Below are 56992 nucleotides of genomic sequence, written 5' to 3' on the forward strand. Positions count from 1 at the left end.
GAGAATGGGGGATTCGAGCGCCTGGTGAGCGCTGTGCGCGCACCCCGCGGCGCATCTCGAAACTGTTGGCGGAGAATGGGGGATTCGAACCCCCGAGGGCTTGCACCCAACACGCTTTCCAAGCGTGCGCCATAGGCCACTAGGCGAATTCTCCTGGGTTGCCACCACCCTGCGGGCGACGGCTCACAATATCTTAGCGGACGCCGGGGGCCCCGCTGTGCACGGCCTCCCAGGCGGACCCGCTACACTGGTTGGCGGCTCCCCACGTGGCGCCATCCAGGCCAACTCCCCCAGGGCGGAAACGCAGCAAGGGTAACCGGGCTCTGGCGGGTGCGTGGGGGGTCTTTTTCGTGTTCAGGCACCCGTCACACGCGCCGCGTAGAGTGTGGGCAGCACAGCAGCTGACCTATGTTCTACGCTTTGTAGAATGACACTCCGACGAGTCGAGGTGCGCGTATGACCGAGCAGGAAACTGTCGAGCACGGGATCGCCGAGCTCGCCTCCGAAGCGTTCGTCGTCGGGTTCCCGCTCGTGTTCGATCTGGAGCAGGTCGGTCGGTTCACCCGCGAGGGGCTCGGTGCGGTGCCGCCCACGCCGTTCAACGCGTTCGGGCACGCCCGCACGCTGGCCGGCCCGGAGACCACCTTCGTCTCGGTCAACAACGACACCCTGTACTCGATCGCGCAGCTCGACCTGAGCATCGGGCCGGTCCGGCTCTCCGTGCCCGCGGTCGGCGACCGGTACTACGTGCTCCAGTTCGTCGACGCCTGGACGAACAACTTCGCCTACGTCGGCACCCGGGCCACCGGCTCGGCGGCGGGTGAGTTCCTGCTCGTCCCGCCCGGCTGGGAGGACGAAGCCGGGGGCGAACAGCGAGCCGAATACACGGTCGTCCGGTTCCCGACCCGCGTCGGCACGATCGTCGGACGCTGGGCGGTGGCGGGGGAGGACGACCTCCTCGCCGTGCACGCCCTCCAGGACGCGACCACGCTCACCCCGACGCTGGAGACGTCTCGCGCCGCCGGCGGGCATCCCGGAGGTGGCGGCCGGCCCGACCGAGGCGCTGACCTTCTTCGAGCGGATGCGGGTGTGGTCGCAGGAGTTCCCACCGGCCGACCACGACCGGGACGCGCTGGCGACGTACGAACCGATCGGGCTCACGGGGGCGACGCCGATCGGCGAGCTGCCGGAGGACGTCCGTTCCGCGCTCGAGGAGGGGTACGCGGTGGGCAAGCAGGCGCTCGAGTCGTCACTGCACACGACCGTGCCTACGACCGACGGCTGGCAGGTCAACCTCCACGTCTTCGACTACAACACCGACTTCTTCGAGGTCGGCGCGCTCGACAACCGCGGCTGGCAGCTCACCGACCCGACCACCCGCTACGCCCGCCGGGCCGGCGCCGCGCTCGGCGGGCTGTGGGGCAACCACGGGTACGAGGCCGCGTACTTCCCGACCTACGTGGACGCTGCCGGCCAGCAGCTCAGCGGCGCGCACGTCTACCGGCTGCGGCTGAGCCCGACCCCGCCCGTGCGCGCGTTCTGGTCGCTGACCATGTACGACCTCCCGCACTTCTTCCTGGTGACGAACCCGATCGGGCGGTACTCGATCGGCGACCGCACCCCCGGCATCGTGTACGACGACGACGGCGGACTGACCATCACGATCAGCGCGACCCGGCCGGCCGACGCGAAGGCCGCCGCCAACTGGCTGCCGGCTCCGGAGGGGGAGTTCCGGCCGCTGCTGAGGCTGTACGCCCCCGGCGCCGCGGTGCTCGACGGCAGCTATCGCCTCGCACCGATCGAGCGCACAGACAGCGACGACGACAGTGCAGACAGCATCACAGACGAGGAGACCCGCTGAAAGTGGCCCGTTCGCTCTACATCACCTCCGCGGAAGGACACACCGGCAAGTCGACGGTGGCGCTCGGCGTCCTGGAGTCGCTGCGGCACTCCGTCGAACGCGTCGGCGTGTTCCGGCCGATCGCGCGCTCCGCCGTCGAACGGGACTACGTGCTCGAGCTGCTGCTCGACCGGGTGACCGCCGACCTCAGCTACGAGGAGGCCATCGGCGTCACCTACGACGATGTGCACGCCGACGCGGACGCTGCGCTCGGCGAGATCGTCCGGCGCTTCCGGGAGGTGGAGGCGCGCAGCGACGCGGTCGTCATCCTCGGCTCCGACTACACCGACGTGGGCAGCCCGACCGAGCTCGGCTACAACGCGCGCATCGCCGCCAACCTCGGCGCGCCTGTCCTCCTGGTGTTGGGCGGCCGGATCGGCCAGGGCTTCGGTGAGCGGCTGGGTCAGGCCGAGCCGCGCTCGCCGGAGGAGCTCCGCCAGCTCGCCGAGCTCGCGCTCGCCGAGCTGCGCCAGGAGCACGCGGGCGTCGTGGCGGTCATCGCCAACCGCGCGGACGCCGACCGGCTCGACGCGATCGTGGCGGCCGTCAGCGGCGCGGTGGAGGCCGCGGGCCCCGCCGTCGCCTCCGGTCCCGAGCTCCCGCCGGTGTGGGCGATCCCGGAGGACCTCTTCCTGGTCGCCCCCAGCATCCGCTCGATCATGGAGGTCACCGGCGGCGAGCTGATCGCGGGCGACGAGGCGCTGCTGGCGCGCGAGGCGCTCGGCGTCGTCGTCGGGGGCATGTCGATGAACAACGTGCTGCCGCGGCTCGTGGAGGGCTCGGTGGTGGTGGTGCCGGGCGACCGCACCGAGGTGCTGCTCGCCGTGGTGATGGCGAACGCGTCCGGCACGTTCCCGTCCATCGCCGGCATCGTCCTGAACGGCGGCTTCGACCTCCCGGAGCCGATCGAGCGGCTGCTCGCGGGCCTGCGCTCGCCGCTGCCGATCGTCCGCACCGGGCTGGACACCTACGACACCGTCGTGCGCATCACGCACGCGCGCGGCCGCCTCGCCGCCGACTCGCAGCGCAAGTACGACACGGCGCTCGGGCTGTTCGAGCGGCACGTCGACGCGGAGCGGCTGCTCGCCCTGCTCGACGTCTCCCGGCACGCGGTGGTCACGCCGCTCATGTTCGAGTACGACCTCATCGAGCGCGCCCGCGCCGCCGACAAGCACATCGTGCTGCCGGAGGGGAGGACGACCGGATCCTGCGCGCCGCCGCCACCCTGCTGGCGCGCGGCGTCGCCCGCCTGACCATCCTCGGCGAGCCGTTCGAGGTGCGCTCGCGCGCGATCGAGCTCGGCGTGGACATCGGTAAGGCGGAGGTGCTGAGCCCGTTCGACGACGTGCTGCGGCTGCGGTTCGCGAACGAGTACGCGAAGCTGCGCGCGCACAAGGGCATCACCGTCGACCAGGCCGCGGACACCGTCACCGACCCCTCCTACTTCGGCACGATGATGGTGCACCTCGGCCTCGCCGACGGGATGGTGTCCGGCGCCGCGCACACGACGGCGCACACGATCCGGCCGGCGTTCGAGATCATCAAGACCACGCCCGGCGTCTCCGTGGTGTCGAGCGTGTTCCTGATGGCGCTGGCCGACCGGGTCCTCGTCTACGGCGACTGCGCCGTGGTGCCGGACCCGACGGCCGGGCAGCTCGCCGACATCGCCGTCTCGTCGGCGCGCACGGCCGAGCAGTTCGGCATCGAGCCGCGCGTGGCGATGCTGTCGTACTCCACCGGCGACTCCGGAGCGGGTGCCGACGTGGACAAGGTCCGCACCGCGACCGAGCTGGTCAGGGAGCGCGCGCCGCAGCTCGCCGTCGCCGGCCCCATCCAGTACGACGCGGCGGCGGACGCGGCGGTCGCGGCGGCGAAGATGCCCGGCTCGCAGGTGGCAGGCCGCGCGACGGTCTTCATCTTCCCCGACCTCAACACCGGCAACAACACCTACAAGGCGGTGCAGCGCAGCGCCGGAGCGGTCGCGATCGGGCCGGTCCTCCAGGGCCTCCGCAAGCCGATCAACGACCTGTCCCGCGGCGCGACCGTGGAGGACATCGTGGACACCGTGGCGATCACCGCGATCCAGGCGGCGCTGACATGAGCGCCGTCCTGGTGGTCAACAGCGGCTCGTCGTCGCTGAAGTACCAGCTCATCGACGCCGGGAGCGAGGCGGCCGTGGCCTCCGGGCTCATCGAGCGCATCGGGGAGTCCTCCGGCCACATCCGTCACAAGGGGCCGGGCGGCACGTGGGAGACCACGCTCGCGATCCCGGACCACACCGCCGCCTTCCGGGTGATGCTCGACGCGTTCGCCGCCGAAGGCCCGAGCCTGGACGAGAACCCGCTCGCCGCGGTCGGGCACCGGGTCGTCCACGGCGGCAAGCGGTTCTTCGAGCCGACGATCGTCACCGACCTGGTGGAGATCAACATCGAGGACCTCTCCGACCTCGCCCCGCTGCACAACCCGGCCAACCTGCAGGGCATCCGCGCGGCGAAGAAGGCGTTCCCGGATGTGGAGCACGTCGCGGTCTTCGACACGGCCTTCCACCAGACGCTCGCACCGGAGGCCTACACCTACGCGATCGACGCCGCGCTCGCCGAGAAGCACCGGGTCCGCCGGTACGGCTTCCACGGCACCTCGCACAAGTACGTGTCGGCAGCGGCGGCGGAGTTCCTCGGCCGGCCGCTCGGCGAACTGAAGCAGATCGTCCTCCACCTCGGCAACGGCGCGTCGGTCTGCGCCGTCGACGCCGGCCGCTCGGTGGACACCTCGATGGGGATGACGCCGCTGGAGGGGCTCGTCATGGGCACCCGCTCCGGCGACCTCGACCCCGCCGTGCTGCTGCACCTGGCCCGGCGCGCCGGCCTCGGCATCGACGACCTCGACGAGCTGCTCAACCGGCGCAGCGGCCTGCTCGGGCTCTCCGGCCACGGCGACATGCGGGATGTCCGCCACGCCGCCGAGTCGGGGGACGCCGCCGCCCGGCTGGCGCTCGACACCGCCGTGCACCGGCTGAAGCACTACATCGGCGCCTACACGGCGGAGCTCGGCGGCCTCGACGTGCTGACCTTCACCGCGGGAGTCGGCGAGAACGATGCCCGGCTGCGCGCCGAGGTGTGCGCGGGTCTGGAGGTGCTCGGCATCCGCCTCGACCCCGAGCGCAACGCGAGCCCCTCCCACGACCCGCGGCTCATCTCCACCGACGACTCCCGCGTGGCCGTGCTGGTCGTGCCGACCGACGAGGAACGGGAGATCGCCCGCCAGTCGCTGCAGGCGGTGGGCGCAGGCTGAGCGGGCGGGTGCACCATGCGGCGGCGCGGCGACGGAGGCGGGCGGGACGGCAGGTCCACCCGGAGGGCCGGGCTGCGGCCGGCGCTCGCCGCCCTGGTCGCGGCGGTGCTCGCGGCCGGCGCGGCGCTGGCGGGATGCGCCTCTGACGGCGACCAGGTCGGCCCGCGGTTCATCACGCCGCCGCTGATCCGCTACAGCTCCGTGCTGTGGCCGGTCCCGCTGGAGCTGATCGACGCCCAGCCGGGGACCCGGGTGCGGATCACGGCCTCCCTCGACTCCTCCCGCGGCGCCTGGACGTCGGCCGCCAGCTACGACGTCGGCGGCGACGGGACGGTCGACCTCGCGCGCGACAAGCCGCTGTTCGCCCCGTTCTCCGCGCCGGACTCCGCCGGCCTGTTCTGGTCGCTGCGCGGCCCCGCGCTCGGCGTCGCCGACCTCGCCCGGCAGTGGATGCACGACACGAACGCGGTGACGCTGACCGCGAGCGAGGGCGACCGGGTCGTCGCACGGCGCACGTTCCGGCTGGAGGGGCTGGGCGGCACCATGGACGGCCGGACCGTCTACACGCACGACCTCGCACCGGCGGCCGCCGGAGTCGCGCTCCCGCCGCACGAGACGCATGAGGACGTGCCGGTCGGCCGGTTCTTCGATGCGTCGTCGATCGAGCGCCCGACCGGGCCGGCGGTGCTGATGTTCGACGATCCGACCCCGGGGGCGTCGGCGGACTTCACGGCGGCCCTGCTCTCGCAGTTCGGCGCCTCGGTGTTCGTCGTGCCGATGACCTCCGCGGACGGCGTGCACCTGTCCACGGTGACGGACGCCGGGACGATCTCCGCGATCCTGGACTGGCTGGACGATCTCGCGTCGGTCGACGCGCGCCACGTCTTCGTCTACGGCACCGGGGCGTCGGAGCAGCTGGCGATCTGGGCGGCGAACCGGTTCCCGACCCGGCTGCACGGGCTGTTCGCCGGCGCGGGGCCTGCCGAACTGCTCTGCCTCGCCGGATCGAGCGCGTCGCCGGTCTTCGAGGGCAGCGTCGGCGTGCCGTGCGAGCGCAGCCCGGGTATCGGGACGACCTCCGCGCCGCCGCTGGGAGCTGTGAACGGGCCGGTCGTGCTGACCTGCGGCCAGGTCGACCACGTGTTCCCCGGCGCGTGCGCCGTGCAGCAGGAGCTGACCGCCACCCGGGCGCCGCGCGCGGGCGACAAGCTGCTCGTGGCGCTCGGCGCCGCGCACGCGGTCACGGTGCCGCCCGGCCTCCCCATCGCGCTGCCGTCGCCCGGCGACGGGTCGGGCGCCGACGGCCAGGCGACCGAGCAGGCGCGGATCGCGTTCTGGAACGCGGTCGGGCAACTGCTGCTGCGGGCGGTGCTGTCGTGAGGGGCCGGCTGCGCGCGCTCGCCGCCGCCGCCGCGATCGTCGCGGTCGCCGCCCTCACCGGCTGCGTCGCACCGGCAGGCGGAGCCCGCATCGAGGTCGCGCGCTTCGGCAACGCCACCGCCGACCCGGTCGTCGTCTCGCTCACCGGCCTGACCCCGGGGGAGGATGTCGTCCTCCGCGCCACCGCGACCACGACCGACGGGACCTGGACCTCCCGCGCCCTCTACGCCGTGCCGCCCAGCGGCCGGGTGGACCTCTCCTCCCAGCAGCCGATCACCGCCCCGTACGTGCGACCGGACGCCGCCGCGCCGTTCTGGAGCATGTCCGGCCCGTCCCTCAGCCAGTCGCAACTCGAGCACGCCTGGGCCGAGGGCCCGGTGCAGGTCGGGCTCACCGCCGAGCAGCGGGGCGTCAGGGTCGCCGTCGCCCGCGTGCCGCGCACCGCCCTGTCCGCCCAGAGCGTCGAGCGCGTCGTGACGGTGGACGCCCTCGCCAGGGCCGCCGTCCCGGCCGGCTCCATGTTCTCCGCCGACCAGGCCCAGGCGCTGCGGGCGGGCACCCTGTTCACCCCGCTGCCGACGCTCGTGCATCCGCGGCCGGGCGTCGTCCTCATCGACGGCGACGACGACGCAGCCTCCGGTGCCTTCGCCGCGCGCCGGATCGCCGCGATCGGCTTCCCCGTGCTCATGCTCCCCGCCTTCGGACCGGAGGGGCAGATCCCCGGCTCTGCCGCACTCTCGGTGGAGGCCTTCGACGCCGCGCGCGCCTGGCTCGCGCGGGATCCGGGCGTCGACCCGGACCACATCGTCGTCTACGGCACCGGCCGCGCGGCCCCGCTCGCGCTCTGGTTCGCGGCGAGCGAGCCGCAGACGGTCTACGGCGCCATCGCCGCGAGCGGACCGACCGCCGAGCTGTGCGCGTCGTCATCCGGCGCGCCGACGCTGCTGAACGAGGGCCGCCCTGTGCCGTGCGCGAGCCCGAATGCGAGGATCGCGGACACGCCCATCCTGCCGCTGAACCGCATCCCGGGGCCGCTGCTGCTCGCCTGCGGGACGGCCGACGAGCAGCTGCCGAGCGCGTGCGACTGGACCCGTGCCGGGGCGGACGAGCGCGGCGCGCGGGCGCTGGGGGAGACGCTGGTCGCCCCGGGCTCGGCGCACGAGCTGAGCGCCCCGCCGATGCTGCCGATCGGGCTCGACGGGCTCCCACCGGCCACGGCGCAGGCGACGGAGGACGCCAGGGTGGCATTCTGGTCGCGGGTGACCGCGCTGCTGGAAGGAGCCATCGGACCGTGAACCCCGCCAGGAGGACCCGCTCCGCCGCGCGCCGTGTGCTCGCGGCGCTGGCCGGCGTCGCGCTCGCGGCGGTCGCGCTGGCGGGCTGCGGCACCCAGCAGGGCGCGGCGGGACCGCGCTTCGCCTTGAGCGCGAACCCGAGCCCGGTGTGGCAGCCGGTCGGCATCCAGGTCCTCGCGCTGCCGCCGGGGCAGGAGGTGACGATCCGCGCGTCGCTGGTGCCGGGTGGCCTGTGGTCGTCGCAGGCGGTCTACGCCGTCCCGGGCGACGGCGTGGTCGACCTCACCCGCGACGTCCCGCTGGAGGCGCCGTTCACCGGGGCCGACGGGATGGGACTGTTCTGGACGATGCGCAGCAGCACGGGGAGGCGGCAACCTCCGACGTGACCTGGGGCGGCTCGTCGTTCTCGATCGACCTCCAGGCCTCCGTCGGCGGCCGCCGGGTCGCCGAGACCCGCGTGCAGCGCACCGGGCTGTCGGTGGCGGCGCCGTCGCGCGCGGTGTTCGACGACGGCATCACCGGGGACTACTTCCAGCCGACGAGCTCGGCGGAGGGCGTGCGCCCCGGGATCATCGTGTTCGACGGCACCGATCCGGGCGAGCCGACCGGCGTGCTCGTGTCGGCGACGCTGGCGGCCTTCGGCTTCCCGACGCTCGACCTTTCCACCTACGGCTCCGCCGGGCAGCTCGACCCGGTGCGCAGCCTCCCCGCCGAGCGGTTCCTCTCCGCCGTGAGCTGGCTGCGCGCGCAGCCCGGGGTGGACGACCAGCGCATCTTCACCTTCGGGGCCTCGCGCGGCGCGCAGCTCGCGCTCTGGGCGGCCTCGGCTTATCCGGGCACCGTCTACGGCGCGATCGCGCCGGGCGGCACCACCGGGCTCATCTGCCCGTCGCCGGTGCCGAGCCCGGCCGTGACGGTCGGCGGGGCCTGGGTGCCGTGCACGACCGGGACCCACGACCCGGCGCCCGCGGCGGTGCTGGACGTCCAGCGCATCCCCGGGCCGGTCGTGCTGGGCTGCGCCGGACGCGACGAGGAGCTCGGGAACGGCTGCGCCTGGCTGGCCGCCGCCGCCCGCAAGCGGCCGCTCCGGGAGGGCGACGCGTACCTGATCGCGCCGGGCGCGACGCACCTCTTCTACCTGCCGCCGTACACGCCGCTGCTGCTGCCGGCCGGCTCCGCGGCCCAGCCCACGGAGCGCGCGAGGGAGGCCTTGTGGGCGGATGTCATGGCCGCGCTGACGGCTCCGTCGTCGGTGCCGGGTCACTGATTCCGCGCGGTCCTCGCGGGACGGCCGGATTGTCGGTTGCGGCAAGTAGCATGTGTGGGTGGTCACCGCTCTGTATCGCCGCTATCGGCCCGACACCTTCGCCGAGATGATCGGCCAATCGCAGGTGACCGAGCCGCTCATGACGGCGCTGCGCACCAACCGGGTCAACCACGCCTACCTGTTCTCCGGGCCGCGCGGCTGCGGCAAGACCACGTCGGCCCGCATCCTGGCGCGCTGCCTCAACTGCGCGGAGGGTCCCACCGACACCCCGTGCGGAAAGTGCGCGAGCTGCGTCGAGCTGAGCCGCGACGGCTCGGGATCGCTCGACGTGGTCGAGATCGACGCCGCCAGCCACAACGGCGTGGACGACGCCCGCGACATCCGCGAGCGCGCCATCTTCGCCCCGGCCCGAGACCGCTACAAGATCTTCATCCTCGACGAGGCGCACATGGTCACGCCGCAGGGCTTCAACGCCCTGCTGAAGATCGTGGAGGAGCCGCCGGAGCACGTGAAGTTCATCTTCGCGACCACGGAGCCCGAGAAGGTCATCGGCACGATCCGCTCGCGCACCCACCACTACCCGTTCCGGCTCGTCCCGCCCGCGCAGATGCTGGAGTACGTCCAGCAGCTCTGCGACAGCGAGGGGATGACGGTCGCGCCGGGCGTGCTGCCCCTGGTGGTGCGCGCCGGAGGCGGCTCGCCGCGCGACACGCTCTCCCTGCTCGACCAGCTGATGGCCGGCTCCGAGGGCAGCAGCATCGAGTACGAGCGCGCGGTCGCGCTGCTCGGCTACACGCACGCCGCGCTGCTGGACGAGGTCATCGACGCCATCGCGGCGCGCGACGCGGCCGGCGCGTTCGCCGCCGTGGACCGCGTCATCCAGACCGGGCAGGACCCGCGGCGCTTCGTGGACGACCTCCTGGAGCGGCTCCGCGACCTGATCGTGGTCGCCGCGACGAGCGTCGACGGCGCGGCCGCGGTGCTGCGCGGGGTGCCGCAGGACGAGCTCGACCGGATGGGCGTGCAGGCGATGAAGTTCGGCGCGGCCGAGCTCAGCCGGGCCGCCGACATCGTGAACGCGGCGCTCACCGAGATGACCGGCGCGACCTCGCCGCGCCTGCACCTGGAGCTGATGATCGCGCGCGTGCTGGTGCCGTCGAGCGACGACAGCGAGCGCGGGGCGCTGGCGCGCGTGGAGCGGCTGGAGCGGCGGGTCGGGGTGAGCGACGCCGGCGGGGCGCGGGAGGCTGCTGCGCCAGCACCGGCTTCGGTGCCCGTGCCTGCTCCTGCGCCGGCTGCTTCGGCGCCGGTGGCCGCCCCGGTCTCGACGCCGACCGCGCCGGAGCCCGTCGAGCAGCCCGCGAAGGCCCCGAAGGCCGCGGAGCCGGCCCCTGCCCCCGCGGCTCCCGAGCCGGTCGACGCGCCCGCCGCTCCGGCTGCGCCCGCGGCCGTCGGCGCGGTGAGCACGCAGCAGGTCAAGGACTCCTGGCCGCAGATCCTCGACGCCGTGCAGCGCGCCAAGCGCAGCGCGTGGATGGTCGTGTTCACCGCCCAGGTCCGGGCGCTCAACGACGACGTGCTGACGCTGTCGTTCCCGAGCGACAACGACGTGCAGAGCTTCCGCCAGCCGCAGTCGCAGGGCGGCCAGGGCGTGAGCGAGTACCTGCGCCAGGCGATCATCGACATCCTGGGCATCCGGGTCAAGTTCATCGCGCGCGCCGACGGCGCTCCGTCCGGTGGCGCGCCGGCCCGGCCGTCCGCGGGCGCGCCCACGGCTCCCGAGGCGCCGACGTGGCCCGGCGCGGACGGGGACTCGTCGTCCGCCGGCCGATCCGCGTCGTCCGCGCCCACGTCCCGGCCCGCCGGCGGCGCGTCGTCCGCCGCTCCGTCGTCGCCGTCGGCCTCGGTCACCGAGTGGGCGACTGTCACCATCCCGTCCGCACCGGCTGCCGCTGTGGCCACGCTGGAGCGTCCGGAGGCTCCAGCGACGCCCGCCGCCGCTCCGGCCCCCGCCGCCGCGCTGCCCGACGACCTCCCCCGGACGACCTGGAGCCGCCGGAGGAGATCGAGCCGCCGTACGAGGCCGCCGTCCCCGAGGAGCCGGCGGGCGACTGGTCCGCCGCGCCTGCGGAGCCTGCCGCCGAGGCCGCGCGCCCGGCCTCCGCCGCCGCACCCGAGCGATCCGCTTCTCAGGGCCAGGCTCCCCAGCGCCCCGCTGCCGACCGCCCCGCCCCCGAGCGCTCCGCTCCCGCCTCCGGCGCCCGCACGCCCACCTTCCAGGCCCCGCAGCGCTACGGCGAGGCCGTCGTCCGCGAGATCCTCGGCGCACGCTTCCTGGAGGAGCAGCCCGCCCCTCCCATGAACGGCATGAGGTAACGCCGTGTACGAGGGCATCGTCCAGGAGCTGATCGACGAGCTCGGCCGCCTCCCCGGCATCGGGCCGAAGTCGGCGCAGCGCATCGCGTTCCACATCCTGCAGACCGAGAGCTTCGACGTCACCCGGCTCGCCGAGGTGCTGCTCGAAGTGCGCGACAAGGTGCGCTTCTGCGAGATCTGCGGCAACGTCTCCGAGCAGGCCACCTGCTCGATCTGCCGCGACCCGCGTCGCTCGCCCGACACGATCTGCGTGGTCGAGGAGGCCAAGGACGTCGTCGCCATCGAGCGCACCCGCGAGTTCCGTGGGCTCTACCACGTGCTCGGCGGCGCGATCAGCCCGATCGACGGCGTCGGGCCCGACGACCTCCGCATCCGGCAGCTCATGCAGCGCCTCGCCGACGGCACGGTGCAGGAGGTCATCATCGCGACCGACCCCAACCTGGAGGGGGAGGCCACGGCCACCTACCTCAGCCGCCTGCTGACCACGCTCGAGATCCGGGTCACCCGCCTCGCCTCCGGCCTCCCGGTCGGCGGCGACCTGGAGTACGCCGACGAGGTCACCCTCGGCCGCGCCTTCGAGGGCCGCCGCCAGGTCTCCTGACCCAGACCCACCCCTCCCGCCCCACACCCCCAACCTCTCGGACGCCGAGGGGCACGTTGTTGTCACTTTTCGCGGCCGAAAGTGACAACAACGTGCCCCTCGGCGCTCCGTCACATGTCCGGGCGGGCATATCCCCGGCCGGTAGAATGGTCACTCCCGTGAGTTCTGGAGTGCCTGTGGCCCTGATCGTTCAGAAATACGGCGGCTCGTCCGTCGCCGACGCCGAGAGCATCAAGCGCGTCGCCAAGCGCATCGTCGAGACGCGCAAGGCGGGCAACGAGGTCGTCGTGGCCGTCTCCGCGATGGGCGACACCACCGACGAGCTGGTCGACCTGGCCCACGAGGTCACGCCGATCCCCGCGCCGCGCGAGCTGGACATGCTGCTCACGGCGGGGGAGCGCATCTCGATGGCGCTCCTCGCGATGTCGATCAAGAGCATGGGCTATGACGCGCGCTCCTTCACGGGCAGCCAGGCCGGCATGATCACCGATGCCCAGCACGGCTCCGCCCGAATCGTGGACGTCACCCCCGGCCGCATCAAGGAGGCGCTGGACGAGGGCGCGATCGCCATCGTCGCCGGCTTCCAGGGCTTCAACCGCGACACCCGCGACATCACGACGCTCGGCCGCGGCGGCTCCGACACCACCGCCGTCGCCCTCGCCGCCGCGCTCGGCGCCGAGGTCTGCGAGATCTACACCGACGTCGACGGCGTCTTCACCTCCGACCCCCGGCAGGTCCCGCTCGCCCGCAAGATCGACCGCATCACCAGCGAGGAGATGCTGGAACTCGCGGCCGCCGGGGCGAAGGTCCTGCACATCCGCGCGGTGGAGTACGCCCGCCGCCACAACGTGACCCTGCACGTGCGCTCCTCGTTCTCGAACCGGGTGGGCACGTACGTCCTCAACGAAGCAGCTGCGGCCGAGGCCGCGAAGAAGGATGGAACCGTGGAAGAGCCGATCATCTCCGGAGTCGCCACCGATCTGAGCGAGGCGAAGATCACTGTCGTCGGCGTGCCCGACGTCCCGGGCAAGGCGGCGCAGATCTTCAAGATCGTCGCGAAGGCCAACGCCAACGTCGACATGATCGTCCAGAACGTGTCCGCCGCGGCGACCAGCCTCACCGACATCTCGTTCACCCTCCCGAAGTCGGAGGGCCAGCGCGTGCTGACCGCCCTGAACGGCGAGCGCGACGAGGTCGGCTTCCAGGCCCTCCAGTACGACGACCAGATCGGCAAGCTCGCCCTGGTCGGCGCCGGGATGCGCACCAACTCCGGCGTCTCCGCGAAGCTGTTCGAGGCGCTCTACGAGGCCGGCATCAACATCGAGATGATCTCCACCAGCGAGATCCGCATCTCGGTCGTCACCCGCGCCGACACCGTGGCCGAGGCCGCCCGCGTCGTCCACACCGCCTTCGGGCTGGACGGCGACGAGAAAGCGATCGTCTACGCCGGCACCGGCCGCTGAGCCGCTCCCGCCGCTCGCGGGAATGGCCGCCGCCGCCATCCCGTTCCCCTCTTCAGACCAGACAGACGAAGGACACACCATGAGCGAGACCACTCCCGGCTTCGACATCGCCGTCATCGGCGCCACCGGCCAGGTCGGCGGCGTGATGCGCCAGCTGCTGGAGGAACGCGACTTCCCGGTCAAGAGCATCCGCTTCTTCGCGTCATCGCGCTCGGCCGGAACGAAGCTGCCGTTCCGCGGCGAGGAGATCACCGTCGAGGACGTGGAGACCGCCGACGTCTCCGGCATCGACATCGCCCTGTTCTCGGCCGGCGCCACCGGATCGAAGGCGCACGCCCCCGGTTCGCCGAGGCCGGCGCCATCGTCATCGACAACTCCAGCGGCTGGCGGATGGACCCGGATGTGCCGCTCGTGGTCTCCGAGGTGAACCCCGAGGCCATCGACGACGCGCGCAAGGGCATCATCGCGAACCCCAACTGCACCACGATGGCGGCCATGCCCGTCCTGAAGGTCCTTCACGAGGAGGCCGGCCTCCAGCGTCTCATCGTGAGCACCTACCAGGCGGTGTCGGGCTCCGGCCTCGCCGGCGCCGAGGAGCTCGCCGGTCAGATCCGCAGCGCCGTCGCCGACGAGAACCTCCTCCAGCTCGTGCACGACGGCTCGGCCGTGACGATGCCCGACCCGGTCAAGTACGTCCGCCCGATCGCCTTCGACGTCATCCCGCTCGCCGGCTCGATCGTGGAGGACGGCTTCAACGAGACCGATGAGGAGAAGAAGCTCCGCAACGAGAGCCGCAAGATCCTCGGACTCCCGGACCTGCTGGTCAGCGGGACCTGCGTGCGCGTGCCGGTGTTCACCGGCCACTCGCTGTCGATCAACGCCGAGTTCGCCTCGCCGATCAGCCCCGAGCGCGCCACCGAGCTGCTGTCCGACGCCCCCGGCGTGACGCTCACCGACGTCCCCACCCCGCTGGAGGCCGCCGGCCAGGACCCGAGCTTCGTCGGCCGCATCCGCGCGGACGAGGGCGCCCCGGAGGGCCGCGGCCTCGCGCTGTTCATCAGCAACGACAACCTCCGCAAGGGCGCCGCGCTCAACGCGGTGCAGATCGCGGAGCTCGTCGCCGCCCGCCTCGCCTCCCGCGTCGCCCACTGACCCTTCCGCCGAGGGGCACGTCGTTGTCACTTTCGCGCCCCGAAAGTGACAACGACGTGCCCCTCGTCGTGGTTTGAAGGCGCTGGGGGAGCGTCGGGGGCGGCGCTGAGGCGGCGCGCGGCGACGTCCTGGTGGGCCAGGCGGCGCAGCGCTGCGACCACCGGGTCGTAGAGCGCCGTGCCGAGCACGGCGTAGCCGAGCGCGCCCTCCCGGCCGCCGTCCTCCGGCATCCGGCTGAGGTCGTACTCCGCCATCGCCCGCAGGTGCTCGGCGTACACGTGCAGGCGCTCGTCCGTCATCGGGATGCCGCCGGCCTCCACCGCCTCCAGCGCGCGTTCGAGCTGGGCGACCGCCGTGTACCGCTCGTCGTACACCTGCCCGATCGACGCGATCGCGGCCTCGGCACGGGGGTACGGCGGCTGCGCCTCCTCCAGGTACGGCGGCAGCGCCGCGACCGCGCTCCCCAGCGCGTCGAAGAGCTCGCCGTCGGGATGGTCGATCAGGTCGAGCACGTCCTTCACCCGGCTGAGCGGCAGCCCCGCCACCTCGGAGAGCGCGCGGATGAGGGCGATGCGGCGCACGTGCTCCTCGCCGTACTCCGCGCGCGTCGCGCTGACGGCCTCCCCGGGCGGGAGCATCCTCTGCCGCAAGTAGAACTTGACCGTCGCCAGCGGCACGCCTGTCCGCTCGACCAGCTCCGACATCCGCATTCGGCCTCCGACCCTTGACCCCGGATACTCATACTATCTAATCTTTGGATACCGATACTATCCAATCGAGGAGCCGTCATGCTGCTGCAACCCGCGAGCGCCATCACCGCCGGCATCGTCCTGCTCACCGTCATCGGCATCGCCTACGGCGGCACCTTCATGCTGCGCGTCGTCACCGGCAAGCAGGGGGCCAACGAGCTCCAGAAGTCCTTCTTCCGCGCCGGCCACGCGCACGCCGGCGTCCTGGTCATCCTGGGCCTCGTCACGCTGCTGCTGCTCGACGCCGCGAAGGTGACCGGCTGGATGCATTTCGGCGCCATCGGCGTCCTGGTCGCCGCCATCCTCATCCCCGCCGGGTTCTTCTTCTCGCCGCTCGGCCGCGACCCGCAGAAGCCGAACGGCGCGATCGCGCTGGTCTGGACCGGGTTCGGCGTGCTGCTGGTCAGCATGGTCGTCTCCGGCGTCGCCCTGATCGTCGCGGGGGCCTCCGCGGCGTGAGCGATGTCTCGATATCGAGACAGAATCCCCGCGCGACAGCGGGTCACGAGCCCACTCACCGTAGGATTGTCTGGTGAGCACTGACCCCATCGACGTCGTCTTGATCGGCGGCGGCATCATGAGCGCGACGCTGGGCTCCATGATCCAGCGCGTCCAGCCCGACTGGACCATCCGCATCTACGAGTCCCTCGGCGAGGTCGCCCAGGAGAGCTCGAACCCGTGGAACAACGCAGGAACGGGCCACGCCGCCCTCTGCGAGCTGAACTACATGCCGGAGGCCGCCGACGGCAGCGTCGACCCGGCCAAGGCCATCAGCATCAACGAGCAGTTCCAGCTCAGCCGCCAGTACTGGGCCTCCCTGGTCGCCGCGGGCCACCTGCCCGCCCCGAGCACGTTCATCAACGCGACGCCGCACATGACGTTCGTGCGCGGCCGCGATAACGTGCGCTACCTCCGCAAGCGCTACGAGGCGCTCAAGGACCAGCCGCTGTTCGAGGGCATGGAGTACTCCGAGGACCCGGCGACGATCGGCGGGTGGACCCCGCTGCTCACCAAGAAGCGCAACGCCAAGCAGCGCATCGCCGCCACCCGCCAGACCGCGGGGACGGACGTCGACTTCGGCGCGCTCACCCGCGCCCTCGTGGACGACTTGGTCGCGAACGGCGCCGAACTCGCGCTCAACCACAAGGTGCTCTCCATCAAGCGCACCGCGGACGAGCTCTGGAAGATCAAGGTCAGGCACGAGGTCGGCCACACGCCGCACGAGGCCACCGCACGCTTCGTGTTCGTCGGCGCGGGCGGCGGCGCCCTCCACCTGCTGCAGAAGTCCGGCATCCCTGAGATCAAGGGCTTCGGCGGCTTCCCGATCTCCGGCCAGTTCCTCCGCACCACCAACCCGAAGATCGTCGCGCAGCACCAGGCGAAGGTTTACGGCAAGGCCGCGGTCGGAGCCCCGCCGATGTCGGTCCCGCACCTCGACACCCGCGTGGTGGACGGCGAGACCTCCCTGCTGTTCGGCCCGTACGCGGGCTTCAGCCCCAAGTTCCTGAAGAGCGGCAGCTGGTGGGACCTGCCCGGCTCGATCCGCGCCGGCAACCTCGGCCCGATGCTCGCGGTCGCGCGCGACAACTTCTCCCTCATCAAGTACCTGGTGGGCGAGGTGCTCGCCAACCGCGAGAAGAAGCTGAAGGCGCTGCAGGAGTTCATGCCGACCGCGAAGTCGGAGGACTGGGAGCTCATCACCGCCGGGCAGCGCGTGCAGGTGATGAAGAAGGACCCGAAGAAGGGCGGCGTGCTGCAGTTCGGCACCGAGGTGATCGCCTCGGCGGACGGCTCGATCGCCGGTCTGCTCGGCGCGTCCCCCGGGGCGTCGACGGCCGTGCCGATCATGGTCGACCTCCTGAAGCGCTGCTTCCCCGACCGCTACGCGGGCTGGCTGCCGACGCTGAAGCAGCTCATCCCGACCGTGGGCACCACGCTCAACGACCGCCCGAAGGAGGCCGAGCGCGTGCTCGCCGAGACCGCGGCGGTGCTCGACCTGGCGGAGAGCCCCGCCGGTCAGGTCGTCCGGGCCTGACGCCCGCTCGCGCGCAGTCGATCCGTACCGAGTGGTACGGATCGACTGGACAGCCGCGTCCGCGACCTGTTATGGTCGTCCACGCTATGAAGTGATCACCTCCTCTCGTCCCGCGCCCGAGGCGCCGTCGATCGAGTGAGCGACCCCATAGGTCCTGCGCCGCCTGGTCATCCAGCACCGGGCGCTCCGGCGCACTCGTCGCGGAAGTCCGCCCGGCGGGAGCCTGCTCCGTGATGGAGCGCCCGGAAGGTGGTCAGCTTTGCCAACACTCACTCTCACTCCACTGCGCGCCGACGGTGTCTCCGTCAGCTACGGCGACCGGCGCGTGCTCTCGGATGTCTCCCTCACCGTGCCTCCCCGCGCCCGCCTCGGCCTGATCGGCGAGAACGGCGCGGGCAAGTCCACGCTGCTGCGGGTCCTCGCCGGCGCCGAGACCCCGGACTCCGGCGTCGTCCAGCGGCCGAGGCGGGTCGGCTTCCTCTGGCAGGAGGTCCGCTTCCGGCCCGACGACACCCTCGCCACGCTGATCGAGGACGCCCTCGGCGAGGTGCGCGCCATCGAGCACGAGCTGGAGGCCGCCGCGGCGGCGCTCGCGGGGACGACCCCGCTGCGCACACGCGGTACGACGCCGCCCTGGCGGCGGCCGAGCTCGCCGAGGTGTGGTCGATCGAGTCGCGTCGAGACGCGCTCCTCGACGGCCTCGGGGTCGGCGCCATCCCGCTGGCCCGGCGACTGGACGAGGTCTCGGGAGGTCAGCGCAGCCGGTTCGCGCTGGCCGCGCTGCTGCTCGGCCGGCCGGAGGCGCTGCTGCTCGACGAGCCGACGAACCACCTGGACGACGCGGCCGCGGCGTTCCTGGAGTCGCAGCTCCTCGGCTGGCACGGTCCGGTGCTCTTCGCGAGCCACGACCGCGCGTTCCTCGACTCGGCGGCCACCGGCCTCCTCGACCTGGACCCGACGCGCTCCGGCACGACGGTGTTCGGCGGCGGCTACGGCGCCTATCTCGCCGAGAAGGCGGCCGAACGGCACCGCTGGGAGAAGCAGTACGCCGACGAGCAGGCCGAGCTCGCGGCGCTGAAGCACGCGGTCGACGTGACCGCGCGCTCCATCGCCTGGTCGGGCAAGGTCCGCGACAACGACAAGTTCGTCAAGTCGTACAAGGGCAACACCCTGGACCGCCAGATCAGCCGCCGCGTGCGCAACGCGGACGGCCGGCTGGAGGAGCTGACCAGCACGCAGGTCCGCAAGCCGCCGAAACCGCTCGCCTTCTCCGGGATCCCCGCGGGGTTCCAGGCCGTGGGCGACGAGGCCGGGTCGCTGTTGCAGGCGGACGACCTCCACGTGCCCGGCAGGCTGAGGCTCGACCGGTTCGCGGTCGAGGCGCAGTCGCGCGTGCTCGTGACCGGCGCCAACGGCGCGGGGAAGTCGACGCTGCTCTCGGTGCTCGCCGGGCGGATCGTCCCGCTCATCGGGACGGTGCACCGCAGGCGCGGCCTGCGGGTGGAGCTCCTGGAGCAGGACGTGCGCTTCGCGGACCCGACGCAGTCTCCGCGCCGGATCTACGAGCTGGCGCTGGGGGAGCGGCGCGCGGAGGCCGTCCCGCTCTCGGGGCTCGGCCTGATCGCGCCGCGCGACCTCGACCGGGAGGTCGGCGCGCTGTCCGTCGGGCAGCAGCGCCGGCTGGCGCTCGCACTGATCATGGCGCGGCCTCCGCACGTGTTCCTGCTCGACGAGCCGACCAACCACCTCTCGCTCACCCTGGCGACCGAGCTGGAGGCCGCCCTCGGCGGCTACCCCGGCGCGGTCGTGGTGGCGAGCCACGATCGGTGGCTGCGCGAGCGCTGGGCGGGGGAGGTGGTGTCGCTGCGGAGCGCCACGCTGCGCGACGCGTGAGCTGACGGGCCGGCCGGCGGCGGAGAAGCTGCCGGCCGGCTGCGCCTCCACCGGCCCGATCCAGCCGCATCGGGTGACGGGCGTCAGGCGAGGAGATACCGAGCCGTCTCCTCATCCGTGATGAGGTGCGAGAGCAGCCCGGACGCGAGGGCGGCTTTGATCGCCGCGTGCTTGCGGCGCCCGCCGCCGATGCCGATCACCTGCGCCACCCTGCGCAACTGGGCGGTGCGGATGCCGATCACGCGATCCGTCAGCAGGTCGATCTCGCGCCCGTCGGCGTCGAGCAGGGTCGTTCCGATCTCGGCGACGATACCGCGCCGGACGAGGCGCCGGGCCTCACCGCTCGGCTCCAGGCTGTCGTGCAAGAGGGAATCGTCCGGCCAAGCGCCCAGGGTGACGACTGCTTTGGTGAGTCTGTCGAGTCTGGCCAGACTCGGGCGGATGCCCGGCTGCGCCATGATCGTGGCCCTGGCCGCCGCGTCGGTGGCGGCGAACGGCGCGTGCAGCGGATAGACCGCGCCTCCGGATCGGCGCGCCATGGTGTTCACCGCCTCCGTTCCGCGTTCGCGCACCGGATCAGCGACTCCTGTCAGCTGGACGACATCGCAGCTCGGGACCTCGCCGAGTGCGCGTGACATCTCGATCAGCGTCCGGCCCGCGGTCAGGCCGACGATGTCGTCCTCAGCGATCATCCCGGAGAGCACATCCGCCGCCAGTCGTCCGAGCGTGACGCGGATCACCTCGCGGTCATCGGTCGCGGTGCGGGCGACGAACGCGTTCTGCAGCCCGAAGCGGGAGGCGAGCCGCAGCGAGAGATCGACATCGACGGGACCCGGCGCGTCGATCGTGATCGTGACCACGCCCAGCTCGAGCGCCTTCTGGATCATCCGGGCGACGGCGAAGCGCGAGAGTCCGAGTTCGTCAGCGATCTCCGTGCGGGGGACAGAGTCCTTGAAATACCGTTTGCTAACATAGGCGAGTTTCACCGCTTCTTCGGGATTGACAATCTTCCCGCTCATGTGAGCAGTGTAACATCTCGCATGAGAGTTAACGTTAGTCTCGTCGCGATCATTCCGAGGAGGCCGCGCCAGGGCCTCGACCGAAAGGACCCGATGACTGCGACGTCTACCCCTGCCCTGCCCACGAAGATGTCGGCGAGCGTGCTCACCACTCCCGGCGTGATCGAATTGCGCGATGTCCCGATCCCTGAGCTCGATGCCGACCAGGTCCTCGTCCGCATCGAAGCGGTCGGAGTCTGCGGCTCGGACACGCACTTCTACCACGAGGGCCACATCGGCGATCTGGTGGTCGAGGGGCCGATCATCCTCGGCCACGAGTCCGCCGGCGTGATCGTCGCCGTCGGCTCGGCGGTCTCCGCGGCCCGGATCGGCGAACGCGTCTCGATCGAGCCGCAGCGACCGTGCCGGCGCTGCGAGCACTGCAAGACGGGCGACTACAACCTGTGTGTCGCGATGGAGTTCTACGGCGCCTATCCGATCGACGGCGTCTTCTCCGAGTACGCCGTCATCCAAGACGACTTCGCGTTCGCCGTGCCCGACTCCCTCAGCGCCGACGAGGCGGCCTTGATCGAGCCCGTCTCGGTCGCGGTGCACGCGTGCCGTCGGGCGGCCATCACGGCGTCGAGCAGAGTGTTCATCACCGGCGCCGGGCCGATCGGCCTGCTTACTGCTCAGGTCGCGCTCGCCTTCGGTGCGTCGGAGGTCGTCGTCAGCGATCCGGTGGAGAATCGCCGCCGCTTCGCGCAGACTCTCGGCGACATCGCCACGGTCGATCCCGTCGAGACCGATTTCGGCTCGCTCGAACTCCACTTCGACGCGTACATCGACGCCTCGGGCAACGGCAGGGCCATCAGGCAGGCGATCCCGACCCTGCGCCGTGGTGGACGGATCGTGCTCGTCGGCATGGGGAACGACGACCTCGAGCTGCCCGTCTCCGTGATCCAGAACCGCGAGCTGGAACTGACCGGGACGTATCGGTACGCGAACACCTGGCCGACCGCGATCGAGCTCGTCGCCCGGGGAGCCGTCCGGGTCGCTCCGCTGGTGACGGGGCACGTCGGACTCGACCAGGTCGAGGCGGGCCTGCTGATGAACCGATCGGATCCCGACGCGATCAAGACGGTCGTCGTCCCGGGCCGGCCCGGCGCCGCCGCCCTGCCACGAGGCGAGCGATGACGGATGCCGCCCACGCGGCGGGCGTGCCGACACTCACGACCGCCGGTGTGACGAAGGCGTTCGGAGGGATCCCGGTCCTGAAGGGGGTCAGCTTCAGCCTGCTGCCCGGGACGATCACGGCGATCGCCGGCGAGAACGGGGCGGGCAAGTCCACCCTGATGAAGATCATCTCCGGGCTCTACGCCGCGGACCAGGGGACGGTGTCCCGGAACGGGCGGGAACTGTCGTCCGGCAACGTCCAGGAGGCGATCGCTCAGGGCATCGCCATCGTCCCCCAGGAGCTGGCCTCGATCCCGGAGCTCACGGTCTACGAGAACCTCTACCTCGGCCGCGAGACGCGCAGAGCCCTCGGACTGCTCGACCGCGCCGCGATGATCCGAGCCGCCGCCGCGGCGCTCTCGCGGTTCGGACTCGACATCGCCCCCACCCGGCGGATGGGCGGGCTGCCGGTCGGGGTGCGCCAGATCATCGAGATCATCAAGGCCATCAGCCAGGGCGCACGCGTCATCCTTCTCGACGAGCCGACCAGCGCGATCGCGGCGCCCGAGGTCGAGATGCTGATCCGCACGATGCGCGCCCTGCGAGATCAGGGGGTCTCGCTGCTCTTCACCACCCACAAGATGGAGGAGATCCGCGCTGTCGCCGACCGCGTCGTCGTGCTTCGCGACGGCCAGCTGATCGTGGACGAGCCGCTTCGGGAGCTGAGCGACGACGACATCGTCACGGCGATGATCGGGCGCGAACTCGGCAACCTCTTCCCCGACCTGCAGGCGGCCGGCTCCGAGGTCGTGCTGGAGGTGAACGACCTCGTGCTCGCGGGGGCGGACAGCGGGTTCGACTTCGAGGTCAAGCGCGGGGAGATCCTCGGTCTCGCCGGTCTGGTCGGTGCGGGGCGTACGGAACTGCTGGAAGCCCTCTTCGGTATCCGCGCCGTGGCGTCGGGCGAGGTCAGGGTCGCCGGGGCGACGGTCGCTCCGGGGTCGCCGGGCCGCTCGATCCGTGCCGGCATGGCGCTGGTCCCGGAAGACCGGAAGGACGCCGGGGCGGTCCTGGCGCTCGACGTGCTGAGCAACGCCTCGCTCCCGCGGATCGGCGACTTCACGGTCGCCGGGGTCATCTCGCAGGCCCGCCGGCGTGAAGCCGTCGACTCCGCGATGAAGGCCGTCGCTCTGCGCAGCAACGGCCTCGGCCAAGAAGTCGGCACGCTGTCGGGGGAAACCAGCAGAAGGTCGTCCTCGGACGCTGGCTCATCGGCGCGGTCGACGTCCTCCTGCTGGACGAGCCCACGCGCGGCGTCGACGTCGGCGCCCGCAGCGAGATCTACGACCTCATCGTCACGCTCGCAGGTCAGGGCATGGCGGTCGTCATGGCCTCCTCCGACCTCCCCGAGATCCTCAGCCTCAGCCACCGCGCGCTCGTGCTCGCGAATGGCGCCGTCGCCGCCGAACTCGACCGGAACGACCTCTCCCGCCCCGACGCGCAGGACCGGATCTTCCGCCTCGCATCCGGCCAGCTTTCGACCACCCAGCCCGGAGAAACGACCCTATGACCGACACAGCCCGCCCCGCCGCCCCCGTGCGCCCACCGCTCGGGGCCCGCGCCCTGAGGTTCGGCGTCCGCTACGCCATGGTGCTCGTGATGCTCGCGATCATCGTGTTCTTCATCGTGCAGAGCAGCCGCTTCGCCACGGCCGACAACCTGATGACGATCCTCGTGGCGGCCGCGCCGTTCGCGCTCATCGCCCTGGGACAGACGCTCGTGATCCTGACCGGAGGCATCGACCTGTCGGTCGGCTCCGTCATCGCGGCGAGCGGTATGACGGCGGCGCTGGTCGCGAAGAGCGCGCCGGACCAGCTCTGGCTCGCAGTCGTCAGCGCGGTCGCGGTCGGTCTGCTGGCCGGGTCGCTCAACGGCTTCGTCGTCTCGCGGCTGAACGTGCCGCCGTTCATCGCCACGCTCGGCATGATGACACTCGCCTCGGGCGTCGCTTTCGTCATCGGCGGCGGCGCGCCCATCAACGGCCTGCCATCGACCTTCGGCGAGATCGCGAACACCAAAGTGCTCGGCGTGACCGTCCCCGTGATCCTCATGGTCGTCGGAATCCTCGGGCTTGCTCTCATCATGCGGCGCACGTCCTACGGTCTCCGCGTCTACGCCGTCGGCGGCAACCGGTTCGCCGCCGAGATCGCCGGCGTGAAGTCGCGAGGGATTCTCTTCAGCGTATACGCCATCAGCGGAGGCCTCGCGGCGGTCTCGGGCGTCATGCTCTCCTCCCGTGTCATCTCGGGCGCGCCGACCCTCGGGCAGGGCTACGAGCTCGACGCGATCGCGGCCGTCGTCATCGGCGGCGCGAGCCTCATGGGCGGTCGCGGCACCGTGTGGGGGACGGCCCTCGGCCTCCTGCTGATCCAGACCCTCAACAACGGCCTCGACATCCTGATCGTGCCCGCCTACTGGCAGGACGTCATCAAGGGCGTGCTGATCGTCACCGCGGTCGCCATCGACGTCTGGGCGACGAAACGCAACGTACGGTAACCGCTTCCACCCCCACTGCTCGGAATCCCGCAATCAAAGGAATGAAATGAAGAAGTCCACCATCGCCCGCGGCATCGCTCTCGGTACCGCGCTCGCCGTCTCCTCGCTCGCCCTCGCGGGCTGCAGCAGCGGTGGCGAGGCATCCGCCGATCGCGTCCGCATCCGGAGTCACCGCGTACGAGATGACCTCCTTCATCACCGCGGGCAAGGAGGGCATGGACGCGTACGCGAAGGCGAACGACATCGACCTCCTCTGGAACTCCGCGAACACGGACGTGAACACCCAGGCCAGTCAGGTCGACCAGTTCATCTCCGCTCGGGTCGACGCCATCGTGGTGCTCCCGGTGCAGGCCGACTCGCTCGAGCCGCAGGTTCAGGCGGCCAAGGCGGCGGGCATCCCCATCTTCACGGTCAACACCCGCATCCTGAGCAAGGACCTCACAGGCAGCGTGCTACCGGACGACGTCGACTCCGGCGTCCAGGAGGCTCAGGCGATGGTCGACCACCTCGGCGGCTCGGGCAAAGTGGTCGTCCTGAAAGGACCGCTCGGCGCCTCGGGCCAGCTCGACCGGAGCACCGGCATCAAGAAGGTGCTCGACAAGAATCCCGGCATCACGGTGCTCGCCGAAGACACCGCGAACTGGAAGCGCGACGAGGCGATCAACAAGACGAAGAACTGGATCTCCGCGTTCGGAGACGACATCGACGGCGTCATCGCCCAGAACGACGACATGGGGCTCGGCGCCGTCCAGGCCCTTCGCGAGGCCGGGCTCAGCGACATCCCCGTCGTCGCCGTCGACGGCATCGAGGACGGCCTCAAGGCGGTTCAGAGCGGACGGTTCATCGGGACGTCCCTCCAGAACGGGACCGTGGAGCTCGCGGCCGGACTCGCGGTCGCGGCCAAGACCGTCCGCGGGGAGAAGGTCAAGCCGAACATGACCTACCTGATGCCCCGCATCACGCCCGAGAACGTCGACGCCGCCTTCAAGAACGTCGTGTCGGAGCGGAAGACGTTCCTCGCCGGCCTGCCGGCGCTGATCGACGCGAACATCGCCGCTGACACTCTGTCCTACGAGGGGCTTCCCGGCCAGACCCGGTGACCGCTTGACGGCAATTCGAACATATGTTCGAATAGTCCTATGAGGTGGAGCGGGCAGGAGCTGGCGGTGGAGACGCCGTCGGCCCTGCCCGGCCTCGCCCGGCTGAACAACCTGGTGCGGTCGGTGCGCACGCCGGAGTTCGCGGGCATCACGTTCCACGAGATCCTCGCCAAGTCGGCGCTCAACAAGATCCCGGGCGGGGAGGGCCGATGCCCTTCGGCTGGACGATCAACCCGTACCGCGGCTGCTCGCACGCCTGCGTGTACTGCTTCGCGCGTCCCACGCACAGCTATCTGGAGCTCGACCAGGGCAAGGACTTCGATCAGGAGATCATCGTCAAGGTCAACGTGGCCGACGTGCTGCGCAAAGAGCTGACGAAGCCGAGCTGGGGCCACCACCCGGTCGCGCTCGGCACCAATACCGACCCGTACCAGCGGGCGGAGGGGCGCTATGCGCTGATGCCCGGCATCATCGACGCGCTGACCGACTCGGGCACGCCGTTCAGCATCCTCACCAAGGGGTCGCTGCTCCGGCGCGACCTCGACCGGCTGGCGGAGGCGGCGAAGAGGGTCCCCGTCGACCTCGCGATGTCGATCGCGGTCTACGACGACGAGCTCCAGCAGTCGGTCGAACCGGGAACGCCGACGACCAAGGCGCGGCTGGCGACGGTCACCGCCGTCCGCGAGCACGGCCTCGACTGCGGGGTGTTCCTGATGCCGATCCTGCCGTACCTCACGGACACGCGCGCGCACCTGGATGAGGCGCTGCGGCAGGCGAAGGAGGCCGGAGCCACCAGCGTGCTCTACACCGCGCTGCACCTGAAGCCCGGGGTGAAGGAGTGGTACTACCTGTGGCTGGGGCGGGAGCATCCGGAGCTGCTGCCGCAATACCGCAGCATGTACGGCCGCGGCACGTACGCGCCCAAGGAGTACCGCACCTGGCTGGCGGCGCGGATCAAGCCGCTCATCCGAGCACACCGACTCGAGCGCGGGCAGGAGGACCCGCTGACCGGCGGGGTGCGGTCGTCGGCGCTCAGGATGCTGCGCGACGGCGAGGGGGAGCGGCGCGTGGTGGATCGGGTCGCGCCCGAGGAGGTCGCGCCCGAGTCGGCGCTGGTGACGCTCGGGGTGCAGCCGACGCTGTTCTGAGGGGGTCACGCGCTCCCAGGGGGTACAACACGCCGTTCCGCCCGGGGTACACAGGGGGCAGGGTTGCTGCCATAATCCCCACTGGGAGGCCGCCGAACGCGCGCTCACCCACCGACGCCTCCACCGTCGGTCCCTCTCGTGCCGAAGGAGTCCGGTGTCGCTCGGCCTTCCCAGCCACCTCTCCAGGGCGGCGAACTCCCGCGCGCTGGCCACCGCGGCGCGCTGGGCCGCGCTGGTCTGCCTGGTGATGGCCGCGATCAACGTCACCGTGTCGACGGTCGGCGGGACCACCGGCGCCGCCTCCTGGATCAGCACGATCGTGCTGCTCCCGATGATCGCGCTGCTCCTCCTGCTCTCGCGCGGCCGGACCGTCCTGCTCACCCTCGTCTACCTGCTCGTCGGCGCGGTCTGCACCTTCTTCTACGTCTTCCTCATCTTCGACAGCACCCCGGCGTATCAGGACACGAACCTGCTCGTCGTCGCCCTCCCCGTCGTCGCGATGACCCTGGTCGGCGGGACCGGCACCGGCTCGCTGGTCGGCGTGCTGTGGGCCACGCTCGGGTTCGCGCTCGCGGAGACCGCCGTGTTCTTCGGAGCGACCGCGGCCGGGCGCGACTTCCGGCCCGACGCAATCTCGCTGAGCGCCTACCTGCTGCTGGTCGGCGTGCTCGCCTTCGACGGCCTCACCCGCGGCTCGCGCTCGCGGACCCAGGGCGCCATCCACCGCGCCGTCCGCGACGCCCGCCTGGTCGACCTGCGGCGAGAGCTGCTCGCGGAGTCCACGGCCGACCTCCACGACACCGTGCTCAGCGAGCTCGTCGCGGTCGCCGCCACCGAGCCGGGGGAGCTGCCAGCGCGGCTCCGGCAGCGCATCGAGTCCGACCTCCACCGGATCGGGGGCGCCGGGTTGCCCGCTGACGACCACGCGCTGGCCGACGAGGACCCGTGGTACGACGGCGAACTCCGCCGGGCCATCGAGGACGCGCGCGACGAGGGCATCGCCGTCGACGTCTCGGGTGAATGGGAGGCCGTCGCGCTCCTGACCGCCGACGCCCGCCGCGCGGTCGGCCTCGCCGTCCGCCAGTGCCTGGTCAACGTGCTGCGGCACTCCGGCAGCGCCACCGCCGAGGTCGCGTTCTCCTGCGGTGAGGCCTCCGTCTCGGTCATGGTCGTGGACAGCGGCCACGGCTTCGCGGCCGGTGGCGGCCCGGGCGACCGGCTGGGCCTGCGCCAGTCGGTGCACGACCGGATCAGCAAGGTCGGCGGCACGGTCACCGTCTACTCGGCCGAGGACGTCGGGACCACCGTGATCATGACCCTCCCGGTCGCGGAGGCGTCATGAACCAGGTGCTGTCCGAGACGATCGTCCACTACCGGTCGCTGCCCGTCGAGCGCACGCCGCAGCGGCTGGACCCGCTCGGCGTGCAGTCCGCCTGGCTCCTCGTCCCGCTGCTCGGCGCCGCCGCGGTGGCCGACGCGGTGATCTCCACGATCCTGCACCACGACCAGTTCCGCAGTCCCGCCCTCGCGGTCTGGGCCATCGTCGTGCTGCTCGTGGCTGTCGTCGTCGCGGCGATCCGCACGCACCCCGGCCTCGCTCCGGTCGGGCTGTGGTCGCACCTGGCGATCGTCGGCGTCGCGGTCGCCGCCGCCTGTCTCTTCGCCGCGGCGGTCTGGGGCCACAACCAGCGCATCCAGGACGACTGGGGTCAGATCGCCGTCGCGCTCCTGCTGACGGCGATGCCGCTGTACCGTCCCGTCGGCGAAGTGCTCACCGTGGCCGCCGTCGCCGGCCTCGTGCTCGGCGCGCTCGCCGCCGCGCAGGGGCGCTCGCTGCTCATCTCGAACCACCCGCTCGTCTACGCGACCATCGCCGCGACGCCGGTGCTCGCCCTGGCGTTCGGCGGCGCGGGATACGCCTGGACCATGACCGGCGAGACGCTCCGCTGGCGGGAGGTCGCCCGGGCGGGTCAGCTCCGGCTGGAGGCCGAGCTGCGGCAGGTCGCGGCGCGGATGGTCGCCCAGGAGCGCGCGACGGCGCTGAACGCCGAGGCGGTCCCGTTCCTGACCGCGTTGGCCGCCCGCGGCGTCATCACCGAGGACGACAGGCGGCGCGCCCGCAGCATCGCCGAACGCCTCCGCGCGGCCGCCGTGGAGGCCGTCGAGCGGAGCTGGCTGGCCGAGACCGTCGCGCTCGCCCTCTCCCGGCGAGGCGCGGGCGCGGAGACGGACCGTCGCTCCCGCGTGGACGACCCCGACCGGCTCGAACAGGTGCTGAGCGAGGAGCAGCGCGCGGTCGTCGGCGCGCTCATCGGGACCGTCGCCGGCCTTCCGGGGCTCCACCCCGACACCCTGGCCGTGACGGTGGAGCGGCCCGATGCCCCGGTCTACCTGCTCACCGCCCGGGTCGACGAGCCGCGCCGCGTGCTCCGCTCCGCGCTCGTCCCGTACCTCAGCGCGCTGCAGTCGGTGTCGATGGTGGCGTCCATGCGCGTTCGCGCAGGCGGGCTGACCGTCCGCTTCGCCTATCCTGAGAGGCGAGCACCATGAGCACCAGCACAGCACATCCCGGATCCACCGCCACCCCGATCCGGCTCGCCATCCTCGACGACCACGAGATCCTCCTCGACAGCCTCGCCGCCTGGATCGACCGCAACGCCCCCGACTTCGACCTGGTGGTGCGCGCGGGGAGCTGGCTGGAGCTCGTCCACAGCGACGCGTTCCCGACCGATCTGGTCATCATGGACCTCCAGCTCCGCGAGTCCGTGTCGATCGGCGCGCGCGTGCGCACGTGCCGCGCGGCCGGCGCGAAGGTGGTCGTCCTGAGCGCCGTCGACACGCAGGAGGACCGCGACGCCGCGCTCGCCGCCGGCGCGGTCGCGTACGTCACGAAGACCCAGCCGATGGCCGAGCTGATCGCTGCGGCCCTCGCCGCGATGGGCCGCGAGGCGGGACAGAAGGAGCCCGCGCCCGCCTGGCGTCCGCGTCCGACGGTCCCCGAGGCCTCCCGTCCCAAGCTCAGCGACGGCGAGCGGCAGGCGCTCGTGCTCTACGCCGACGGCCGCACGACCTCCGAGGTCGCCCGTGCGATGAACGTGCAGTACGAGACCGCGAAGACCTACCTGCGCCGCGTCCGCGAGAAGTACGGCAAGGTCGGGAGGCCCACCAGCTCGCGCGCGGACCTCATCCGCCGCGCCGCGGAGGACGGCTACCTCACCTGACCCTCCGGCGCCCGCATAGGATTGCTCCGTGGCAAAACTGTATTTCCGCTACGGCGCGATGAACAGCGGCAAGAGCACCGCCATGCTGCAGGCTGCGTACAACTACGAGGAGCGCGGGCACCGGGTGCTGCTCGCCAAGCCGGCGATCGACACCAAGGGCGACATGGGCATCCTGTCGCGGCTCGGGGTGACCCGGCAGGTGGACTACCTGATCGCGCCGGAGACCGACGCGTACGGACGCTTCCAGCAGCACCGCGAGCGGACGCTCAAGCGCTTCGGCCGCGACGTCAGCGCGCTGCTGGTCGACGAGGCGCAGTTCCTCACCGAGGCGCAGATCGACGACCTGCTCCGGATCGCGCTGCTGGACGACGTGCCGGTGCTCGCGTACGGCATCCGCACCGACTTCCAGACGGTCGCGTTCCCCGGCAGCCGGCGCCTGCTGGAGGTCGCCCACAGCCTCGAGGAGCTGAAGACCATCTGCCGCTGCGGCCGCAAGGCGATCTTCAACGCGCGCAAGATCGACGGCGTCTTCGTCTTCGACGGCGACCAGGTGGCCATCGACGGCGCCTCGGTCAGCTACGAGGCGCTGTGCGGCAACTGCTACCTCGATGAGAGCCAGGGCGTGCTGAACAACGGCCGCCGGCACTGGCCTGCGTCCACGCCCACCGCCTACGACACCGAACCGGACCCGGACTTCACCTGATGCGCATCTCTGTCATCGGCGTCGGCTACCTCGGAGCCGTCCACGCCGCAGCCATGGCCGACCTCGGCCACACCGTCGTCGGCGTCGACGTGGACGAGGCGAAGATCGCCGCCCTCTCCGAGGCGCGCGCGCCGTTCTTCGAGCCGGGCCTCCCGGACGTGCTCGCCTCCGCCACGGCCAGCGGGCGGCTGCGGTTCACGACCGACTTCGCCGCCATCGCCGACGCCGACGTGCACTTCGTCGCCGTCGGCACACCGCAGTCCGCCGAGGGCGACGCGGCCGATCTCCGGTTCGTGGACGCCGCCTTCGACTCGCTCCTGAAGTACGTCTCACCCGGCGACGTGATCGTCGGCAAGAGCACCGTCCCGGTCGGCACGGCTTCCCGGCTCGCGGCGCTCGTCGCGGAGCGCGTGCCCGGCGCGACGCTCGCCTGGAACCCGGAGTTCCTCCGCGAGGGCTTCGCCGTCAAGGACACCGTGAGCCCCGACCGCCTCGTCTACGGCGTTCCGGAGGGCGAGGAGGGCGCACGGGCCGCGCGCATCCTGGACGAGGTGTACGCCGGCGCGGTGGCGAACGGCACGCCGGTCATCGTCACCGACTACGCGACGGCGGAGCTGGTGAAGGTCGCCGCGAACGCGTTCCTGGCCACGAAGATCTCGTTCATCAACGCGATGGCGGAGATCGCGGAGGCCACCGGCGCCGACGTGACGCAGCTCGCGGACGCGATCGGTCACGACGCCCGGATCGGGCGGCGCTTCCTCAACGCGGGCGTCGGCTTCGGCGGCGGCTGCCTGCCCAAGGACATCCGCGCGTTCAGCGCCCGCGCCAGGGAGCTCGGCCGCGGCGACTCGGTCAAGTTCCTGGACGAGGTGGACAAGATCAACCTGCGCCGCCGCGAGCGCGTCGTCGAGCTGGTGCGCGAGGAGACCGGCGGCCTCGAAGGCGTGCGGGTCGGCGTGCTGGGGCTGGCCTTCAAGCCGCACTCGGACGACATCCGCGACTCGCCGGCCCTGGAGATCGCCATGCGCCTCGCCGACGGCGGCGCGATCGTCACCGCGACCGATCCGGAGGCCAACGCGAACGCGGGCCGCCGCGCTCCGCAGCTCAACTATGTGGGGTCGGCGGCCGAGGCCGCGGTGGACGCGGACATCGTCGTGCTGATCACCGAATGGCCGGAGTTCACCGGGCTCGACCCGGAGGAGCTGGGCGCGCTGGTCTCCCATCGCCGGATCATCGACGGCCGCAACGCCCTCGACGCCGACCGGTGGCGCGCCGCCGGGTGGCAGTTCCGCGGACTCGGGCGCTGACCGTCCCGGCGTGCCCCCATTTGGGGTACCGCGGAGCATGCGTTAGAAACTGAGGATTTGTTACCTTTGTCTTCATGGCGACCGGTCTCTCGCAGGAAGGCGGTTCCGCGCCCGCCGGAACGGCCGACGCTCCGCGGAGGCGCCGTCCGGTCGTCGTCGCCATCATCGTCGTCGTCCTCCTGCTGCTGCTCGCTGCCGGCTGGATCGGGTTTCGGGCGTACCTCGCCCGCCAGGAGCTGAAAGCTGCGCTCGGCGACGTCGACGCTGCGCGCTCGGCGGTCGAGTCGGGGAAGCCGGCAGAGGCCAGGGCCGCCGCCGCCGACCTGTCGAAGCACGCGCGTGCGGCAGCCGATCTGACGAGCGACCCCGTGTGGCGCGCGGGCGAGCTCACCCCGTGGCTGGGCGGGGACCTCGCCGCCTTCCGGACCTTGGCGGGAGCCACCGAGATGCTCGCGACGCAGGTCGTCCAGCCCCTCGTCTCCGTCACCGGCTCCATCGACCCGCGCGCGCTGCGGCTGTCGCACGGGCAGGTCGACCTGGCCCCGCTGATTGCCGCGGAGCCGGCGGTGACGAAGGCGGCGGGCGGCTTCACCGCCGCGCAGCGCGAGGTCGCGGCCATCGACACGCACGGTCTGATCGATCCCATCGATCGCGCCGTCATCCGGATGCGCGGGATGCTCGACCATGCGGCTCCGCAGGTCGAGGCCGTCACGAACACGGCGCGGCTGCTGCCGGGGATGCTCGGGGCCTCCGGACCGCGTTCGTACCTGGTGGTCGCCCAGAATCCGGCTGAGCTGCGCGCAACCGGCGGTCTCATCGGGTCCGTCACGCTGATCACCGCCGATCACGGGGCGATCGGCCTCGGTGCCCAGTCGGCCTCCTTCGGGCCGTGGCAGGAGCCGGTGTTCCCGGTGCCGGCCGCCACCACCGCCCTGTACGGCACGGTGGTCGGGCGGTACCTCCAGGACGCGAATGTGACGCCCGACTTCCCGCTCGCGGCGCGCACGGCGGCGGCCATGTGGGTACACGATCACGGCGGCGTCGTCGACGGCGTCATCGCCGTCGATCCGGTGGTCCTCAGCAATCTGCTGCGCACCACCGGCCCTGTGGTGCTCCCGACCGGGGACACGCTCACCGCGGACAACGCCGTGCAGGTCCTGCTCAGCGATGTCTACCGGCGTTACTCGAATCCCGCCGATCAGGACGCCTTCTTCGCGAGCGCGGCCGCCGGGGTCTTCACCCGGGTCCTCGACGGCGGAGCGAGCGCCTCTGATCTGGTCGGCGTGCTCGCGGCGTCCGGACAGTCGGATCGCGTCCGGATCTGGAGTTCCCACCCGGGCGAGCAGACGATCCTGGGCGGCACGACACTGGCCGGCGGCCTCCCCGTGTCCACCTCCGGAAACACGGCTCTCGGCGTCTACTTCAACGACGCCACCGGCGGGAAGATGGACTACTACCTGGGGAACTCCGTCGCGGCGGGGGCGGCGGTCTGCCGCGCGGACGGCCGGGTCTCGTCCCGCGTGGCGGTCACCTTGACCAACAATGCGCCCGCGAACGCCGGATCGACGCTGTCGTCCTATGTCACCGGAGGCGGGCTGTTCGACGTCCCGCCCGGCTCGATCCTCACCCGGATCGCGTTCTACGGTCCGGAGGGCGGTCTGCTCGCCGGGGTCGCCGACGGCGGCACGAAGCTGCCGGCCGTCACCGGCGCCGATGGTGGGCGCCCGGTCGCGATCGTGGAGGTCGAACTCGCTCCCGGCGCCTCGAAGACCGTCACCGTGGACTTCCTCGGGTCCAAGCAGACCCGCACCGGGGTGACGGTCGACGTCACGCCGGCGTTGAACGGGGACGGAACCACCCCCATTATGGGGTCATCGCGACCGGTGGGGACCCTCGCCGTCCCGTGCGGGGCGGGTGTAAAATGAGAATCATTCAGTAATATCACCTGCGTCGAGCGAGGAGCGGTGAGTTCGATGGTGAAAAAGATCTTGGCGGCGATCGTGGTCACCGGAGCGCTTCTGCTGGCGGCGCCCGCGGCGGCGAACGCGGACTCGTACACCAGCGGCGCGCCCTGCAGCGTCGACGTGAGCACTGTGCAGGCGGGGGACACGGCAACGGTCACCTGCATCCCGGGGACCTGGGCGCCCAGTGAGCTCGTCACCTGGACCGGCAGCGGATTCGACGGTGCCAACATCCACCTGGCGAGCTCTGTCACCTTCAGCAAGCACGCGAACGCGGACGGCAGCGACGTGCTGCACGTGACGCTGCCGAGCACGGCGGACGGCGTGTACACGATCACCGGTGTCGGCGCGACCAGCGGTCACGTCTGCTCCGTCTCGATCACGGTGATCCCGGCCGACGTGACCTCGTCGACCGTCAGCGCCTCGGGCAGCTCCGGCCTCGCCGACACCGGCTCGGTGATCGCCGAGTGGTCGATCTGGGTCGGCGGCGGCCTCCTGCTCGTCGGCCTGCTGAGCGTCGCGATCGCGGCGTGGCTGAGGAAGGTGCGGTCGTCCTGACCTGACGGAATGGCGGGAGGGCGGCAGCGGTTGCCCTCCCTGTGACCTCCACCAGCATCCCCCTCAACGTCCTCGACCTCGCCAGCAGACCCGCCGGCGGCAGCAACGCCGACGCGGTAGCCGGGACGGTCCGTCTTGCACAGCAGGCGGAGCGTCTCGGCTACCGGCGTTTCTGGGTGGCGGAGCACCACGGGATGCCGGCGATCGCCTCCAGTGCACCGGCCGTCCTCATCGCGGGCGTCGCGGCGGCGACCGAGCGCATCCGGGTCGGCTCGGGCGGCGTGATGCTCCCCAACCACGCGCCGCTGGTCGTCGCGGAGCAGTTCGGCACCCTCCGCGCCCTGTACGGCGACCGCATCGACCTCGGCATCGGCCGCGCGCCCGGCACGGACGGAGCGACCGCGATGGCGCTGCGCCGCAGCGCGGAGGGCCTCGGGGTGGACGACTTCCCGCAGCAGCTCCTCGACCTGTTCGGCTTCTTCTACGGCGGCATGAGCGACGCGAACCCGCTGCACGGCATCACGGCCGTGCCGGGCCTCGGTGACGCCCCCCAGGTCTGGCTGCTGGGGTCGAGCGGTTACAGCGCCCAGGTCGCCGCGGCCCTCGGCCTCCCGTTCGCGTTCGCCCACCACTTCGCGGGGGAGAACACGGAGGCCGCCCTGGACCTCTACCGGTCGCGCTTCGAGCCGGGGGAGCAGCTCGCCGAGCCGCACGCGATGATCGCCGTGAACGTCGTGTCGGACGACGACCCGGAGCAGGTGCGCGCGCTGTCCCTGCCCGGACAGCTCTCGTTCCTGCGGATGCGCCGCGGCCTCAAGCCGCAGCCGGTGAGCGTCGAGGAGGCGCTCGCCTACGAGTTCAGCCCGGCCGAGGAGGAGTTCATCGCCGCCCGCAACGCCCGCCAGGCGATCGGGACTCCGGACCACGTGAAGGCGCGCCTCGACGCGCTGATCGCCTCGACCGGCGTGGACGAGCTGATGGTCTCCTCCGGCGCCGCGACGGTGGAGGGCCGCATTCACTCCCTGGAGATCGTGGCGGGGCTGTACCCGGCTGCGTGACGGCGTGCGGGTCAGCCTGCATGACGGACCGTGACAGCCGCAAGGGCGCTCCGGGAGGGCCGGGGGTAGCGTTGGGCCCATTCCCGACCGGCACGGTCCCGAACCCCACCCAGCGAAGGCGGTACCCCGCATGGCACGCACACCCCACGTCGTCGGCGTGAGCGGCAGCCCCACCGCGCCCTCCCGCACGACCGTCCTCGTGGACGAGGTCGCACGCTCGTTCGCCGAGGCGACGGGCGGCACCTCCACGACCATCGAGCTGGCGCCCCTGCTCGGCGAGCTGGGCGCCGCCCCGTTCCGCAGCGGGCTGAGCACGCGGGTGCAGGAGGCACTGGCGACGGTGGAGGCCGCCGACGTCATCGTGGTGGGCTCACCGGCCTACCGCGCCACCTACACGGGCCTCTTCAAGCTCTTCTTCGACCACATCGGCCAGTACGCGCTGGTCGACAAGCCGATCGTCCTCACCGCGACGGGCGGCAGCGACCGCCACGCCCTCCTGGTGGAGCACCAGATGCGCCCGCTGTTCGGCTTCTTCCAGTCGCTGACGCTCCCGCTCGGCATCTACGCGAGCGAGTCCGACTTCACGGACTACGCGATCTCCTCCGACGACCTCCGCGAGCGCATCAACACCACGGTCTCGCGCACGCTGCCGTTGATCCGCTCGCACATCGACCCGGAGTCGCTGTACGCGACGGTGGAGTTCGCGCGGCCCGACGCTTTTTGAACTCAGGCCTTCGCGGGCACGCGGTCGAGCAGCGAGGCCGCGGCCGGGTCGAGGAAGAGCGTGACGTCCCGGTGCCCCTGGAGCAGCGAGGCGGGCATGTCCTCTGTCGTCGCGCCCTGCACCGAACGGCGCACCGCGGAGGCCTTCGCCTCCCCGGACGCGATGAGCACGATGCTGCGGGCCTCGAGGATGGTGGAGACGCCCTGGGTGATCGCGAGCGTCGGCACGTCGTCGAGCGAGCGGAAGAATCGGCTGTTCGCCCGCCTCGTCGACTCCTCCAGTCGCACCATCCGGGTGCGTGACCCGCGCGGCGAACCCGGCTCGTTGAAGCCGATGTGGCCGTTCGTCCCGATTCCGAGGATCTGCACGTCGATCCCGCCCGCGGCCGCGATCGCGGCCTCATAGGCGGCCGCGGCGGACGTCGGATCGGGCGCCTGGCCTTCCGGGACGAGGATCGCCTCCGGCCGGAGGCCGAGGGGCATGGCGACGTCGCGCTCGACGATCGAGTGGTAGCTCTGCGGATGCTCGCGCGGGAGCCCGATGTACTCGTCCAGGGCGAAGCCCCGGACGTCCGACAGATCGGCGCCCGCGCGCACGGAGGCGGCCAGCGCCCGGTACAGCGGGCCGGGGCTGGACCCCGTCGCGACGCCGAGGACCCGGCCGGAGGAGACGGAGAGCCGCTGCAGCACCAGTCGCGCAGCAGCCTCCCCTGCCTCCTCCGGCCCGGCGGAGACGACGATCCTCACCGCGTGAGAACCGCCGCGACCTCGGGGATGCGGTCGATGTAGCCGGAGACCAGCTGACGGGCGACGGTCACGCTGTCCACGAGCGGGTGGAGGGCGAACGCGGCCACGGCCTCCGACTTCGAGCCGGTGAGCGCGGCGGCGATGGTGTGCCGTTCGACGTCCTTCACCTGCGACATCAGGCCGATCTGGTGCAGGTTCGGCTGGTCCGTGGTCAACGGGTGCACCCCGTTGGCGTCGACGAGGGTCGGCACCTCGACCACGGCGTCGTCGGGGAGGCCGTGGATGGTGCCGTTGTTGCGCACGTTGAGGATCATCGTCTGCCGCTCGTTGCGGCTGATGGCCGCCATGACGCCGAGCGCCACGCCCGCGTAGCCCTGGTGGGCCGGATCGGCCTCACGCTCCCTGACGTGCGTCGGCGCGTCCTGCGTTCCGCCCTTCGCCTCCGCCATGTAGGAGGCGCTCCTGCGCTCGACCGTGGAGCGCCAGAGCTCGGCGACCCCGTTGCCCGCCGTCGCAGCGCGCGTGTAGAAGTCACGCTGCGATTCGGCGAGGAAGTCGCCCCGCGTTCTGCCGGAGTCGATGATCGTGCGCACGGCGTCGCGGTTGAAGTAGTAGTAGTACAGGTACTCGTTCGGAACGGCGCCGAGCGTGCGGATCCAATCCGTTCCGAAGACGTGCCCTTCCTCCATGGCCGCGAGCAGCGCGTCGTCGCCCAGCAGTTCGGGGAGGACGTCGCGGCCGTTGTAGAGCACGCGCCGCATCCAGCCGAGGTGGTTGAGCCCCACGTAGTCCATCTCCACACGGGTGTGGTCGAGGCCGAGGAGGCCGGCCACGCGGCGGCCGAGCCCGGACGGCGTGTCGCAGATTCCGAGCACTCGGTCCCCGAGCACCGACTGCATCGCCTCGGTGATGATGCCTGCCGGGTTCGTGAAGTTCATCACGTAGGCGTCGGGAGCGAGCTCCTTGATCGCCTTCGCGGCCTCCACCATGACCGGCACGGTGCGCAGGGCGTAGGCGAGGCCGCCGGGGCCGGTGGTCTCCTGGCCGAGCACGTTGAGGTCGAGCGCGACGTGCTCGTCGCAGCGGCGGCCCTCCAACCCGCCGACGCGGAGGGCGGCGAAGACGTAGTCGCTGCCGTCGACCGCACGGCGCAACTCGGTGGTCGGCGAGAGCCGTGGCGCGTCGAGGAACCCGGCGGCCAGCTCCGTCAGGATGGCGACCATCGCCGACAGCCTGTCCTCGTCGACATCGTAGAGCGCCACCTCCTCGACCCGGGGCGTGCCGGTGTCGCGCAAGAGCGCCTGGTAGACGTAGGGGGTGCGGAATCCTCCGCCACCGAGGATGCAGAGCTTCATACGACAGTGACCTCTCCGCCGGCGTTCCGGCACAGTGCGAGCGTTTCGTCGGGCGCGCCGGAAGTGGTGACCAGCGCGTCGACATCGGTGAGGGAGCAGAGCCGCAAGGCGCCGCTCCCCGGGAATTTGGCCTCGGACGCCAGCAGGACCACCTTGTCCGATGCGGCGATCATGGACTGCTTGATCGGCGCCTCCACGGCCATGTTGTCGACGACGTGCCCGTTGGCACGGACTCCGGTGCAGGAGAGGAACACGATGTCGGCGCTGATCTGGCTGAGGGCGAGCTCGGCGAGCGAGCCCACGAGCGTGCGGTAGTTGCGGCGCACGACGCCGCCGAGCAGCACGAGCCGTACCGCCTCGTCGTCGCGCAGCTCGTCGAACACCGCGAGGTTGGAGGTGATGACCGTGATGTCGCGTCCCCGGAGCCGGCGGGCGACCAGGGGAGTCGTCGTGCCGATGTCGAGGATGATGACGCTCCCGTCGGTGACCATCGCCGCGGCGGCGTCGGCCATCCGCGACTTGAGGTCGACGTCGTGGTTGTCGTCGAACATGCCCTCGTCGAGGGTGCGGCCATGGTCCTCCACGGTCGCGCCGGGTTTGATGACCGCCCCGCCGTACGTGCGGGTGAGCTCGCCGTTGCGGTCGAGGAGTTCCAGGTCTCTGCGGATCGTCGACTCGCTGACCGCGAGGGCCGCTGCGAGTTCGCGCACGGAGGCGGAACCGTCGGCCTGCAATGCGGTGATGATGCGGTTCTGCCTCTCGCGAAGGATCATGTGGACACTCTACCCACACTTGAGCAAAGTCGCGCAAAATCACTCAGCCGGAATTGACAAATCGTGCAAACTTAACAAAAGTGCGTCACACGGGTAATGTGATCGAAACACTGGATGCGCAAGCTTGCTGGATATCAGCGGTTCCGACCCGTAGTCACGCAAACTCGAGCATTCCATCCCGCACGGATCCGCGACGAAGAGGAGACCCCGTGACCGCACGACCGCTGCACGAAGGAGCCGAGCTCCTGTTCACCGGCGACATCTTCTGCGACGTCGTCTTCGCCGGAGTGGACGTGCCGGACGTCGGAGCGGAGGTCTACGCGGACGCGTTCACCATCACCCCAGGCGGCGCGGCGAACCGTGCGGTCGCAGCCGCCAGAGCGGGCGCGCACACCCTCCTGCTCTCCCAGCTGGGAGACGACCCGCTGGGCACGCACATCCGCTCCACCCTGGAGGGCGAGCCCAACCTCGACACCCGTCTGCTCCAGCGCGTGCCCGGCCACCAGAGCCCGGTGACGGTCTCGCTCACCACCGCCGACGACCGCAGCTTCATCACCTACCAGGAGCGCCTCGGCCGGCTGGAAGTGCCGGATGACCTCGGCGCCGTCGCCGCCGTGCATGTCGGCGTCGCCGACGACCTCCCGGAGTGGGTGGCCGGGCTGCGGAGGGCGGGCACGACCGTGGTCGGCGGCGTCGGCTGGGATCACACGGGGGAGTGGTCAGCCGAGGTCCTCGACCGGCTGGGGGAGGTGGACGTGTTCGTCCCCAACGATGCGGAGGCCATGCGCTACACCCGCACTGACGACGCGGTCGCCGCGGCGAAGGCGCTCGCGGAGCGCGTGCCGCTCGCAGTGGTGACGCGCGGCCCGCGCGGCGTCGTCGCCGTCGACTCCGCGGCGGGGCGGGTGGTCGAGGTGCCGACGCCGCAGGTCGCCGTGGTCGACCCGACCGGGGCGGGCGACGTCTTCGTCGCGACGTTCATGGCCGCCGGGCTCCGGGGCTGGGACCTGCCCGACCGCCTCCGCTTCGCGGCGCTCAGCGCCTCCCTCTCGGTCACCGGGCTCGGCGGCGCGGCCAGCGCACCGAGACCGGCGGACCTCCTGGCGTTCGTCGAACGCCATCGGCCGGAGGGCGATTGGTCGTTCCTCGATCGCCTGCCGGAGACCGCCGCGCTGTGATCGGCGCGCACCGACCGGCACACCTGCTCCACGCACCCTGTTCCCTGTTCCGCACCACTCCCGCATCGAACCCGGTTCCCCGACAGAACGGAAACACACCATGAGATTCACCAGGAAAGCCGCGATCCTCGCCGGCGCTCTCACAGCGGTCGCCCTCGGATTGACCGCCTGCGCGCCCGGCGGCTCGGCCCCGGCGGCATCGCAGAGCCTCGGCCCTGTCTCCAAGAGCGTGGGCTCGGGCAACATCACCCTCACGGTCTGGGACCAGAACACCGACGGCGGCATCGATGTCGCACAGAAGCAGCTGAACGCCGCCTTCGAGAAGAAGTACCCCAACGTCACAATCAAGCGCGTCTCGCGCTCGTTCTCCGACCTCAAGACGACCCTCAAGCTCGCCTTGTCCGGCGACAACCCGCCGGACGTGGTGCAGGCCAACCAGGGCTATCCCGACATGGGCGCGTTCGTGAAGGCCGGCCTTCTGCGGCCGATCAACGACTACGCCGGCCTCTACAAGTGGAACGACTACTACCCGTCGAGCCTGCTCAAGCTCAACTCGTTCTCGTCCGACGGCAAGACCTGGCAGGGCGACCAGCTGTTCGGCGTCTCGCAGACCGGTGAGCTCGTCGGCCTCTACTACAACAAGGCCGTGCTGCAGAAGGCCGGCATCGGCGCGCCGCCCACCACGCTGCAGGAGCTGACCGACGACATGGCCAAGGTCAAGGCCGCCGGCGACCTCCCGCTCAGCTACGGCGACGTGGAGAAGAGCCCCGGCATCCACCTGTACGGGCTCGCCCTGTCGGCGCTCGCCGGCACGAAGGTCAACGACCTGGTGAGCGGCTCCAGCGGGGCCTGGACGGACTCCGACGCGGTCAAGGCCGCCAGTGTCGTGCAGGGCTGGCAGAAGTCCGGTTACATCACGCCGGGAGCCAACGGCGTCTCGCGCGATGCGGCGGTCGCCGCCTTCGGCAAGGGAGGCGCGGCCTTCCTGGTCACCGGCACCTGGTACCTGGCCACGCTGGCCGACGCCGCCGCGTCGAAGGACATCGGGTTCACCGCTCTGAAGCCGGAGGGCTCCTCGACCCCGGTCACGATGGGAGGCGAGGGCCTGGCCTGGGCGATCACGTCCAAGACCAAGCACGCCGACGCCGCAGCCGCCTACATCGACTTCGTCACCGACAAGAACGCGTCGGACGTGCTGGTCAAGACCGGCAACCTGCCCACCGTCGTCCCCAGCGGCTCCATGCCCGCCAAGGGAACGGTCACCGGCGACATCACGGCCGACTACATGACCATCTCGAAGAGCAACGGAATCACCCCGTACCTCGACTACGCGACCCCGACGTTCTACGACACGATCACCGCCGCCGCCCAGGACCTCATTGCACTGAAGACGACGCCGGAGCAGTTCGGGCAGACCCTGCAAGACGACTACGCGAAGTTCACGAAGAGCAACGGATGACAGTGACCGCCAACAGGGGCGCGTCGGCGGCGACCGGCGCCCGGACGGACGGGGCCCCGCGCTCCGCCCGTCCGGGGCGCCGGCGCCGCAGCCGGGTGGCCTACCTCTACGTCCTCCCGGCCTTCGTCGTCTTCGCGATCTTCCTGGGCTGGCCCTTCGTCCAGACCATCCAGTACTCGTTCTACGACTGGGACGGGCTGTCGGCGGCGACCTGGGCAGGCTTCGGCAACTACCTGTCGGTGTTCGCCGACCCGGAGTTGCGCGGCGCCTTCGCGCACGCGCTCGTGCTGATGGTGTTCTACGCGGCCATCCCGATCCTCTTCGCCCTGTTCCTCACCGCGCTGATCTCACGGGCCAACGCTCTGCGCGGGATGAGCGTGTACCGGACCGTCCTGTTCCTGCCCCAGGTGATCGCCTCGGTCGTGGTGGCGACGATCTGGGTCTCGATCTACTCGCAGGACGGCCTCCTGAACCAGACGCTGCGCCTGCTCGGGCTCGGCGACCTCGCGCGGGTGTGGCTCGGCGACTACAGCTTCGCCCTCCCCGCTATCGGGTTCGTCGGCACCTGGCTCAACATCGGGCTCTGCCTGGTGCTGTTCCTCTCCGGTGTCGGCAACATCCAGCCGGAGCTGTTCGAGGCGGCCCGTCTCGACGGTGCCGGCGCAGCGCGCGAGTTCTTCGCGATCACCCTGCCCGCGCTGCGCGGCCAGATCGCGGTCGCCCTGACGCTGACCGTCGTGTCGGCGCTGAAGACGTTCGACCTCGTCTACGTGACGACCGGAGGCGGTCCGGGCACCTCCACGACCGTGCCCGCGTTCGAGGCCTACAACCGAGCCTTCAACACCGGTCAGGTGGGGTCGGCTGCGGCGGTCGCCGTCGCCCTGACCGCCGTGATCATGGTCGTCACCGCCCTCATCAGCAGACTCCAGCCGAAGGACGCGCAATGAGACTCACCGCCCGCGAGAAGATCGTCGACTACGTCGTCCTGTCGCTGTTCGGGCTCTTCGCGATCGTCCCGCTGATCGGAGTGCTGTTCTCTGCGGTCACCCCGGCGACGTCGAACAACGGCGGGTTCGCCGTGCCGACGGCGGTCGACCTCGGCAACTTCGCGACCGCCTGGTCGGAGGGCCACTTCGCCTCCTACATGGTGTCGAGCCTCATCGTGACGGTCGGGGTCGTGGCGCTCACCACGATCCTCGCCGTGCTGGCCGGGTTCGCGTTCGCGCGGCTCGACTTCGTCGGATCGGGCATCCTCTTCTTCGTGATGCTCGCGGGGCTGATGCTGCCCGCGGAGGCGTTCATCATCCCGCTGTACTTCAACCTGCGCAGCGTGGGTCTCACCGACACATATCAGAGCCTCATCCTGCCGCAGACCGCCCAGTCGCTCGCGTTCGCGATCTTCTGGATGCGGAACCAGTTCCGTTCGTTCCCCGGCGAGATCATCGAGGCGGCCCGCATCGACGGAGCGCGCGACCTGCGGGTGCTGTGGCAGGTGATCGTCCCGCCGTCCCTTGCGCCGATCATGACGATGTGCGTGCTCGTGGCGATGTGGACCTGGAACGAGTTCCTGATGCCCCTGGTGCTGATCACGAGCGAGGATCGCCGGACGGCCCCGCTCGGGCTGGCGTTCTTCAAGGGCGAGCACCTCACCGACTACTCCCTCCTGAGCGCAGCCGGCATCATCGTCGCCCTCCCGATCGTGATCCTGTACTTCGTCCTGCAGAAGCGCTTCATCTCCGGCATGCTCGGAGGCATCTCGGCGAAGTGACGGCACGCTGGAGCAGAATGCAAAAGAGCCGGTTCGAATCATCGAACCGGCTCTTGCCTTTGGGTCGGGGTGACAGGATTTGAACCTGCGGCCTCTTCGTCCCGAACGAAGCGCGCTACCAAGCTGCGCCACACCCCGGTGGCCCGAAGGCCTCATCTAGGATACACGAGCGCGGGGGTGCGAATGACCACCCGGCTCACTCCGACGCCGTCAGCGTGACCAGCGTCGCCTCCGGCCGGCAGGCGAACCGCACCGGCGCATAGATCGACGTCCCGATGCCCGCCGACACGTTGAGGTAGGCCGCCCGGAACGCGTGCCGCCAGATGCTCAGCCCCTTGACCTGCGAGCGCGGGATGTCGCAGTTCGTGACGAGCGCGCCGAACCCGGGCACGCACACCTGGCCGCCGTGCGTGTGGCCGGCGAAGATCATCGAGGCGCCGTAGGTGACGAAAGCGTCGAGCACCCGCCGGTACGGGGAGTGCACCACGCCGAGCGTGACCGTGGGCCGCTCCGTGCGCGGCTCGTCCGCCGGCCACGTCGCGTCGTCCGAGTACGGGTCGTCCTCGCGCAGCTCGTCCAGGGCGCCGGGGATGGCCTCCACGCGGTCCGCGTGGATGTGCGGGTCGTTGACGCCGAAGAACTCGAGATGCGTCCCGCGGATGTCGAGGGCGCCGGCGGCGTTGTTGAGGTTCAGCCAGCCGAGGCTCCCGAAGTACGCGGTGAGCGCCTTGTCGTCGAGGCGGGGGCCGTCGACGAGTGCCGCTTCGACGGGCCGAGGAGGTATTTGAACGGGTTCTTGAACTGCGGGCCGAAGTAGTCGTTCGAGCCGTGGACGAAGACGCCGGGGGTGCCGCGGAACGCGTCGAACGCGGCGCGGATGCCCTCCAGGCCGTCCTCGTGGCCCAGGTTGTCGCCCGTGTCCACGATGAGGTCCGGCTGGAACCGCGCGAGCTGGCGCAGCCACTCCTGCTTGTCCGTCTGCCAGGGCGCCATGTGCAGGTCCGACAAGTGCAGGACCCGGATCGGCTCGGCGCCGGCCGGCAGCACCGGCACACTCACCTCGCGGAGCGTGAACGCGCGGCGCTCCACGAGCGAGCCGTAGGCGAAGGCGGCCGCGCCCGCGCCGGCGAGCACCGCGAGTGCGGTGCCCACCGGCCGGAAGCGCGAAGCGCCGGGCACTAGCCGCCCGCTCCCGGTCCGGGAGTGGGGGTGCTCTTCTGCAGTGTGAGGGTGACCTGGGTGCCGGCCTTCGCGGCCGTTCCCGCGCCGGGGTCCATCGCCTGGACGACGTCGTCGGGGGAGGCGCCGCCGCCGACCTTCGCGACGAAGCCGGCCGCAGCCAGGGCAGCCTGCGCCGCCGAGAGCTTCTGGCCGACGACGTTCGGGATGGCGACGAGCGACTGGTTGCTCGTGTAGATCGTGATGACGGTCCCCTTGCCGACCTGCGAGCCCGCGGGCGGGTTGGTCGACGCGACCGTCCCGGCGGGAGCGGCGGAGTCCTGCGGACCGCCGTCCGCGCTGTCGAGGCCCAGGCTGGTCAGGATGGCCTTCGCCTCGTCGGGCGACTTGCCGGTGAGGTCGGGGACCGCGACCTGGATGCCCTGCACGAGCTTGCTCGGCGGCGTCGGGAACGGGTCCCCGCCGTACTTGCCCACTGCTGCGGACATCATGGACCGCATCACAGCCGTTCGCGCGATGGCGGGCGTCGTGCCGTGCGTCGGGTAGATCCTGCGCATGTCCTGGTGACCGCTGACGTTGCCGACCCAGTACGCGCCGGCGACCTTTGTGGTCGCCGCGACCAGCCAGAGCTGCTCGTTGTTCTCCGTGGTGCCGGTCTTGCCGAGCATGTCCTTGCCCGTGGTGTTCATGCCGGCGGCGGTGCCGTTCTGGAGCGGGCCCATCAGTCCCTTGGCCATGGCGTTGGCGATGGCGGGGTCGATCGCCTGCGCGCACTTGCTCGCCGGCGGTGCGATCTCCTTGCCGTCTCCGCTCACGATCTTGTCGATCGCGATCGGCGTGCAGGTCATCCCGTTGTTCGCGATGCCGGCGAACGCCGTGGCCATCGTCAGCGGTGCGATGTTGTTGGTGCCGAGCACGGACGCCGGGTTGGTCGCGAGCGGAGCGTTGGTCGCGGTGTGGACGCCGAAGGCCTGTGCTTCGTTCCGTATCTGGCACAGGTCGAGCTGGGAGGCCATGGCGATGAACGCGGTGTTGATGGAGTTCGTCGTCGCGTTCTGCACCGTGCGGATGCCCTCCTCACCGGAGGAGTCGTTGGTCGGCCGGTACGTTCCCGTCCAGTCACCGTCGCACGTGTCCTTGAACTTCGTGTACGTACGGATGTTCGCGTTCACGGTCTCGTTGAGCGAGTGGCCCTGCTTGAGCCACTCGGCGAGCGTGAACACTTTGTACGTCGATCCCACCTGGAATCCGCCCGAGCCGCCGTAGGCGTAGTCGGTGGCGTAGTTGATGCTCGTGTACTGCGCGCCGGAGTTGAGGACATCCGGGTCCTGGCTGTACTGCTTGTTCTGCGCCATGTAGAGCACGCGGCCCGTGCCCGGCTGGACGCCGACCAGCACGCCGCCGATGTCGACCTTGTAGACCTGCGGCACATACGACGCGAGCGTGTCCTCCGCGACCTTCTGCAGGTCGAGGTCGAGCGAGGTGTAGATCTTGTAGCCGCCGCGGTTGAAGTTCGCCGTGCGGGTGTCCAGATCCTGGCCGAACGACGGGTCGTTGAGGATGATCTTCTGCACGTAGTCGCAGAAGTAGGCCGCGCCTCCCGCGGTCTGGCAGCCGCGTGCCGACGGCGTGATCACCGGCTGGATCGGGGTCTTGATCGCGTCGTCGTACTGCGCCTTGGTCAGCTTCTTGTACTCGTACATCTTGCCGAGGATGTAGTCGCGACGGTCCTTGTTCTTGACGTAGCCGTTGGCCGCGCCGTTCGTTGTGGAGCTCGGGTTGTCGATCTTGAGCCCCGTCGGCTCGTTGACGATCGCGACCAGGCTCGCGGCCTGCGCGGGGGTCAGTGCGGCGGCCGTGGTGTTGTAGTAGTAGCGTGCCGCGGCCTCGATGCCGTAGACCGATCCGCCGAAGCCGGCGATGTTGAGGTAGCCCTCGAGGATCTGGTCCTTGGTGTACTTCTTCTCGAGACCGATGGCGTACTTCATCTCCTTGACCTTGCGGTCGGGGGTGACGCCCGTCGAGTCGTCGACGCAGTTCTGGTACGCCTTTTTCTCCGCGTCGGTCTTGAGCGGCATGGCCTCGCACTTCTGCAGCAGGACGTTCTTGACGTACTGCTGGGTGATGGAGGAGCCGCCCTGCACGCCGCCGCCGGAGACCGTCGACAGCACACCACGCATGGTGCCCTGGATGTCGACGCCGCCGTGGCTGTAGAACCGCGGGTCTTCACCGGCGATGGCGGCGTCCTTGACCGCCTGCGACATCTGGTCGAAGCCGACCGGGAGACGGTTCTGGGAGTAGAAGGTCGCGAGAGCAACGTCGGAGCCGTCCGACGCCTTCGCGTAAATGGTCGTCGGCTGGGCGAGCTGGCCGATCTGGAGGTACTCGGGGAGGCCCTCGAACACGCCGATACCGTTGTTGGCGGCCATGCCCGTCACGGCGATGGCGGGGGTGACGGCAGCGGTGACCAGAAGACCGGCCACGGCACTCATGCCGACGAACGCGCCGACTGCTCCGAGCACACCTCTAGCCTGTGGTTTTTGCGCAGACATAGGATCAGAGTAGGCGATGAAGCTGTTAAACCCCCGAATGAAAAGAGCACCATGCTGCGCTGGGAATACCTTACGACTCCTCTCATGATCCATAACACGGCCGCCATCCTCAACAACTGGGGTTCGGAGGGGTGGGAGTTGGTGCAGGTGGTGACCGGCCCCGAGGGCGGTCTGGTCGCCTACCTCAAGCGTCCGGTGCCGGCCGAGGACGCCGCCTGATGGGCGCCGTCGAAGCGCGCCTGGCCGAGCTCGGGATCGACCTCCCGGACGTCGTGCCGCCCGTCGCCGCCTACACGCCGGCCGTCGTCGACGCCGGCCATGTCTACACCTCCGGCCAGCTCCCGATGGTCTCCGGCGCCCTCCCGGCGACCGGCAAGGTCGGCGACGGCCACGGCCTCGTACCGGCCGACGACGCCAAGGAGTACGCCCGCATCTGCGCGCTCAACGCGCTCGCAGCGGTCAAGAGCGTCATCGGCTCGCTCGACCGGGTGACGCGGGTCGTCAAGGTCGTGGGCTTCGTCGCGTCCGACCCGTCGTTCACCGGCCAGCCCGGGGTGATCAACGGCGCGTCCGAGGTGCTCGGCGAGATCTTCGGCGACGCCGGCGTCCACGCCCGCTCCGCGGTCGGCGTCGCGGTCCTGCCGCTCGACGCGCCCGTCGAGGTCGAGATCATCGTCGCGTTCGAGTAGAACCACCGCGAACGGAACCGCCGCGGATCGCATTGATCCGCGGCGGTTCATTGTCTGGGGCTCGGCGACGGCTACGTGAGCTTCGCCTGGATGGAGCTCATTACTGCCGTGTCCGCGAGCGTGGTCGTGTCGCCGACCTCCCGGCCCTCCGCGACGTCCTTCAGCAGGCGGCGCATGATCTTGCCGGAGCGGGTCTTGGGCAGCTCCGTCACGATGAAGATGTCCCGCGGGCGGGCGATCGCGCCGATCTGCTCGGAGACGTGCTTGCGCAGCTCCGCCGCGACGTCGATGGACTCGGCCGTCTCCAGCTGGTTCTGTTTGATGATGACGAACGCGACGACGGCCTGGCCGGTCGTCTCGTCCGCCGCTCCGACCACCGCGGCCTCCGCCGTGAGCGGGTGCGCGACCAGCGCGGACTCGATCTCGGCCGTCGAGAGGCGGTGGCCCGAGACGTTCATGACGTCGTCCACGCGCCCCATGAGCCAGATCTCGCCGTCCATGTCGTAGCGGGCTCCGTCGCCGGCGAAGTACTTGTCGCCGAACTTCGACCAGTACGTCTCCACGAAGCGGTCCGGGTCGCCCCAGATGCCGCGGAGCATGCTCGGCCACGGCTCGGTGACGACGAGGAGGCCGCCCTGGTCCTTGCCGACCGGCACGCCCGCCTCGTCCAGGATGTCGATCGAGATGCCCGGCAATGGGACCTGCGCGCTGCCCGGCTTGAGGGTGGTCACGCCGGGGAGCGCGGAGACCATGATCGCGCCGGTCTCGGTCTGCCACCAGGTGTCCACGATCGGGGTGTCCCCGCCGCCGATGACGTCGCGGTACCACATCCACGCCTCGGGGTTGATCGGCTCACCCACGGAGCCGAGCACGCGCAGGCTGGACAGGTCGAACTTCTGCGGGTGCTGGCGCCCGATCTTCATGAAGGAGCGGATGGCGGTCGGCGCCGTGTAGAAGATCGAGACCTTGTACTTCTCGATGATCTCCCACCAGCGGCCCGGGTGGGGCGTCTCCGGGGTGCCCTCGAACAGCACCTGGGTGGCTCCGTTGGCGAGCGGACCGTAGACGACGTAGGTGTGGCCGGTGATCCAGCCGACGTCGGCGCTGCACCAGTACACGTCGGACTCCGGGTGGAGGTCGAAGACGTTCTTGTGTGTGAACGCGGCCTGCGTCAGGTAGCCGCCCGAGGTGTGCAGGATGCCCTTCGGCTTCCCGGTCGTGCCGGACGTATACAGGATGAACAGCGGGTTCTCGGCGGGGAAGGCCTTGGCGACGTGGTCGGCGTCGACCAGCGCGATCTCGTCCTGCCACCACAGGTCGCGGCCCTCGGTCCAGGCGACCTCGTTCTCGCCGCGTTTGACGACGAGCACGTGCTCGACCGTGGACTCGCCGTTCGCGAGCGCCGCGTCGACGGCGTCCTTGAGCGGGAAGACCCGGCCCTTGCGCCAGCCGCCGTCGGCCGTGATGACGAGCTTGGCCGAGGCGTCGTCGATGCGCGACCGGAGGGACTCGGCGCTGAAGCCGCCGAAGACGACGGAGTGGACCGCGCCGATGCGGGCGACGGCCAGCATCGCGATGACGGCCTCCGGGATCATCGGCAGGTAGATCGCGACGCGGTCCCCGGCGCGGATGCCGAGGCTCGTGAGCAGGTTGGCCGCCTTCTTGACCTCCGCGGTCAGCTCGGCGTACGTGATCGAGCGGGTGTCGCCCGGCTCGCCCTCCCAGTGGATGGCGACGCGGTCGCCGTTGCCGGCGAGGACGTGGCGGTCGAGGCAGTTGTAGGCCACGTTGAGCTCGCCGTCGTCGAACCACTTCGCGAAGGGAGGGTTCGTCCAGTCGAGGGTGCGCGTGAAGGGCGTGTGCCAGTGCAGGAGGTCGCGCGACTGGTCGGCCCAGAATCCGAGCCTGTCCGCCGATGCGCGTTCGTAGAGTTCGGCCGTCGCGACCGCGTTGGCCGCGAACTCCTCGCTGGGCGCGAACCGCCGGGCTTCGTGCAGCAGATTGTCGATTGTGTTGCTCATGGGGAGTCTTTTCGCTCCTTCGCGATGCTGGTGTTCGAGTCGTGGCGCGACAATCCCTGACTCTACAACCAGCGGGTGACGGCCTCCGAGCAGACTTGCGTTTGCATTGATTCTGCGTAAACTAGGCAGCGGCCGAATGACAAATTCTGGCGTGCGGCGCAATCGATTCCCCCCAATCATGCGCCGCAGTGGCCGCACCTGTTCCCCCCAATAGGTGCGGCCCCCTTTTTTAACCCGACGGCTCATGCTTGACGCCTTTCGTGGACTTGTCCACGACCGCCTGTGGATGACGCGGGTTCTCCACGGATCTTCTTCGCCGGCCCCGACCGTTCTTCGGGCTTCGTAGCGTCGAGGTCATGAGGAATTCAAGCCAGTGGATCACGCCGTCGATCGCGACGGTGACGCAGTCGTCGCAGTTCGCCCCGTCCCTGCCGTGGGCGTCGCCGCCCGTCCGACCTCCGCTCAGCGCACCACCACCTCCCGCCCCGGACGTCTGGGACACCTTCGGCCCGCTGGCTCCGTACCTGATGCGCGCGGGCGTCACGGACCTCTTCGTCACCGGCGACGGCGTCCTCTGGTCGGACGGCGGCCCGCGCGGCCTCCACCGGGTCGACGGCTGGACGGCCGACGCTGACGCCGCGCGCAGGCTGGCGACCCGGCTGATCGCCACCGGCGGCAGGCACATCGATGAGGCGACGCCGTTCGTGGATGTGCGGCTCCCCGGCGGGATCCGCGTCCACGCGGTGCTCCCGCCCATCTCGACGGGAGGGACCCTGCTGTCGATCCGCGTCCCCGCACCCGCCGCGCTCACGATGGACGACCTGGTCCGGGCTGGTTCGCTGACCGCCGACGGCGCGGCCGTGCTCCGAGCGGCGGTGTCCGCACGGACGAACATCCTGGTGACCGGCGCCGGCGGCGCGGGCAAGACGACGCTGCTGGCCGCCGTCCTCGCGCACGCGCCGCCTACCGAGCGAATCGTGCTCATCGAGGACGTCGCCGAGCTGCGCGTCCCGCACGCGCACGTGGTCGGCCTGCAGACCCGCCAGCCGAACCTCGAGGGCGCGGGCGGCGTCGGACTGCGCAGACTGGTGCGGGAGGCCCTGCGGATGCGACCGGACCGGCTCGTCCTCGGCGAGTGCCGCGGCGAGGAGGTCGCCGACCTGCTCTCCGCCCTGAACACCGGCCACGACGGCGGCGCCGGCACCCTCCACGCCAACTCGCTGGACGACGTCCCCGCCCGGATGGAGGCCCTGGGCGCCCTCGCCGGCCTCGACGACATCGCGACGGCGCGTCAGACGATCAGTGCGATCGGACTGATCGTCCACCTCGAGCGCTCGGGAGACCGCCGCCAGGTCGCCGGCTTCGGCCGGTTCACGACGACCCAGGATGGACGGCTCGCGGTGGTGCCGCATGAGTGAGCGACGGCGGGCCGCGCGCGATCGAGCAGGCCGTCCGGACGACGACCACCTGTCGAGCTCGGTGGAAGCGCTCGCGGTGCTTCTCGATGCCGGTATCTCGCCCCGGTCGGCGTGGGAGTACGTGGCTGCGGAGGCGACGCATCCAGCTCTGGTGCGGGCGGCGGCGCTCGTCGCGGCGGGGACACCACCGTCCGAGGCGCTCGCCGCGGCGGCTGCGGGCGGCGGGATGGGTGAGAAGGAGCCTCCCAGCGGCGGCAACGCCGGTATGGCAGCCGTCGCCGCCGCGTGGGCCGTCGCAGAACACGCCGGCGCCTCGCTCGCGCCCGTGCTGCGCGGCGCGGCCGAGGCCCTGCGCGATCGTGCCGGAGCGGAGCGCGACATCGCCACCGCGCTCGCCGGCCCGCGCGCGACCGCCCGCCTGATGTCCTGGCTGCCGCTCGTCGGCGTCGGCATGGCTTACGCGATCGGCGTCGACGTGCTCGGCACGCTGATCGCCGGTCCGCTCGGCTGGATGTCGGCGGGGTCCGGGTGCGGTCTGCTCATCGCGGGCCGCTCCTGGACGCGCACACTGGTCAGATCGGCGGCCCGGGAGGGGCCGGTCCCGGGGATCCGGCACGACCTGATGGCGATCGCGCTCGCCGCAGGCATGTCGGTGCCGTCCGCTCGGGTGACGATCGCGCAGGTCGGGCGCCGCATCGGCCTCGACGCGGTCGCGGACGGTGACGCGTCCGTCGACAGGGTGCTCCGCATCGCCGAGCGAGCGGGAGCGCCGGCGATCGAACTCCTGTCCGCGGAGGCCCGACAGCAACGGCGGACCGCCCGCGCGGACGGCCGGCGCCGCGCGGAACTGCTCGCCGTGCGGCTGCTGCTCCCGCTCGGCGTGTGCGTGCTCCCTGCGTTCGTGCTCCTGGGCGTGGCGCCCGTCATCCTCGGGATGCTGTCCTCCACCGTCGCCGGCCTCACCTGAGTTGTCCACAGATTCGCCGGCGACGCCCACCACGGAGACGCCGGACGCGACGATCGATATGTGCCGCCGGAGGCCGGCGGAAACGACAGAAGACGGACGAAAGAGAAGGGACCACAGATGCGGGAGATCATTCACCGGCTGCGCGGGGAGGAACGGGGAGCGAGCACGGCGGAGTACGCCGTCACGACGATGGCGGCGGTGGCATTCGCCGGCACGCTGCTGATGCTGCTGCGCGGCGACGAGGTCAAATCCATCCTCACCGACCTCGTCAGGCGGGCGCTGACGGTCGATGGCTGACGAAGCGGCAGGGCGCCGGATGCGCGGGGGCTGCTGGCCGAGCGGCGTCGGGCCGGATTCAGCCGGCGAGCGGGGGAGCGTGACGGCCGAGTTCGCCGCGGCCCTTCCCGCCGTGCTGGTGTGCCTGGCGCTCTGCGTCGGGGCGATTCAGGCGGGTGCTCAGCAGGCGCGGCTGCTCGATCACGCGGCGGCCGCGGCACGGCTCCTCGGTCGGGGCGACGTAGCGCCCCCACCGCCGGAGGGTGCGTCCCGACGGGTCGGATCCGGTGACGGGTTGCTGTGCGTGACCGTCACGGCACCGAGCCGGGCAGGCAGCCTCGGCGCTCTCGGGCTCACGGTGTCGGCTCGCTCGTGCGTGCTCGATGACACGGAGGAGGAGGGATGAACGTGAGTCGGCACTTCTCCGGTGTCATGTGCGTGGAGTCCCCGCTTCCGCCGCGTCGCGAGCGCGGCGCGGGGACGGTCCTCGCGCTCGCCGTCGTCGCGGTCACGGTCACCCTCACGACCGCGGCGATCGGCGTGGTGGGAGCCTGGGGCGCGCGTCAGAAGGCAGCGGTCGCCGCCGACGCGACCGCGCTCGCCGCGGCGGACGTCGCTGCGGGCAGGGCGAGCGGCGAGCCGTGCGCCGAGGCCGACGTCGTGGCGCGGGCGAACGGCGCCTTCGTGACGGGATGCGTCGTGGCGGCGGTCGTCGTCAGCGTGGAGGTCTCCGTCCCGTATCTCGGGTGGGAGGCCTTCGCGGCCGCCCGCGCGGGTCCGCCGGGATCACGGTGACGAGCTCGCCTCCGCCTCAGTCGAAGACCGTCTCCACGTACCGGTACGCCACGGCGCTCGGGAGCGAGCCGCTCGGGTCGTCGGACGCGTACTCCGTCTCCGACGCGGAGCCGCGGACATACAGGTAGTGCTTCCCGCCCGCCGCAGCGCGGAGTTCGAGGCGGGGTCGCGGGTCGCCCGAGTCGAGGAAGGAGGTCGTGATCGTCTTGCCTTCCAGGGGGCCGTCGATGAGCTTGGCGGTGTACGTCGTCATTGAAGTCGTTGCCATGATCACATTGTCCTCCCGGGCCCCGGCGAGCAACAGGCCCCGCCGTACGAGCCGTCCGCCCGCGGCGAACGGGGCGGCCGGCGATTAGGCACACAAGCGGCATAGGTGTGTATGGTTTGCCTGTTGGGCCGTGCGGCCCACGCTCGCCGCCCTCTGCGCGGCGCTCGGGGAGCGCGCTTCGGACCAGTGAGGTCCGTACGAACACAGTTGCTATATAAGAGGAGTCACGTGTCTGGCACCAAGAAGCTCGTCATCGTCGAGTCGCCGAACAAGGTGAAGTCCATCGCCCAGTACCTGGGCGACGGCTACGAGGTGATGGCATCCGTCGGACACATCCGCGACCTGATCGAGCCCAAGAACCTCCCGCCGGAGCTGAAGAAGGGGTCGCTCGGCAAGTTCTCCGTCGACGTCGAGAACGAGTTCGCCCCCTACTACGTGGTGTCCGACCAGAAGAAGAAGACGGTCGCCGATCTCAAGCGGGCGCTCAAGGACGCTGACGAGCTCCTGCTCGCCACTGATGAGGACCGCGAAGGCGAGGCCATCGCGTGGCACCTGGTCGAGGTGCTCAAGCCCAAGGTGCCCGTGAAGCGCATGGTGTTCCACGAGATCACCCGGGAGGCCATCGAGAAGGCGCGGGACAACACCCGCGACATCGACACGGCCCTGGTGGACGCGCAGGAGACGCGCCGCATCCTCGACCGGCTCTACGGCTACGAGGTGTCGCCCGTGCTGTGGCGCAAGGTCGGTCCGGGGCTCTCGGCCGGTCGCGTGCAGTCCGCGGCCACCCGCCTCGTGGTGGACCGCGAGCGCGAGCGGCTCGCGTTCGTCGCGGCCTCCTACTGGGGGCTCACCGCCCAGCTCCTCCCGGAGGACGCCGCGGCCTTCGAGGCGCGGCTCGCCCGGCTGAACGGCGAGCGCGTCGCGACCGGACGCGACTTCGACGACCACGGCCGGCTGACCTCCGGCGCCACGATCCTCGACGAGACGTCCGCGCAGGCGCTCGCCGACGCCGTGCGGCAGCAGAGCACGGCCGTCACCGTCGCGAAGGTCGACTCCAAGCCCTACTCGCGTCGGCCGGCGGCGCCGTTCACGACCTCGACGATGCAGCAGGAGGCCGCGCGCAAGCTGCGCTTCTCCGCCCGCCAGACGATGAGCGTCGCCCAGACGCTCTACGAGAACGGGTACATCACCTATATGCGCACCGACTCCGCGTCGCTGTCGCAGCAGGCGACCAACGCGGCGCGCACCCAGGCGGCGAAGCTGTACGGTCCGGAGACCGTCCCGGACAAGCCCCGCACCTACGCCTCCAAGAGCAAGAACGCGCAGGAGGCGCACGAGGCGATCCGCCCCGCCGGCGAGGTCTTCCGCACGCCCGCCGAGCTGGAGAAGTCCCTGCGCGGTCCCGAGCTGCGGCTCTACGACCTGATCTGGAAGCGGACCGTCGCCTCCCAGATGGCCGACGCGAAGGGCCAGACCGCCTCGATCACCGTCGAGGCGCGGATCGGCGAAGGACCCCTCGACGGCACGGTCGCCGAGTTCACGGCGAGCGGCACGGTCATCACCTTCCGCGGGTTCCTCAACGCGTACGAGGAGGGCCGCGACGAGGAGCGCAACGCCGACGCGGGCGGCGACGCGAAGCTGCCGCCGCTCACGCAGGGCCAGGCGCTCGGCGTCCAGGACATCGCGGCGGACGGCCACGAGACCACCCCTCCGCCGCGCTACACCGAGGCGAGCCTCGTGAAGACGCTGGAGGAGCTCGGCATCGGGCGTCCGTCGACGTTCGCGAGCATCATCTCCACGATCATCGACCGCGGCTACGTGACGCAGCGCGGGCAGGCGCTCGTGCCGAGCTGGGTCGCCTTCTCCGTGGTGCGCCTGCTGGAGGACTACTTCGGCGACCTCGTGCAGTACGACTTCACGGCGGAGATGGAGGACGACCTCGACCGCATCGCCGACGGTGAGGCCGAGCGCGTCGACTGGCTGAACAGCTTCTACTTCGGCAGCGACAAGCACAAGGGCCTGCGCCGCGTGATCGACAACCTCGGCGAGATCGACGCGCGCAGCATCAACTCGATCGCGATCGACGACGACGTGACGCTGCGCATCGGCAAGTACGGCCCGTACCTGGAGGTGCAGGAGGCCGGCGCCGCCGAGGATGCGACGCCCCGCCGGGTCAACCTCCCGCCGGACCTCGCCCCCGACGAGCTCACCCCCGCCAAGGCGAAGGAGCTCATCGAGGCGCCGGTCCAGACCGACCGCGAGCTCGGCACGAACCCCGACAGCGGCAAGCTCGTCTTGGCCAAGGACGGCCGCTTCGGGCCGTACGTGACCGAGGCCGACCCGGAGCCGGAGCCCGAGGTGGACCCGCAGACCGGTGAGGTCGTCGAGCCGAAGAAGACCGCGAAGAAGGCGGCGGCGAAGCCGCGCACGGCCTCCCTGTTCAAGTCGATGGACCTGTCGACCATCGACCTCGACACCGCGCTGCGGCTGCTCGACCTGCCGCGCACCGTCGGAGCCGACCCGGAGACGGGCATCGAGATCCAGGCGGCGAACGGCCGCTACGGCCCGTACCTGAAGAAGGGCACGGACACGCGTTCGCTCCCGAGCGAGGACGACATCTTCGGGATCGACCTCGCCGGCGCCGTCGAGCTCTTCGCGCAGCCGAAGTACGGCAATCGCCGGGCCTCCAGCGCGCTCAAGGAGTTCGACGCCGACCCGGTCAGCGGCAAGCCGATCAAGATCAAGGACGGCCGGTTCGGCGCGTACGTGACCGACGGCGAGACGAACGCGACCATCCCTCGGGGTGAGACGGTGGATGAGGTCGACTTCGCCCGCGCCGTGCAGTTGCTGGCGGACAAGCGCGCGAAGGGACCGGCCAAGAAGCCGGCCGCGAAGCGCGCGACCGCGCGGACGAGCACGGCGAAGACCACGGCGGCGAAGAAGACCACCGCGAAGACGACCGCAGCCAAGACGACGGCGGCCAAGACCACCGCCGCGAAGTCCAAGGCCGCCCCCAAGACCGGCACGTCGACCCGCGCGGCGGCGAAGAAGACCGCCGAGTGAGCGAGTCCCGGGGCGGCCTGTTCATCACTCTGGAGGGCGGCGACGGCGTCGGGAAGTCGACGCAGGCCGCCCTCCTGGAGGAGTGGCTGCGCGAGCGCGGCCGCACCGTCGTGCGCACCAGGGAGCCCGGCGGCACCGCGGCAGGGGTGGAGATCCGCGAGATCGTCCTCCACCACCGGGGCGACATCGCGCCGCGCGCCGAGGCCCTGCTCTACGCGGCCGACCGCGCCCACCACATCGCGACCGTCGTCCGTCCGGCGCTGGAGCGCGGCGAGGTCGTCGTGCAGGACCGCTACATCGACTCGTCCGTCGCCTACCAGGGCGCCGGCCGCGTGCTCGATGCCGGGCAGGTGCGCGACCTCTCGCTCTGGGCAGCCGAAGGGCTCCTCCCGGATCTGACGATCCTCCTCGACCTCGACGAGACCGCGGCCCGCGCCCGGCTGGACACGTCCCGCACGAGCTACGACCGGCTGGAGGCCGAGCGGTCCGAGTTCCACGCGCGCGTCCGGGCGGCGTACCTCGGGCTCGCCGAGGCCGAGCCGGAGCGGTTCCTCGTGGTGGACGCCGCCCTCC

Annotated in this window: 46 protein-coding genes, 2 tRNA genes, 1 other RNA gene and 7 pseudogenes (1 of these 56 cut by a window edge); 45 read left to right on the forward strand and 11 right to left on the reverse strand. The window is 71.1% G+C overall.

The genetic code is table 11. The features are described from left to right. Window positions 1–66: 66 nt before the first annotated feature. Window positions 67–154, reverse strand: a tRNA-Ser gene (locus ACQ86L_RS17880). 99 nt (window positions 155–253) lie between these two features. Here ACQ86L_RS17880 and ffs point away from each other — a divergent pair. The 13 genes and pseudogenes from ffs (at window position 254) to ACQ86L_RS17945 (ending at window position 14725) form a co-directional block, all read left to right on the forward strand. Continuing rightward, window positions 254–350, forward strand: an RNA gene (ffs, locus tag ACQ86L_RS17885) — signal recognition particle sRNA small type. A 106-nt stretch (window positions 351–456) separates the two neighbouring features. Continuing rightward, a pseudogene (locus tag ACQ86L_RS17890) lies at window positions 457–939 on the forward strand (DUF1254 domain-containing protein); the annotation flags it as partial. Window positions 940–1039: 100 nt separating this feature from the next. Beyond that, a complete protein-coding gene (locus ACQ86L_RS17895; protein WP_434318920.1) occupies window positions 1040–1861 on the forward strand; it encodes a DUF1214 domain-containing protein in 822 nt (273 codons plus the stop codon). Window positions 1862–1863: 2 nt separating this feature from the next. Further along, a pseudogene (pta, locus tag ACQ86L_RS17900) lies at window positions 1864–4001 on the forward strand (phosphate acetyltransferase). Next, the gene (locus tag ACQ86L_RS17905; RefSeq protein WP_434316606.1) at window positions 3998–5191 is read left to right on the forward strand and encodes an acetate/propionate family kinase; all 1194 of its coding nucleotides are present in this window, start codon (window positions 3998–4000) and stop codon (window positions 5189–5191) included. Before pta ends, ACQ86L_RS17905 begins: the two are co-directional and overlap by 4 nt. Window positions 5192–5206: 15 nt before the next feature. Beyond that, window positions 5207–6571 (forward strand): acyl-CoA thioesterase/BAAT N-terminal domain-containing protein, encoded by a 1365-nt coding sequence (locus ACQ86L_RS17910; protein ID WP_434316607.1) that lies wholly within the window; start codon window positions 5207–5209, stop codon window positions 6569–6571. Continuing rightward, window positions 6568–7866, forward strand: a complete 1299-nt coding sequence (locus tag ACQ86L_RS17915; protein WP_434316608.1) for an acyl-CoA thioesterase/BAAT N-terminal domain-containing protein — start codon at window positions 6568–6570, stop codon at window positions 7864–7866. The genes ACQ86L_RS17910 and ACQ86L_RS17915 overlap by 4 nt, the downstream gene beginning before the upstream one ends. Then, window positions 7863–8252, forward strand: a complete 390-nt coding sequence (locus ACQ86L_RS17920) for an acyl-CoA thioesterase/BAAT N-terminal domain-containing protein (RefSeq protein WP_434316609.1) — start codon at window positions 7863–7865, stop codon at window positions 8250–8252. The genes ACQ86L_RS17915 and ACQ86L_RS17920 overlap by 4 nt, the downstream gene beginning before the upstream one ends. Beyond that, on the forward strand, window positions 8249–9133 hold the full coding sequence (locus ACQ86L_RS17925; RefSeq protein WP_434316610.1) for an alpha/beta hydrolase family protein: 885 nt from the start codon (window positions 8249–8251) through the stop codon (window positions 9131–9133). Before ACQ86L_RS17920 ends, ACQ86L_RS17925 begins: the two co-directional genes overlap by 4 nt. A gap of 106 nt (window positions 9134–9239) precedes the next feature. Then, window positions 9240–11495 (forward strand): DNA polymerase III subunit gamma and tau, encoded by a 2256-nt coding sequence (locus ACQ86L_RS17930; RefSeq protein WP_434318921.1) that lies wholly within the window; start codon window positions 9240–9242, stop codon window positions 11493–11495. A gap of 18 nt (window positions 11496–11513) precedes the next feature. Next, window positions 11514–12110 carry a recombination mediator RecR gene (gene recR, locus ACQ86L_RS17935; RefSeq protein ID WP_434316611.1) on the forward strand — a complete coding sequence of 199 codons (597 nt, stop codon included), beginning with the start codon at window positions 11514–11516 and terminating at the stop codon, window positions 12108–12110. A gap of 176 nt (window positions 12111–12286) precedes the next feature. After that, window positions 12287–13573, forward strand: a complete 1287-nt coding sequence (locus ACQ86L_RS17940; protein ID WP_434318922.1) for an aspartate kinase — start codon at window positions 12287–12289, stop codon at window positions 13571–13573. A 79-nt stretch (window positions 13574–13652) separates the two neighbouring features. Beyond that, a pseudogene (locus tag ACQ86L_RS17945) lies at window positions 13653–14725 on the forward strand (aspartate-semialdehyde dehydrogenase). Between the two features lie 26 nt (window positions 14726–14751). Here the strand turns inward: ACQ86L_RS17945 and ACQ86L_RS17950 are convergent. After that, window positions 14752–15429, reverse strand: a complete 678-nt coding sequence (locus tag ACQ86L_RS17950; protein ID WP_434316612.1) for a MerR family transcriptional regulator — start codon at window positions 15427–15429, stop codon at window positions 14752–14754. A gap of 84 nt (window positions 15430–15513) precedes the next feature. On the opposite strand from ACQ86L_RS17950, the gene ACQ86L_RS17955 reads away from it, so the two are divergent. From ACQ86L_RS17955 to ACQ86L_RS17970, 4 genes and pseudogenes are all read left to right on the forward strand, one after another. Next, complete coding sequence (locus ACQ86L_RS17955; protein WP_434316613.1) at window positions 15514–15933, forward strand: hypothetical protein; 420 nt, start codon at window positions 15514–15516, stop codon at window positions 15931–15933. Window positions 15934–16006: 73 nt separating this feature from the next. Continuing rightward, window positions 16007–17509: a malate:quinone oxidoreductase gene (locus ACQ86L_RS17960; RefSeq protein ID WP_434316614.1), complete on the forward strand. Its 1503-nt coding sequence runs from the start codon at window positions 16007–16009 to the stop codon at window positions 17507–17509. Between the two features lie 349 nt (window positions 17510–17858). Next, a pseudogene (locus ACQ86L_RS17965) lies at window positions 17859–18005 on the forward strand (ATP-binding cassette domain-containing protein); the annotation flags it as partial. Between the two features lie 161 nt (window positions 18006–18166). Then, the gene (locus tag ACQ86L_RS17970) at window positions 18167–19402 is read left to right on the forward strand and encodes an ATP-binding cassette domain-containing protein (protein WP_434316615.1); all 1236 of its coding nucleotides are present in this window, start codon (window positions 18167–18169) and stop codon (window positions 19400–19402) included. A gap of 83 nt (window positions 19403–19485) precedes the next feature. Here the strand turns inward: ACQ86L_RS17970 and ACQ86L_RS17975 are convergent, their stop codons facing one another. Further along, window positions 19486–20421 (reverse strand): sugar-binding transcriptional regulator, encoded by a 936-nt coding sequence (locus tag ACQ86L_RS17975; protein WP_434316616.1) that lies wholly within the window; start codon window positions 20419–20421, stop codon window positions 19486–19488. 93 nt (window positions 20422–20514) lie between these two features. On the opposite strand from ACQ86L_RS17975, the gene ACQ86L_RS17980 reads away from it, so the two are divergent. From ACQ86L_RS17980 to msuE, 15 genes and pseudogenes are all read left to right on the forward strand, one after another. Beyond that, a complete protein-coding gene (locus ACQ86L_RS17980; protein ID WP_434318923.1) occupies window positions 20515–21597 on the forward strand; it encodes an NAD(P)-dependent alcohol dehydrogenase in 1083 nt (360 codons plus the stop codon). Continuing rightward, a pseudogene (locus tag ACQ86L_RS17985) lies at window positions 21594–22763 on the forward strand (sugar ABC transporter ATP-binding protein); the annotation flags it as partial. The gene ACQ86L_RS17980 and the pseudogene ACQ86L_RS17985, both read left to right, overlap by 4 nt. A gap of 188 nt (window positions 22764–22951) precedes the next feature. After that, window positions 22952–23146 (forward strand): hypothetical protein, encoded by a 195-nt coding sequence (locus tag ACQ86L_RS17990; protein WP_434316617.1) that lies wholly within the window; start codon window positions 22952–22954, stop codon window positions 23144–23146. Continuing rightward, complete coding sequence (locus ACQ86L_RS17995; RefSeq protein ID WP_434316618.1) at window positions 23143–24132, forward strand: ABC transporter permease; 990 nt, start codon at window positions 23143–23145, stop codon at window positions 24130–24132. The genes ACQ86L_RS17990 and ACQ86L_RS17995 overlap by 4 nt, the downstream gene beginning before the upstream one ends. A 182-nt stretch (window positions 24133–24314) precedes the next feature. Then, complete coding sequence (locus tag ACQ86L_RS18000) at window positions 24315–25232, forward strand: substrate-binding domain-containing protein (RefSeq protein WP_434316619.1); 918 nt, start codon at window positions 24315–24317, stop codon at window positions 25230–25232. 39 nt (window positions 25233–25271) lie between these two features. Beyond that, a pseudogene (locus tag ACQ86L_RS18005) lies at window positions 25272–26380 on the forward strand (Rv2578c family radical SAM protein). Between the two features lie 154 nt (window positions 26381–26534). Then, window positions 26535–27722 (forward strand): sensor histidine kinase, encoded by a 1188-nt coding sequence (locus ACQ86L_RS18010; protein ID WP_434316620.1) that lies wholly within the window; start codon window positions 26535–26537, stop codon window positions 27720–27722. Then, entirely contained in the window at window positions 27719–28930 is a 1212-nt protein-coding gene (locus ACQ86L_RS18015) for a hypothetical protein (RefSeq protein ID WP_434316621.1), read from the forward strand. Before ACQ86L_RS18010 ends, ACQ86L_RS18015 begins: the two co-directional genes overlap by 4 nt. Next, window positions 28927–29601 carry a response regulator transcription factor gene (locus ACQ86L_RS18020; protein WP_434316622.1) on the forward strand — a complete coding sequence of 225 codons (675 nt, stop codon included), beginning with the start codon at window positions 28927–28929 and terminating at the stop codon, window positions 29599–29601. The genes ACQ86L_RS18015 and ACQ86L_RS18020 overlap by 4 nt, the downstream gene beginning before the upstream one ends. 28 nt (window positions 29602–29629) lie before the next feature. Continuing rightward, a complete protein-coding gene (locus ACQ86L_RS18025; protein WP_345836861.1) occupies window positions 29630–30304 on the forward strand; it encodes a thymidine kinase in 675 nt (224 codons plus the stop codon). Continuing rightward, window positions 30304–31611 carry a UDP-glucose dehydrogenase family protein gene (locus ACQ86L_RS18030; RefSeq protein WP_434316623.1) on the forward strand — a complete coding sequence of 436 codons (1308 nt, stop codon included), beginning with the start codon at window positions 30304–30306 and terminating at the stop codon, window positions 31609–31611. The genes ACQ86L_RS18025 and ACQ86L_RS18030 overlap by 1 nt, the downstream gene beginning before the upstream one ends. A gap of 74 nt (window positions 31612–31685) precedes the next feature. After that, window positions 31686–33536 (forward strand): DUF4012 domain-containing protein, encoded by a 1851-nt coding sequence (locus tag ACQ86L_RS18035; protein ID WP_434316624.1) that lies wholly within the window; start codon window positions 31686–31688, stop codon window positions 33534–33536. Window positions 33537–33584: 48 nt separating this feature from the next. Beyond that, complete coding sequence (locus ACQ86L_RS18040) at window positions 33585–34130, forward strand: hypothetical protein (RefSeq protein ID WP_434316625.1); 546 nt, start codon at window positions 33585–33587, stop codon at window positions 34128–34130. Window positions 34131–34171: 41 nt separating this feature from the next. Next, entirely contained in the window at window positions 34172–35188 is a 1017-nt protein-coding gene (locus tag ACQ86L_RS18045) for an LLM class flavin-dependent oxidoreductase (protein ID WP_434316626.1), read from the forward strand. 130 nt (window positions 35189–35318) lie between these two features. Next, on the forward strand, window positions 35319–35912 hold the full coding sequence (gene msuE, locus ACQ86L_RS18050) for an FMN reductase (protein WP_434316627.1): 594 nt from the start codon (window positions 35319–35321) through the stop codon (window positions 35910–35912). A gap of 2 nt (window positions 35913–35914) precedes the next feature. On the opposite strand, the gene ACQ86L_RS18055 is transcribed toward msuE, so the two are convergent. From ACQ86L_RS18055 to ACQ86L_RS18065, 3 genes are read right to left on the reverse strand one after another with little or no spacing between them, the layout of a single operon-like run. After that, window positions 35915–36658: a glucosamine-6-phosphate deaminase gene (locus ACQ86L_RS18055; protein WP_434316628.1), complete on the reverse strand. Its 744-nt coding sequence runs from the start codon at window positions 36656–36658 to the stop codon at window positions 35915–35917. Further along, window positions 36655–38013: a 6-phospho-beta-glucosidase gene (locus tag ACQ86L_RS18060; RefSeq protein WP_434316629.1), complete on the reverse strand. Its 1359-nt coding sequence runs from the start codon at window positions 38011–38013 to the stop codon at window positions 36655–36657. The genes ACQ86L_RS18055 and ACQ86L_RS18060 overlap by 4 nt, the downstream gene beginning before the upstream one ends. Further along, window positions 38010–38786: a DeoR/GlpR family DNA-binding transcription regulator gene (locus ACQ86L_RS18065; protein ID WP_434316630.1), complete on the reverse strand. Its 777-nt coding sequence runs from the start codon at window positions 38784–38786 to the stop codon at window positions 38010–38012. The genes ACQ86L_RS18060 and ACQ86L_RS18065 overlap by 4 nt, the downstream gene beginning before the upstream one ends. A gap of 209 nt (window positions 38787–38995) precedes the next feature. Here ACQ86L_RS18065 and ACQ86L_RS18070 point away from each other — a divergent pair, with 209 nt between their 5' ends. From ACQ86L_RS18070 to ACQ86L_RS18085, 4 genes are all read left to right on the forward strand, one after another. Beyond that, window positions 38996–39964 carry a carbohydrate kinase family protein gene (locus ACQ86L_RS18070; RefSeq protein ID WP_434316631.1) on the forward strand — a complete coding sequence of 323 codons (969 nt, stop codon included), beginning with the start codon at window positions 38996–38998 and terminating at the stop codon, window positions 39962–39964. Between the two features lie 100 nt (window positions 39965–40064). Beyond that, window positions 40065–41423 carry an extracellular solute-binding protein gene (locus tag ACQ86L_RS18075; RefSeq protein WP_434316632.1) on the forward strand — a complete coding sequence of 453 codons (1359 nt, stop codon included), beginning with the start codon at window positions 40065–40067 and terminating at the stop codon, window positions 41421–41423. Further along, on the forward strand, window positions 41420–42370 hold the full coding sequence (locus ACQ86L_RS18080; protein WP_434316633.1) for a carbohydrate ABC transporter permease: 951 nt from the start codon (window positions 41420–41422) through the stop codon (window positions 42368–42370). The genes ACQ86L_RS18075 and ACQ86L_RS18080 overlap by 4 nt, the downstream gene beginning before the upstream one ends. After that, entirely contained in the window at window positions 42367–43191 is an 825-nt protein-coding gene (locus ACQ86L_RS18085; RefSeq protein ID WP_434316634.1) for a carbohydrate ABC transporter permease, read from the forward strand. Before ACQ86L_RS18080 ends, ACQ86L_RS18085 begins: the two co-directional genes overlap by 4 nt. Window positions 43192–43255: 64 nt before the next feature. Here the strand turns inward: ACQ86L_RS18085 and ACQ86L_RS18090 are convergent. From ACQ86L_RS18090 to ACQ86L_RS18100, 3 genes and pseudogenes are all read right to left on the reverse strand, one after another. Then, window positions 43256–43329 (reverse strand) — tRNA-Pro (locus ACQ86L_RS18090). Between the two features lie 58 nt (window positions 43330–43387). After that, window positions 43388–44370: pseudogene (locus ACQ86L_RS18095) on the reverse strand (metallophosphoesterase). Further along, window positions 44370–46892 carry a transglycosylase domain-containing protein gene (locus ACQ86L_RS18100; RefSeq protein ID WP_434316635.1) on the reverse strand — a complete coding sequence of 841 codons (2523 nt, stop codon included), beginning with the start codon at window positions 46890–46892 and terminating at the stop codon, window positions 44370–44372. The pseudogene ACQ86L_RS18095 and the gene ACQ86L_RS18100 overlap by 1 nt, the downstream one beginning before the upstream one ends. An 81-nt stretch (window positions 46893–46973) precedes the next feature. Between ACQ86L_RS18100 and ACQ86L_RS18105 the strand changes: the two genes are divergently transcribed. Continuing rightward, entirely contained in the window at window positions 46974–47141 is a 168-nt protein-coding gene (locus ACQ86L_RS18105; RefSeq protein ID WP_219732693.1) for a DUF4177 domain-containing protein, read from the forward strand. Next, a complete protein-coding gene (locus ACQ86L_RS18110) occupies window positions 47141–47611 on the forward strand; it encodes a RidA family protein (RefSeq protein ID WP_382457351.1) in 471 nt (156 codons plus the stop codon). Before ACQ86L_RS18105 ends, ACQ86L_RS18110 begins: the two co-directional genes overlap by 1 nt. A gap of 71 nt (window positions 47612–47682) precedes the next feature. Here the strand turns inward: ACQ86L_RS18110 and acs are convergent, their stop codons facing one another. Further along, on the reverse strand, window positions 47683–49632 hold the full coding sequence (gene acs, locus ACQ86L_RS18115) for an acetate--CoA ligase (protein WP_434316636.1): 1950 nt from the start codon (window positions 49630–49632) through the stop codon (window positions 47683–47685). A gap of 356 nt (window positions 49633–49988) precedes the next feature. Here acs and ACQ86L_RS18120 point away from each other — a divergent pair, with 356 nt between their 5' ends. The 5 genes from ACQ86L_RS18120 to ACQ86L_RS18140 all read left to right on the forward strand — a co-directional run bounded on the left by ACQ86L_RS18120 (window position 49989) and on the right by ACQ86L_RS18140 (window position 53088). Continuing rightward, window positions 49989–51050, forward strand: coding sequence for a TadA family conjugal transfer-associated ATPase (locus ACQ86L_RS18120; RefSeq protein ID WP_434316637.1), 1062 nt, complete (start codon window positions 49989–49991; stop codon window positions 51048–51050). Next, the gene (locus ACQ86L_RS18125) at window positions 51043–52017 is read left to right on the forward strand and encodes a type II secretion system F family protein (RefSeq protein ID WP_434316638.1); all 975 of its coding nucleotides are present in this window, start codon (window positions 51043–51045) and stop codon (window positions 52015–52017) included. The genes ACQ86L_RS18120 and ACQ86L_RS18125 overlap by 8 nt, the downstream gene beginning before the upstream one ends. A gap of 117 nt (window positions 52018–52134) precedes the next feature. Then, window positions 52135–52314, forward strand: a complete 180-nt coding sequence (locus ACQ86L_RS18130; protein WP_434316639.1) for a DUF4244 domain-containing protein — start codon at window positions 52135–52137, stop codon at window positions 52312–52314. Then, window positions 52307–52699 carry a hypothetical protein gene (locus ACQ86L_RS18135; protein ID WP_434316640.1) on the forward strand — a complete coding sequence of 131 codons (393 nt, stop codon included), beginning with the start codon at window positions 52307–52309 and terminating at the stop codon, window positions 52697–52699. Before ACQ86L_RS18130 ends, ACQ86L_RS18135 begins: the two co-directional genes overlap by 8 nt. Next, window positions 52696–53088, forward strand: coding sequence for an Rv3654c family TadE-like protein (locus tag ACQ86L_RS18140; protein ID WP_434316641.1), 393 nt, complete (start codon window positions 52696–52698; stop codon window positions 53086–53088). The genes ACQ86L_RS18135 and ACQ86L_RS18140 overlap by 4 nt, the downstream gene beginning before the upstream one ends. 16 nt (window positions 53089–53104) lie before the next feature. On the opposite strand, the gene ACQ86L_RS18145 is transcribed toward ACQ86L_RS18140, so the two are convergent. After that, window positions 53105–53356: a hypothetical protein gene (locus tag ACQ86L_RS18145; protein WP_345836846.1), complete on the reverse strand. Its 252-nt coding sequence runs from the start codon at window positions 53354–53356 to the stop codon at window positions 53105–53107. A gap of 228 nt (window positions 53357–53584) precedes the next feature. Between ACQ86L_RS18145 and topA the strand changes: the two genes are divergently transcribed. Both topA and tmk read left to right on the forward strand, forming a co-directional pair. Next, window positions 53585–56419: a type I DNA topoisomerase gene (topA, locus tag ACQ86L_RS18150; protein ID WP_434316642.1), complete on the forward strand. Its 2835-nt coding sequence runs from the start codon at window positions 53585–53587 to the stop codon at window positions 56417–56419. Further along, a protein-coding gene (gene tmk, locus ACQ86L_RS18155) for a dTMP kinase (RefSeq protein WP_434316643.1) crosses the window boundary here: on the forward strand, window positions 56416–56992 show its 5' portion. Its footprint extends 53 nt past the window's final position; the window shows 577 of its 630 coding nt (coding positions 1–577); it begins with the start codon at window positions 56416–56418; its stop codon lies off the right edge, out of view. Before topA ends, tmk begins: the two co-directional genes overlap by 4 nt.

Source organism: Leifsonia sp. P73 (assembly GCF_051059105.1).
Taxonomy (GTDB): Bacteria; Actinomycetota; Actinomycetes; order Actinomycetales; family Microbacteriaceae; genus Leifsonia.

Excerpts from the sequence above, each read along its gene's own strand:
- ACQ86L_RS17905 (WP_434316606.1), top strand. The coding sequence starts at position 3,998 with ATGAGCGCCGTCCTGGTGGTCAACAGCGGCTCGTCGTCGCTGAAGTAC.
- ACQ86L_RS17910 (WP_434316607.1), top strand. The coding sequence starts at position 5,207 with ATGCGGCGGCGCGGCGACGGAGGCGGGCGGGACGGCAGGTCCACCCGG.
- ACQ86L_RS17930 (WP_434318921.1), top strand. The coding sequence starts at position 9,240 with ATGATCGGCCAATCGCAGGTGACCGAGCCGCTCATGACGGCGCTGCGC.
- ACQ86L_RS17950 (WP_434316612.1), bottom strand. The coding sequence starts at position 15,429 with ATGTCGGAGCTGGTCGAGCGGACAGGCGTGCCGCTGGCGACGGTCAAG.
- ACQ86L_RS17955 (WP_434316613.1), top strand. The coding sequence starts at position 15,514 with ATGCTGCTGCAACCCGCGAGCGCCATCACCGCCGGCATCGTCCTGCTC.
- ACQ86L_RS17975 (WP_434316616.1), bottom strand. The coding sequence starts at position 20,421 with ATGAGCGGGAAGATTGTCAATCCCGAAGAAGCGGTGAAACTCGCCTAT.
- ACQ86L_RS17980 (WP_434318923.1), top strand. The coding sequence starts at position 20,515 with ATGACTGCGACGTCTACCCCTGCCCTGCCCACGAAGATGTCGGCGAGC.
- ACQ86L_RS17990 (WP_434316617.1), top strand. The coding sequence starts at position 22,952 with ATGGCGGTCGTCATGGCCTCCTCCGACCTCCCCGAGATCCTCAGCCTC.
- ACQ86L_RS17995 (WP_434316618.1), top strand. The coding sequence starts at position 23,143 with ATGACCGACACAGCCCGCCCCGCCGCCCCCGTGCGCCCACCGCTCGGG.
- ACQ86L_RS18000 (WP_434316619.1), top strand. The coding sequence starts at position 24,315 with ATGACCTCCTTCATCACCGCGGGCAAGGAGGGCATGGACGCGTACGCG.
- ACQ86L_RS18015 (WP_434316621.1), top strand. The coding sequence starts at position 27,719 with ATGAACCAGGTGCTGTCCGAGACGATCGTCCACTACCGGTCGCTGCCC.
- ACQ86L_RS18020 (WP_434316622.1), top strand. The coding sequence starts at position 28,927 with ATGAGCACCAGCACAGCACATCCCGGATCCACCGCCACCCCGATCCGG.
- ACQ86L_RS18030 (WP_434316623.1), top strand. The coding sequence starts at position 30,304 with ATGCGCATCTCTGTCATCGGCGTCGGCTACCTCGGAGCCGTCCACGCC.
- ACQ86L_RS18035 (WP_434316624.1), top strand. The coding sequence starts at position 31,686 with ATGGCGACCGGTCTCTCGCAGGAAGGCGGTTCCGCGCCCGCCGGAACG.
- ACQ86L_RS18040 (WP_434316625.1), top strand. The coding sequence starts at position 33,585 with ATGGTGAAAAAGATCTTGGCGGCGATCGTGGTCACCGGAGCGCTTCTG.
- msuE (WP_434316627.1), top strand. The coding sequence starts at position 35,319 with ATGGCACGCACACCCCACGTCGTCGGCGTGAGCGGCAGCCCCACCGCG.
- ACQ86L_RS18060 (WP_434316629.1), bottom strand. The coding sequence starts at position 38,013 with ATGAAGCTCTGCATCCTCGGTGGCGGAGGATTCCGCACCCCCTACGTC.
- ACQ86L_RS18065 (WP_434316630.1), bottom strand. The coding sequence starts at position 38,786 with ATGATCCTTCGCGAGAGGCAGAACCGCATCATCACCGCATTGCAGGCC.
- ACQ86L_RS18075 (WP_434316632.1), top strand. The coding sequence starts at position 40,065 with ATGAGATTCACCAGGAAAGCCGCGATCCTCGCCGGCGCTCTCACAGCG.
- ACQ86L_RS18080 (WP_434316633.1), top strand. The coding sequence starts at position 41,420 with ATGACAGTGACCGCCAACAGGGGCGCGTCGGCGGCGACCGGCGCCCGG.
- ACQ86L_RS18085 (WP_434316634.1), top strand. The coding sequence starts at position 42,367 with ATGAGACTCACCGCCCGCGAGAAGATCGTCGACTACGTCGTCCTGTCG.
- ACQ86L_RS18105 (WP_219732693.1), top strand. The coding sequence starts at position 46,974 with ATGCTGCGCTGGGAATACCTTACGACTCCTCTCATGATCCATAACACG.
- ACQ86L_RS18110 (WP_382457351.1), top strand. The coding sequence starts at position 47,141 with ATGGGCGCCGTCGAAGCGCGCCTGGCCGAGCTCGGGATCGACCTCCCG.
- acs (WP_434316636.1), bottom strand. The coding sequence starts at position 49,632 with ATGAGCAACACAATCGACAATCTGCTGCACGAAGCCCGGCGGTTCGCG.
- ACQ86L_RS18120 (WP_434316637.1), top strand. The coding sequence starts at position 49,989 with ATGAGGAATTCAAGCCAGTGGATCACGCCGTCGATCGCGACGGTGACG.
- ACQ86L_RS18125 (WP_434316638.1), top strand. The coding sequence starts at position 51,043 with ATGAGTGAGCGACGGCGGGCCGCGCGCGATCGAGCAGGCCGTCCGGAC.
- ACQ86L_RS18130 (WP_434316639.1), top strand. The coding sequence starts at position 52,135 with ATGCGGGAGATCATTCACCGGCTGCGCGGGGAGGAACGGGGAGCGAGC.
- ACQ86L_RS18135 (WP_434316640.1), top strand. The coding sequence starts at position 52,307 with ATGGCTGACGAAGCGGCAGGGCGCCGGATGCGCGGGGGCTGCTGGCCG.
- ACQ86L_RS18140 (WP_434316641.1), top strand. The coding sequence starts at position 52,696 with ATGAACGTGAGTCGGCACTTCTCCGGTGTCATGTGCGTGGAGTCCCCG.
- ACQ86L_RS18145 (WP_345836846.1), bottom strand. The coding sequence starts at position 53,356 with ATGGCAACGACTTCAATGACGACGTACACCGCCAAGCTCATCGACGGC.